Origin of the sequence: Micromonospora sp. NPDC023814 (assembly GCF_040639595.1) — a bacterium.
Taxonomy (GTDB): Bacteria; Actinomycetota; Actinomycetes; order Mycobacteriales; family Micromonosporaceae; genus Micromonospora.
This window is the reverse complement of sequence record NZ_JBFAAF010000013.1, coordinates 1-50,923: the sequence shown is the minus strand read 5'-3', so window position 1 is coordinate 50,923 and position 50,923 is coordinate 1. Positions and strand designations below refer to the sequence as shown.

81 protein-coding genes and 1 pseudogene (1 of these 82 cut by a window edge) are annotated in these 50,923 nt (G+C 71.7%); 65 read left to right on the top strand and 17 right to left on the bottom strand.

The window, feature by feature from the left end; genetic code table 11:
• On the bottom strand, positions 1 to 365 hold the 5' portion of the coding sequence (locus AB0G14_RS09785; RefSeq protein ID WP_357695580.1) for a helix-turn-helix transcriptional regulator. The gene continues 91 nt to the left of window position 1, outside the view; the window shows 365 of its 456 coding nt (coding positions 1-365); the start codon lies at positions 363 to 365; the stop codon falls past the left edge of the window.
• A 195-nt stretch (positions 366 to 560) separates the two neighbouring features.
• On the opposite strand from AB0G14_RS09785, the gene AB0G14_RS09780 reads away from it, so the two are divergent.
• The 17 genes from AB0G14_RS09780 (at position 561) to AB0G14_RS09700 (ending at position 7,477) form a co-directional block, all read left to right on the top strand.
• Complete coding sequence (locus tag AB0G14_RS09780; RefSeq protein WP_357695578.1) at positions 561 to 833, top strand: helix-turn-helix transcriptional regulator; 273 nt, start codon at positions 561 to 563, stop codon at positions 831 to 833.
• Complete coding sequence (locus AB0G14_RS09775; RefSeq protein WP_357455762.1) at positions 830 to 1,063, top strand: hypothetical protein; 234 nt, start codon at positions 830 to 832, stop codon at positions 1,061 to 1,063. The genes AB0G14_RS09780 and AB0G14_RS09775 overlap by 4 nt, the downstream gene beginning before the upstream one ends.
• A gap of 92 nt (positions 1,064 to 1,155) precedes the next feature.
• Positions 1,156 to 1,722 (top strand): hypothetical protein, encoded by a 567-nt coding sequence (locus AB0G14_RS09770; RefSeq protein WP_357695576.1) that lies wholly within the window; start codon positions 1,156 to 1,158, stop codon positions 1,720 to 1,722.
• On the top strand, positions 1,719 to 1,976 hold the full coding sequence (locus tag AB0G14_RS09765; RefSeq protein ID WP_357695573.1) for a hypothetical protein: 258 nt from the start codon (positions 1,719 to 1,721) through the stop codon (positions 1,974 to 1,976). Before AB0G14_RS09770 ends, AB0G14_RS09765 begins: the two co-directional genes overlap by 4 nt.
• Positions 1,973 to 2,200 (top strand): hypothetical protein, encoded by a 228-nt coding sequence (locus tag AB0G14_RS09760; RefSeq protein ID WP_357695571.1) that lies wholly within the window; start codon positions 1,973 to 1,975, stop codon positions 2,198 to 2,200. Before AB0G14_RS09765 ends, AB0G14_RS09760 begins: the two co-directional genes overlap by 4 nt.
• Positions 2,200 to 2,616, top strand: coding sequence for a hypothetical protein (locus AB0G14_RS09755; protein WP_357695569.1), 417 nt, complete (start codon positions 2,200 to 2,202; stop codon positions 2,614 to 2,616). The genes AB0G14_RS09760 and AB0G14_RS09755 overlap by 1 nt, the downstream gene beginning before the upstream one ends.
• A complete protein-coding gene (locus tag AB0G14_RS09750; RefSeq protein ID WP_357695567.1) occupies positions 2,616 to 2,846 on the top strand; it encodes a hypothetical protein in 231 nt (76 codons plus the stop codon). Before AB0G14_RS09755 ends, AB0G14_RS09750 begins: the two co-directional genes overlap by 1 nt.
• Positions 2,843 to 3,613, top strand: a complete 771-nt coding sequence (locus AB0G14_RS09745; RefSeq protein WP_357695565.1) for a hypothetical protein — start codon at positions 2,843 to 2,845, stop codon at positions 3,611 to 3,613. The genes AB0G14_RS09750 and AB0G14_RS09745 overlap by 4 nt, the downstream gene beginning before the upstream one ends.
• Entirely contained in the window at positions 3,610 to 3,927 is a 318-nt protein-coding gene (locus AB0G14_RS09740) for a hypothetical protein (protein ID WP_357695563.1), read from the top strand. Before AB0G14_RS09745 ends, AB0G14_RS09740 begins: the two co-directional genes overlap by 4 nt.
• Positions 3,924 to 4,292: a WhiB family transcriptional regulator gene (locus AB0G14_RS09735; RefSeq protein ID WP_357695561.1), complete on the top strand. Its 369-nt coding sequence runs from the start codon at positions 3,924 to 3,926 to the stop codon at positions 4,290 to 4,292. Before AB0G14_RS09740 ends, AB0G14_RS09735 begins: the two co-directional genes overlap by 4 nt.
• Positions 4,289 to 4,447 carry a hypothetical protein gene (locus AB0G14_RS09730; protein WP_357695559.1) on the top strand — a complete coding sequence of 53 codons (159 nt, stop codon included), beginning with the start codon at positions 4,289 to 4,291 and terminating at the stop codon, positions 4,445 to 4,447. The genes AB0G14_RS09735 and AB0G14_RS09730 overlap by 4 nt, the downstream gene beginning before the upstream one ends.
• Positions 4,444 to 4,620 carry a hypothetical protein gene (locus AB0G14_RS09725; protein ID WP_357695555.1) on the top strand — a complete coding sequence of 59 codons (177 nt, stop codon included), beginning with the start codon at positions 4,444 to 4,446 and terminating at the stop codon, positions 4,618 to 4,620. The genes AB0G14_RS09730 and AB0G14_RS09725 overlap by 4 nt, the downstream gene beginning before the upstream one ends.
• A complete protein-coding gene (locus tag AB0G14_RS09720) occupies positions 4,617 to 5,621 on the top strand; it encodes a lambda-exonuclease family protein (protein WP_357695553.1) in 1,005 nt (334 codons plus the stop codon). The genes AB0G14_RS09725 and AB0G14_RS09720 overlap by 4 nt, the downstream gene beginning before the upstream one ends.
• A complete protein-coding gene (locus AB0G14_RS09715) occupies positions 5,618 to 6,415 on the top strand; it encodes an ERF family protein (RefSeq protein WP_357695551.1) in 798 nt (265 codons plus the stop codon). Before AB0G14_RS09720 ends, AB0G14_RS09715 begins: the two co-directional genes overlap by 4 nt.
• The gene (locus AB0G14_RS09710; protein WP_357695548.1) at positions 6,412 to 7,068 is read left to right on the top strand and encodes a hypothetical protein; all 657 of its coding nucleotides are present in this window, start codon (positions 6,412 to 6,414) and stop codon (positions 7,066 to 7,068) included. Before AB0G14_RS09715 ends, AB0G14_RS09710 begins: the two co-directional genes overlap by 4 nt.
• Positions 7,069 to 7,166: 98 nt before the next feature.
• Positions 7,167 to 7,337 (top strand): hypothetical protein, encoded by a 171-nt coding sequence (locus AB0G14_RS09705; RefSeq protein WP_357695546.1) that lies wholly within the window; start codon positions 7,167 to 7,169, stop codon positions 7,335 to 7,337.
• The gene (locus AB0G14_RS09700; protein WP_357695544.1) at positions 7,334 to 7,477 is read left to right on the top strand and encodes a hypothetical protein; all 144 of its coding nucleotides are present in this window, start codon (positions 7,334 to 7,336) and stop codon (positions 7,475 to 7,477) included. Before AB0G14_RS09705 ends, AB0G14_RS09700 begins: the two co-directional genes overlap by 4 nt.
• A 2-nt stretch (positions 7,478 to 7,479) precedes the next feature.
• Here the strand turns inward: AB0G14_RS09700 and AB0G14_RS09695 are convergent, their stop codons facing one another.
• Positions 7,480 to 7,728, bottom strand: a complete 249-nt coding sequence (locus AB0G14_RS09695) for a hypothetical protein (RefSeq protein WP_357695542.1) — start codon at positions 7,726 to 7,728, stop codon at positions 7,480 to 7,482.
• Positions 7,729 to 7,849: 121 nt separating this feature from the next.
• Between AB0G14_RS09695 and AB0G14_RS09690 the strand changes: the two genes are divergently transcribed.
• The 37 genes from AB0G14_RS09690 to AB0G14_RS09510 all read left to right on the top strand — a co-directional run bounded on the left by AB0G14_RS09690 (position 7,850) and on the right by AB0G14_RS09510 (position 33,379).
• A complete protein-coding gene (locus AB0G14_RS09690) occupies positions 7,850 to 8,698 on the top strand; it encodes a hypothetical protein (RefSeq protein WP_357695540.1) in 849 nt (282 codons plus the stop codon).
• Positions 8,698 to 9,447: an ATP-binding protein gene (locus AB0G14_RS09685; protein ID WP_357695538.1), complete on the top strand. Its 750-nt coding sequence runs from the start codon at positions 8,698 to 8,700 to the stop codon at positions 9,445 to 9,447. The genes AB0G14_RS09690 and AB0G14_RS09685 overlap by 1 nt, the downstream gene beginning before the upstream one ends.
• Positions 9,444 to 9,677: a hypothetical protein gene (locus AB0G14_RS09680; RefSeq protein ID WP_357695536.1), complete on the top strand. Its 234-nt coding sequence runs from the start codon at positions 9,444 to 9,446 to the stop codon at positions 9,675 to 9,677. The genes AB0G14_RS09685 and AB0G14_RS09680 overlap by 4 nt, the downstream gene beginning before the upstream one ends.
• Complete coding sequence (locus AB0G14_RS09675; protein WP_357695534.1) at positions 9,674 to 10,138, top strand: hypothetical protein; 465 nt, start codon at positions 9,674 to 9,676, stop codon at positions 10,136 to 10,138. The genes AB0G14_RS09680 and AB0G14_RS09675 overlap by 4 nt, the downstream gene beginning before the upstream one ends.
• Positions 10,135 to 10,494 (top strand): hypothetical protein, encoded by a 360-nt coding sequence (locus AB0G14_RS09670; protein ID WP_357695532.1) that lies wholly within the window; start codon positions 10,135 to 10,137, stop codon positions 10,492 to 10,494. Before AB0G14_RS09675 ends, AB0G14_RS09670 begins: the two co-directional genes overlap by 4 nt.
• Positions 10,491 to 10,997 (top strand): HNH endonuclease signature motif containing protein, encoded by a 507-nt coding sequence (locus AB0G14_RS09665; RefSeq protein ID WP_357695529.1) that lies wholly within the window; start codon positions 10,491 to 10,493, stop codon positions 10,995 to 10,997. The genes AB0G14_RS09670 and AB0G14_RS09665 overlap by 4 nt, the downstream gene beginning before the upstream one ends.
• A complete protein-coding gene (locus tag AB0G14_RS09660; RefSeq protein WP_357695527.1) occupies positions 10,994 to 11,494 on the top strand; it encodes a hypothetical protein in 501 nt (166 codons plus the stop codon). Before AB0G14_RS09665 ends, AB0G14_RS09660 begins: the two co-directional genes overlap by 4 nt.
• Complete coding sequence (locus tag AB0G14_RS09655) at positions 11,494 to 11,706, top strand: hypothetical protein (protein ID WP_357695525.1); 213 nt, start codon at positions 11,494 to 11,496, stop codon at positions 11,704 to 11,706. The genes AB0G14_RS09660 and AB0G14_RS09655 overlap by 1 nt, the downstream gene beginning before the upstream one ends.
• A complete protein-coding gene (locus AB0G14_RS09650) occupies positions 11,703 to 12,056 on the top strand; it encodes a hypothetical protein (RefSeq protein ID WP_357695522.1) in 354 nt (117 codons plus the stop codon). Before AB0G14_RS09655 ends, AB0G14_RS09650 begins: the two co-directional genes overlap by 4 nt.
• Positions 12,057 to 12,250: 194 nt before the next feature.
• Positions 12,251 to 12,472 (top strand): hypothetical protein, encoded by a 222-nt coding sequence (locus AB0G14_RS09645; protein WP_357695520.1) that lies wholly within the window; start codon positions 12,251 to 12,253, stop codon positions 12,470 to 12,472.
• A 141-nt stretch (positions 12,473 to 12,613) separates the two neighbouring features.
• Positions 12,614 to 12,874, top strand: a complete 261-nt coding sequence (locus tag AB0G14_RS09640) for a hypothetical protein (RefSeq protein WP_357695518.1) — start codon at positions 12,614 to 12,616, stop codon at positions 12,872 to 12,874.
• Positions 12,871 to 13,899, top strand: a complete 1,029-nt coding sequence (locus AB0G14_RS09635; protein ID WP_357695516.1) for a tyrosine-type recombinase/integrase — start codon at positions 12,871 to 12,873, stop codon at positions 13,897 to 13,899. Before AB0G14_RS09640 ends, AB0G14_RS09635 begins: the two co-directional genes overlap by 4 nt.
• Before the next feature lie 47 nt (positions 13,900 to 13,946).
• Positions 13,947 to 14,153, top strand: coding sequence for a hypothetical protein (locus AB0G14_RS09630; RefSeq protein ID WP_357695514.1), 207 nt, complete (start codon positions 13,947 to 13,949; stop codon positions 14,151 to 14,153).
• Positions 14,154 to 14,258: 105 nt separating this feature from the next.
• The gene (locus AB0G14_RS09625; protein WP_357695512.1) at positions 14,259 to 15,149 is read left to right on the top strand and encodes a hypothetical protein; all 891 of its coding nucleotides are present in this window, start codon (positions 14,259 to 14,261) and stop codon (positions 15,147 to 15,149) included.
• 313 nt (positions 15,150 to 15,462) lie between these two features.
• Positions 15,463 to 15,867: a GIY-YIG nuclease family protein gene (locus AB0G14_RS09620; protein WP_357695510.1), complete on the top strand. Its 405-nt coding sequence runs from the start codon at positions 15,463 to 15,465 to the stop codon at positions 15,865 to 15,867.
• 692 nt (positions 15,868 to 16,559) lie between these two features.
• Positions 16,560 to 16,973, top strand: coding sequence for a hypothetical protein (locus tag AB0G14_RS09615; RefSeq protein WP_357695508.1), 414 nt, complete (start codon positions 16,560 to 16,562; stop codon positions 16,971 to 16,973).
• A 10-nt stretch (positions 16,974 to 16,983) separates the two neighbouring features.
• Positions 16,984 to 18,555 carry a hypothetical protein gene (locus AB0G14_RS09610; protein WP_357695506.1) on the top strand — a complete coding sequence of 524 codons (1,572 nt, stop codon included), beginning with the start codon at positions 16,984 to 16,986 and terminating at the stop codon, positions 18,553 to 18,555.
• 13 nt (positions 18,556 to 18,568) lie between these two features.
• The gene (locus AB0G14_RS09605) at positions 18,569 to 19,909 is read left to right on the top strand and encodes a phage portal protein (RefSeq protein ID WP_357695503.1); all 1,341 of its coding nucleotides are present in this window, start codon (positions 18,569 to 18,571) and stop codon (positions 19,907 to 19,909) included.
• Between the two features lie 4 nt (positions 19,910 to 19,913).
• Positions 19,914 to 20,804, top strand: a complete 891-nt coding sequence (locus AB0G14_RS09600) for a hypothetical protein (RefSeq protein ID WP_357695501.1) — start codon at positions 19,914 to 19,916, stop codon at positions 20,802 to 20,804.
• Between the two features lie 48 nt (positions 20,805 to 20,852).
• A complete protein-coding gene (locus AB0G14_RS09595; RefSeq protein ID WP_357695499.1) occupies positions 20,853 to 21,377 on the top strand; it encodes a hypothetical protein in 525 nt (174 codons plus the stop codon).
• A gap of 23 nt (positions 21,378 to 21,400) precedes the next feature.
• Positions 21,401 to 22,333 (top strand): phage major capsid protein, encoded by a 933-nt coding sequence (locus tag AB0G14_RS09590; protein WP_357695497.1) that lies wholly within the window; start codon positions 21,401 to 21,403, stop codon positions 22,331 to 22,333.
• 10 nt (positions 22,334 to 22,343) lie between these two features.
• Positions 22,344 to 22,682, top strand: coding sequence for a hypothetical protein (locus AB0G14_RS09585; RefSeq protein ID WP_357695495.1), 339 nt, complete (start codon positions 22,344 to 22,346; stop codon positions 22,680 to 22,682).
• Between the two features lie 23 nt (positions 22,683 to 22,705).
• Complete coding sequence (locus tag AB0G14_RS09580; protein ID WP_357695493.1) at positions 22,706 to 23,302, top strand: hypothetical protein; 597 nt, start codon at positions 22,706 to 22,708, stop codon at positions 23,300 to 23,302.
• Position 23,303: 1 nt separating this feature from the next.
• A complete protein-coding gene (locus AB0G14_RS09575) occupies positions 23,304 to 23,702 on the top strand; it encodes a DUF6093 family protein (RefSeq protein WP_357695491.1) in 399 nt (132 codons plus the stop codon).
• Positions 23,699 to 24,094: a hypothetical protein gene (locus AB0G14_RS09570; RefSeq protein ID WP_357695489.1), complete on the top strand. Its 396-nt coding sequence runs from the start codon at positions 23,699 to 23,701 to the stop codon at positions 24,092 to 24,094. Before AB0G14_RS09575 ends, AB0G14_RS09570 begins: the two co-directional genes overlap by 4 nt.
• Positions 24,091 to 24,498 (top strand): hypothetical protein, encoded by a 408-nt coding sequence (locus tag AB0G14_RS09565; protein ID WP_357695487.1) that lies wholly within the window; start codon positions 24,091 to 24,093, stop codon positions 24,496 to 24,498. The genes AB0G14_RS09570 and AB0G14_RS09565 overlap by 4 nt, the downstream gene beginning before the upstream one ends.
• A gap of 26 nt (positions 24,499 to 24,524) precedes the next feature.
• Positions 24,525 to 24,788 carry a hypothetical protein gene (locus AB0G14_RS09560; protein ID WP_357695485.1) on the top strand — a complete coding sequence of 88 codons (264 nt, stop codon included), beginning with the start codon at positions 24,525 to 24,527 and terminating at the stop codon, positions 24,786 to 24,788.
• The gene (locus AB0G14_RS09555) at positions 24,785 to 25,297 is read left to right on the top strand and encodes a hypothetical protein (RefSeq protein ID WP_357695483.1); all 513 of its coding nucleotides are present in this window, start codon (positions 24,785 to 24,787) and stop codon (positions 25,295 to 25,297) included. Before AB0G14_RS09560 ends, AB0G14_RS09555 begins: the two co-directional genes overlap by 4 nt.
• Positions 25,294 to 25,872: a hypothetical protein gene (locus AB0G14_RS09550; RefSeq protein WP_357695481.1), complete on the top strand. Its 579-nt coding sequence runs from the start codon at positions 25,294 to 25,296 to the stop codon at positions 25,870 to 25,872. The genes AB0G14_RS09555 and AB0G14_RS09550 overlap by 4 nt, the downstream gene beginning before the upstream one ends.
• Positions 25,873 to 25,883: 11 nt before the next feature.
• Positions 25,884 to 26,234, top strand: a complete 351-nt coding sequence (locus tag AB0G14_RS09545; protein ID WP_357695479.1) for a hypothetical protein — start codon at positions 25,884 to 25,886, stop codon at positions 26,232 to 26,234.
• Positions 26,235 to 26,237: 3 nt separating this feature from the next.
• Positions 26,238 to 28,394 carry a hypothetical protein gene (locus AB0G14_RS09540; protein WP_357695477.1) on the top strand — a complete coding sequence of 719 codons (2,157 nt, stop codon included), beginning with the start codon at positions 26,238 to 26,240 and terminating at the stop codon, positions 28,392 to 28,394.
• A gap of 9 nt (positions 28,395 to 28,403) precedes the next feature.
• Positions 28,404 to 29,792 carry a hypothetical protein gene (locus tag AB0G14_RS09535; protein WP_357695475.1) on the top strand — a complete coding sequence of 463 codons (1,389 nt, stop codon included), beginning with the start codon at positions 28,404 to 28,406 and terminating at the stop codon, positions 29,790 to 29,792.
• A gap of 176 nt (positions 29,793 to 29,968) precedes the next feature.
• Positions 29,969 to 31,423, top strand: coding sequence for a hypothetical protein (locus tag AB0G14_RS09530; protein ID WP_357695473.1), 1,455 nt, complete (start codon positions 29,969 to 29,971; stop codon positions 31,421 to 31,423).
• Positions 31,424 to 31,441: 18 nt separating this feature from the next.
• Positions 31,442 to 31,654, top strand: coding sequence for a hypothetical protein (locus tag AB0G14_RS09525; RefSeq protein ID WP_357695471.1), 213 nt, complete (start codon positions 31,442 to 31,444; stop codon positions 31,652 to 31,654).
• A complete protein-coding gene (locus AB0G14_RS09520; protein WP_357695469.1) occupies positions 31,651 to 32,559 on the top strand; it encodes a hypothetical protein in 909 nt (302 codons plus the stop codon). Before AB0G14_RS09525 ends, AB0G14_RS09520 begins: the two co-directional genes overlap by 4 nt.
• Positions 32,559 to 32,996 carry a hypothetical protein gene (locus tag AB0G14_RS09515; RefSeq protein ID WP_357695467.1) on the top strand — a complete coding sequence of 146 codons (438 nt, stop codon included), beginning with the start codon at positions 32,559 to 32,561 and terminating at the stop codon, positions 32,994 to 32,996. Before AB0G14_RS09520 ends, AB0G14_RS09515 begins: the two co-directional genes overlap by 1 nt.
• Positions 32,975 to 33,379: a hypothetical protein gene (locus AB0G14_RS09510; RefSeq protein WP_357695465.1), complete on the top strand. Its 405-nt coding sequence runs from the start codon at positions 32,975 to 32,977 to the stop codon at positions 33,377 to 33,379. The genes AB0G14_RS09515 and AB0G14_RS09510 overlap by 22 nt, the downstream gene beginning before the upstream one ends.
• 15 nt (positions 33,380 to 33,394) lie before the next feature.
• Here AB0G14_RS09510 and AB0G14_RS09505 read toward each other — a convergent pair whose 3' ends face one another.
• Positions 33,395 to 33,652 (bottom strand): hypothetical protein, encoded by a 258-nt coding sequence (locus AB0G14_RS09505; protein ID WP_357695463.1) that lies wholly within the window; start codon positions 33,650 to 33,652, stop codon positions 33,395 to 33,397.
• Positions 33,653 to 33,679: 27 nt separating this feature from the next.
• On the opposite strand from AB0G14_RS09505, the gene AB0G14_RS09500 reads away from it, so the two are divergent.
• A complete protein-coding gene (locus AB0G14_RS09500; protein ID WP_357695461.1) occupies positions 33,680 to 33,931 on the top strand; it encodes a hypothetical protein in 252 nt (83 codons plus the stop codon).
• A 164-nt stretch (positions 33,932 to 34,095) separates the two neighbouring features.
• Here the strand turns inward: AB0G14_RS09500 and AB0G14_RS09495 are convergent, their stop codons facing one another.
• A complete protein-coding gene (locus tag AB0G14_RS09495) occupies positions 34,096 to 34,317 on the bottom strand; it encodes a hypothetical protein (RefSeq protein WP_357695459.1) in 222 nt (73 codons plus the stop codon).
• A 132-nt stretch (positions 34,318 to 34,449) separates the two neighbouring features.
• Between AB0G14_RS09495 and AB0G14_RS09490 the strand changes: the two genes are divergently transcribed.
• Together AB0G14_RS09490 and AB0G14_RS09485 are read left to right on the top strand one after the other, a co-directional pair.
• On the top strand, positions 34,450 to 34,629 hold the full coding sequence (locus tag AB0G14_RS09490) for a hypothetical protein (protein ID WP_357695457.1): 180 nt from the start codon (positions 34,450 to 34,452) through the stop codon (positions 34,627 to 34,629).
• Positions 34,557 to 34,829: pseudogene (locus AB0G14_RS09485) on the top strand (endonuclease domain-containing protein); the annotation flags it as partial. The gene AB0G14_RS09490 and the pseudogene AB0G14_RS09485, both read left to right, overlap by 73 nt.
• A gap of 612 nt (positions 34,830 to 35,441) precedes the next feature.
• Here AB0G14_RS09485 and AB0G14_RS09480 read toward each other — a convergent pair.
• The gene (locus tag AB0G14_RS09480; protein WP_357695735.1) at positions 35,442 to 35,837 is read right to left on the bottom strand and encodes a hypothetical protein; all 396 of its coding nucleotides are present in this window, start codon (positions 35,835 to 35,837) and stop codon (positions 35,442 to 35,444) included.
• Between the two features lie 73 nt (positions 35,838 to 35,910).
• Here AB0G14_RS09480 and AB0G14_RS09475 point away from each other — a divergent pair, with 73 nt between their 5' ends.
• On the top strand, positions 35,911 to 36,174 hold the full coding sequence (locus AB0G14_RS09475) for a hypothetical protein (RefSeq protein WP_357695455.1): 264 nt from the start codon (positions 35,911 to 35,913) through the stop codon (positions 36,172 to 36,174).
• A gap of 52 nt (positions 36,175 to 36,226) precedes the next feature.
• Here the strand turns inward: AB0G14_RS09475 and AB0G14_RS09470 are convergent, their stop codons facing one another.
• The 7 genes from AB0G14_RS09470 to AB0G14_RS09440 form a co-directional block, all read right to left on the bottom strand.
• Positions 36,227 to 38,257 (bottom strand): hypothetical protein, encoded by a 2,031-nt coding sequence (locus tag AB0G14_RS09470; RefSeq protein WP_357695453.1) that lies wholly within the window; start codon positions 38,255 to 38,257, stop codon positions 36,227 to 36,229.
• A 20-nt stretch (positions 38,258 to 38,277) separates the two neighbouring features.
• On the bottom strand, positions 38,278 to 39,549 hold the full coding sequence (locus tag AB0G14_RS09465; protein ID WP_357695451.1) for a hypothetical protein: 1,272 nt from the start codon (positions 39,547 to 39,549) through the stop codon (positions 38,278 to 38,280).
• A gap of 140 nt (positions 39,550 to 39,689) precedes the next feature.
• Positions 39,690 to 39,971 carry a hypothetical protein gene (locus tag AB0G14_RS09460; RefSeq protein WP_357695449.1) on the bottom strand — a complete coding sequence of 94 codons (282 nt, stop codon included), beginning with the start codon at positions 39,969 to 39,971 and terminating at the stop codon, positions 39,690 to 39,692.
• Complete coding sequence (locus AB0G14_RS09455; RefSeq protein WP_357695447.1) at positions 39,968 to 40,321, bottom strand: hypothetical protein; 354 nt, start codon at positions 40,319 to 40,321, stop codon at positions 39,968 to 39,970. The genes AB0G14_RS09460 and AB0G14_RS09455 overlap by 4 nt, the downstream gene beginning before the upstream one ends.
• A 78-nt stretch (positions 40,322 to 40,399) precedes the next feature.
• The gene (locus tag AB0G14_RS09450; RefSeq protein ID WP_357695445.1) at positions 40,400 to 40,612 is read right to left on the bottom strand and encodes a hypothetical protein; all 213 of its coding nucleotides are present in this window, start codon (positions 40,610 to 40,612) and stop codon (positions 40,400 to 40,402) included.
• Complete coding sequence (locus tag AB0G14_RS09445) at positions 40,612 to 42,012, bottom strand: hypothetical protein (protein ID WP_357695443.1); 1,401 nt, start codon at positions 42,010 to 42,012, stop codon at positions 40,612 to 40,614. The genes AB0G14_RS09450 and AB0G14_RS09445 overlap by 1 nt, the downstream gene beginning before the upstream one ends.
• Positions 42,009 to 42,206, bottom strand: a complete 198-nt coding sequence (locus AB0G14_RS09440; RefSeq protein WP_357695441.1) for a hypothetical protein — start codon at positions 42,204 to 42,206, stop codon at positions 42,009 to 42,011. Before AB0G14_RS09440 ends, AB0G14_RS09445 begins: the two co-directional genes overlap by 4 nt.
• A gap of 115 nt (positions 42,207 to 42,321) precedes the next feature.
• Between AB0G14_RS09440 and AB0G14_RS09435 the strand changes: the two genes are divergently transcribed.
• On the top strand, positions 42,322 to 42,993 hold the full coding sequence (locus tag AB0G14_RS09435) for an NUDIX hydrolase (protein ID WP_357695439.1): 672 nt from the start codon (positions 42,322 to 42,324) through the stop codon (positions 42,991 to 42,993).
• Positions 42,994 to 43,229: 236 nt separating this feature from the next.
• Positions 43,230 to 43,448, top strand: a complete 219-nt coding sequence (locus tag AB0G14_RS09430) for a winged helix-turn-helix domain-containing protein (RefSeq protein WP_357695437.1) — start codon at positions 43,230 to 43,232, stop codon at positions 43,446 to 43,448.
• A gap of 226 nt (positions 43,449 to 43,674) precedes the next feature.
• Here AB0G14_RS09430 and AB0G14_RS09425 read toward each other — a convergent pair whose 3' ends face one another.
• Complete coding sequence (locus AB0G14_RS09425; RefSeq protein WP_357695435.1) at positions 43,675 to 44,184, bottom strand: hypothetical protein; 510 nt, start codon at positions 44,182 to 44,184, stop codon at positions 43,675 to 43,677.
• A gap of 231 nt (positions 44,185 to 44,415) precedes the next feature.
• Complete coding sequence (locus AB0G14_RS09420; protein ID WP_357695433.1) at positions 44,416 to 45,018, bottom strand: hypothetical protein; 603 nt, start codon at positions 45,016 to 45,018, stop codon at positions 44,416 to 44,418.
• A gap of 32 nt (positions 45,019 to 45,050) precedes the next feature.
• On the opposite strand from AB0G14_RS09420, the gene AB0G14_RS09415 reads away from it, so the two are divergent.
• From AB0G14_RS09415 to AB0G14_RS09395, 5 genes are all read left to right on the top strand, one after another.
• Positions 45,051 to 45,224 (top strand): hypothetical protein, encoded by a 174-nt coding sequence (locus AB0G14_RS09415; protein ID WP_357695431.1) that lies wholly within the window; start codon positions 45,051 to 45,053, stop codon positions 45,222 to 45,224.
• A 74-nt stretch (positions 45,225 to 45,298) separates the two neighbouring features.
• A complete protein-coding gene (locus AB0G14_RS09410; protein ID WP_357695429.1) occupies positions 45,299 to 46,183 on the top strand; it encodes a septum formation family protein in 885 nt (294 codons plus the stop codon).
• A 57-nt stretch (positions 46,184 to 46,240) separates the two neighbouring features.
• On the top strand, positions 46,241 to 46,711 hold the full coding sequence (locus AB0G14_RS09405) for a class I SAM-dependent methyltransferase (RefSeq protein WP_357695427.1): 471 nt from the start codon (positions 46,241 to 46,243) through the stop codon (positions 46,709 to 46,711).
• Positions 46,711 to 47,064, top strand: a complete 354-nt coding sequence (locus AB0G14_RS09400) for a hypothetical protein (RefSeq protein WP_357695425.1) — start codon at positions 46,711 to 46,713, stop codon at positions 47,062 to 47,064. The genes AB0G14_RS09405 and AB0G14_RS09400 overlap by 1 nt, the downstream gene beginning before the upstream one ends.
• A 412-nt stretch (positions 47,065 to 47,476) precedes the next feature.
• Entirely contained in the window at positions 47,477 to 48,202 is a 726-nt protein-coding gene (locus tag AB0G14_RS09395; RefSeq protein ID WP_357695719.1) for a hypothetical protein, read from the top strand.
• Here AB0G14_RS09395 and AB0G14_RS09390 read toward each other — a convergent pair.
• The 3 genes from AB0G14_RS09390 to AB0G14_RS09380 form a co-directional block, all read right to left on the bottom strand.
• Complete coding sequence (locus tag AB0G14_RS09390) at positions 48,084 to 49,064, bottom strand: DJ-1/PfpI family protein (protein WP_357695424.1); 981 nt, start codon at positions 49,062 to 49,064, stop codon at positions 48,084 to 48,086. The genes AB0G14_RS09395 and AB0G14_RS09390 overlap by 119 nt on opposite strands.
• A gap of 4 nt (positions 49,065 to 49,068) precedes the next feature.
• Positions 49,069 to 49,620 carry an isochorismatase family protein gene (locus tag AB0G14_RS09385; protein WP_357695717.1) on the bottom strand — a complete coding sequence of 184 codons (552 nt, stop codon included), beginning with the start codon at positions 49,618 to 49,620 and terminating at the stop codon, positions 49,069 to 49,071.
• Between the two features lie 299 nt (positions 49,621 to 49,919).
• Positions 49,920 to 50,669: a lysophospholipid acyltransferase family protein gene (locus tag AB0G14_RS09380; protein WP_357695422.1), complete on the bottom strand. Its 750-nt coding sequence runs from the start codon at positions 50,667 to 50,669 to the stop codon at positions 49,920 to 49,922.
• Positions 50,670 to 50,923: the final 254 nt, after the last annotated feature.

Below are 50,923 nucleotides of genomic sequence, written 5' to 3'. Positions count from 1 at the left end.
CGCTCCACTTCGGGCAGCGGCGAGCTGTCAGCTAGAAGCCCGTCGATTTCGCGCGCGAGCGGGTGACCGACCACCTTCGGCGGCTCAGGGGCTGCCTCCAGGCCGAGATCCTCAGGCCGAACCCGGCAGGCGAGGACGAGGAGGTCACGCAGCGGGGCCTTGATGACGGGCGCGAGCTTCTCGAGGCTCTTCACGCTGGGCTGCTCGGCACCGGAGAACCACTTCGAGTAGACGCCCGGCTTGATGCCGGTGGCGCGGGCGAGGTCGGCAACGCTCTCGATGTGCAGGTCGGCGGTGACTGCACGGCGCAGTACGTACGACCGGAACGCTGATCCGGCCTCGGGACCCCACGCTTGGGTGCTCACGTGCACGAACCCTATGGCATTTCGTGGACGAAAGCGAGCCACCCCCCTACCTACTGACCGATAGGCGACTACCTGTTCGTCTGCTGGCGCGATCATGAACGCAACTCTATATGGAAGTTTCGCGCGAGAAAGTCAGCCGAACGGATGACCCCTTCGTGTGTTGCTTTCGCGATGCCACAGCGCTAGCGTCGTTTCGTGCTCGAAACACAAGGCCGGCAGACCCCCGACCAGCCGCGCGTTCGACTCCGCCTCGACCAGATCGACCGGATCACCACAGCGCTCGGCCACACCACCGACTCCGACCGCGCCGCGTTCCTCGGCATCAGCCCCGCCGCACTGTCGAAGATCCGCAACGGCGTCAACGCACCCAGCGAGAAGACCATCGCCGCCATCTGCTCCGCGCTCCCCCGGGTGCCCTTCGAGCGGCTCTTCGTCATCACGACCACCGAATCGGAGGAGAAGGGATGAACCACGCAACCGCAGGCCGCATCGGCGCCCACAAGCGGTGGGGACGGACCCCCGACCGCAGCGCCGCCACCGAGCCGGCCCGCAAGGCCGCCGCCGACAAGTGGCTCCGCGAGATCCAGGTCGAGTTCCCGGATCTCGACCTGGCCACCCAGCAGCAGATGGCCGACAGCCGGCGACGCGAACACATGATCCGCATCGCCCAGCTCCCCCGCCGCCGCAAGGCCGCCTGAGACCCCGTCCGGGCCGCCCGGCCCGAGACGAAACCAGCCCCCCGCATCCAGGCAAGGACGTAGCGGAGGGCCGACCGACAGGAGTATCCCCCATGACCGACATGGTCACCGCCCCCACCCCCGAGAGCTGGATCTTCACGTTCGGCTCCGGGCAGAAGCACGACGGCAAGTACGTCGTCATCCCCGGCACCTACAGCGAGGCCCGCGCCGAGATGCTGCGGCACTTCGGCAACGCCTGGTCGTTCCAGTACGCCGCCGTCGACCGGCCCGCCCTCGACGAGGTCGGCATGGTCGAGCTGCTCCGCCTGGAGTGGCCGACGCCGGCCGAGGACGCCATCACCGAGGCGCTGCGCGGCCCGTGGCTCGCGGTCCTCGCGGACCGTACCGGTGCCGTCTACCCGACGTACGCCGAGGCCGCGAAGGTCCTTTTCGACGACACGGAGATGACGATCCAGGTCGTCCGTGACAGCGCCGAGCCCGTCGACGACGAAGACGCCGAGGGCATGCGCCTGCCCCAGCAGTACTTCGCCGGTGACCTCATCTTCGAGATCGACGCCTTCCTGGTCGACGAGGAGGACCCGGCGCTCGGTGCGAAGGCCCGGTACGCGCAGGCCCAGGCCATGGCCGACGGCCTCAACGCTGCTGGCGGCACCCGATGAGCCCCGTCGACCGCGGCCAGGCCGCCGCCGAGCTGCACGCCTACGCGGACGCGGTTGCCGCCGGCACCGCCACCGTCCCCGCTCTCCGGGTCGTCACCGACGTCAACGGGCACCGGCTCCGCGTCCTGCCGCGTGCGGTGCACAACGTGCTCTGCCGGTGGCGGGTGGCCAGCCCGCAGGACACCGTGCCCGTCGTGCTCGGCTGCGCCGGCTGCGGCTTCTGCTACCCCCGCGAGGGCGGTGAGTCCCGGTGAGCGCCCCGCTGGACCTGGCCGGCATCGCCGCCTGGGTGTCCCGGCCCGGCGCCACCCCCGCCCCCACCGCCGGCGACCCCGACCAGTACCCGCACACCCCGTGGCACCCCCGCGTCGTCGACGGCTACCTGCCCGGCGACCTGTCCACCGACGTGTGCGACGCCACCCGCGACCTGATCGAGCTGGCGTTCGCGCCGGTCCTGGACCTGCGGGAGGTGGCGTGATGCTCTTCGGCGACCTCACCCACCGAGTCGGCGTCACGTTCGTCGACGACGGCAGCCCCTACAACCCCGCCGGCACCCGCCCCGCCCTCACTGACGACGAGCACGCCGCATGGGTGCTCCACAAGTACGGACAGGCGGACGCCGACCACCTCGCCGCCCTCCACGCCGCAATCTCCGGCCGGCACGGCTGGCACCGGCGTGCCGCGAGCGGATACGCCCAGCACGCCATCTGCCGCCGCAACGGCATCACCAGCATCGTCTTCCGCTCCCGCGCGGAAGCCGGCTGGCGGTGGCAGGTGTGGCGCGACGGCGACCACCAAGCTGTCCGATCGGCTCGGGGGCCGGTAGCGGCGACCGCCGAGGAGGCGGTGCGTCTGGCCGATGAGCTGGCGGCCAAGACGCGGGCGGTGGCGTGATGGCCGTCTTCGCGATCCACCACCGGCCCAAGCCCGCCGACAGGCCCGTCAACACCACCGCCGACTACTGCGGCCTCTGCTGGACGCCGCCCCGCCGCGAGCACGGCTTCGCCTGCCCCGCCGTCGCGCCCCGCCCGTCGCCCGTCTTCCGCGGCCTGCTCCACGCGTTGCCGCTCGCTGTCGCCCTCGACGCCATCCTGCTGGCCCTCCTGATCTGGAGCCTCCGATGACCACCAAGAGCCCCACCACCGAGCACTCCGCCGCCGCCCTCGACCCGGCCGCCTGGTGCCGCGACCGCGCACGCAACTACCGCTACTACGAAGAGTCCGAGCTGGCCATGTACCCCAGCAACGACCACCGCGACGCCTCCCTCGTCGAGTGGACCGTCCGCGCTCTCGGCAACGCGGACCTGGAGGACTCCCCCCGGCTCCTGGCCGTCATCGCCGCGCAGCACCACCTGGAGCTGAACCCGACCGGCAGCGTCGAGTGGCTGCAGCACCGGGTCAAGGAGCTGACCGCCGAGCTGGAGCAGACCCGCGCCGCCCTCACCGAGTCCCGCACCCAGGCCGCCACCTACGCCAACGAGGTCGGCCGGCTCACCGCCAAGGTGGCCGACCTCGGGATGTTCAAGACCCGGTACTTCGAGGTGCAGGAGGTGCTCGACGAGGCGCTCGGCACCGAGGAGGAGGACGGGTCCGGTGAGGGCATCGTCCAGGACGTCCGCCTACTCGCCCAGCAGCGCGACGCCCTGCGGCCCGTGGTCGAAGCCGCGAAGGCTTGGGCCGACCGGTACGGCACCACCGGGGACGAGTACCACCTCGCCGCCACCGCACTGTTCGCGGCCGTGAAGGCGCTCCCGAACGACCAGGAGCCCTGCGGCATCTGCTCCGGCTACGGCTGCCCCGACTGCCGCGAGGACGAGTCCATCGACCCGCAGGGCGCCGGCTGGACGCAGGGCGACAACTTCCACGCGGACCGGTCGGAGGTGTCGGCGTGACCACCACCCCGCACCGCATCAGCCCCGTCCGCTGGATCCTCGCCGACCTCGCCACCACCGTCTTCGGCCCCGACCACCCCGGCGCCGACGACACCTGGCTCGCCGACCTCCGCACCACCACCAGCCGCCCCGACCTCACCACCACCGCACACATCCCCACCATCCGGCAGGCCGCCGCCGCCATCGCCGACGTCCCCTACCGGCCCGTCGTCGACGAGCACCTCGGGCTGCTGCACATCGGCCCCCAAGAGCCCGCCCACATCCACGACCAGCTCGCCGCCGTGAACGGCATCAACACCGGAGGTGCGCTGTGAGCACCGCAACCCTCACCCGACGGCCCGCGCCCAGCGACTCCAACTGGCGGCTCCGCGGCCTCTGCCTCTACGTCGACCCCGACACCATGCACCCCGACGACCGCGACCGGTGGGGCCAAGCGCAGGCCAAGGACGTTTGCAAAGGCTGCCCCGTCGCCGAGCAGTGCCTCGACGACGCCAACCGGGTCGGTGACTTCGAGGGCATCCGCGCCGGCCTCACCGGCAAGGAACGGCGAGCCCTCGACAACGCGCCCGCCACGAAGCCGTGCCACGACTGCGGCGAGGACTTCGCGCCGCGCACCGGCGCCACCGTTCGCTGCACCCCCTGCGCCCGCACCCACCACTACCGCAGGACCGCCCGATGAGCGCCGTGGACCTGCGCGTCACCGGCAAGCGGTGCACCTACTGGCTCGCCGCCGAAGGCCGCCACTGCGGCAGCCAGGTCGGCGTCCGCGCCTTCATCCAGGGCCCCCGCTGCCCCCTCCACGACCCCAACGTCACCACCGGAGGCCAGCCGTGACCACGGACATCAAGCAGCTCGCCCCGTACGAGTGCGTTACCTGCGACCTGCCGGAGTCCCACTGGAACGCGTTCGACCCGCTCTACATCTGCGGCGGCAGCCAGCGCCCCGACTGCACCCGCCACGACCTGAACGAAGAGGTCACCCGCAAGCACGCCGAGGTGTGGGCATGACCGCCCCCGCCACGACCCGACGCATCACGCCCACCGCCGTGCGGATCCTGCCCGCCGACGCCCCCCGCGACGAATGGCTGGCGTCCCGCCGCAACGGCATCGGATCCTCCGACGTCGCCGCCATCCTCGGCGTCGCCGACCACAACACCGCCGTCCACGTCTACCGCGACAAGCGCGGCGAGCTGGTCGACTACGCCGGCGAGGCCGCCTTCTGGGGCACCGTCCTCGAGGAGCCCGTCGCCCGCGAATGGGCCCGCCGCAACCGGTCGGTCATTCAGCGCGTCGGCCTCGTCGCCCACGTCGACGAGCCGTGGCAGATGGCCACCCTTGACCGGCGCGTCGCCGAATGCCCCCTGAACCGGGATGTGCGCACGGCGTGCGCCCTCGAGGTGAAGTGCCGGTCGGCGTTCAAGGCCAGCCGGTGGCGCTCCGACGTCCCCGACGACGTCCTCGCTCAGACCACCTGGCAGATGCGGGTGACCGGATACGACCACGTCCACGTCGCCGTGCTGATCGGCGGCAACGAGTTCAAGCAGACCGTCGTGCACCGCGACGAGCGGATGGAGGCGTACGTCCTGCGGGAGGTCCGCCGCTTCCGCGACGAGCACCTGCTGGCCGGCGTCGAGCCCGCCTGGGACCTGAGCAAGGCCGCGGCGCTGTTGGAGATGGACGCGCTCGCCCACCCCGACCGGGTCGGCGAGATCAGCGTCGCCGACGTCGGCGAGGTCATCGAGTATGCCGAGGTGTCCGCCCGCAAGGGTGCCGCCGACCGGGCGTTGAAGCGCTCCCGGGCCGCCCTCGCCCGCCTCGCCGCCGGCGCCCAGGCCGTCACGTTCGGCGGCGAACTTGCCTACGACTTCATCCCCGTCACGAAGCGCGACGTCGACATGGAGCGCCTCGCCGAGCGCTGGCCCGACGCGTACGCCGACGTCGTGACCGAGAAGACCCACCACCAGATCCGCATCGCGCCGGACTTCCGGCGGACAGGAGAGTTCCAGTGAGCAAGCTCCGCGAGCGTGTCGAGCAGGCCGACGGCTGGCCCACCGCGGCCGAGCCGGGTGCCGGCCCCGCGCCGGCCGAGACGCCCGAGCGGCCGACCATGCAGATGGCCCCGCTCGAGGACGTCAACTACGACGGCAACGAGATCCACGACGCCGAGGCCGTGCCCGTCCAGGTCGCCTTCGCCCGGGTCATGAGCGACGTGCAGAGCATCGGCAAGAAGGACCAGCGCGCCGACTCCGGCGGCCGGTACGACTTCCGCGGCGTCGACCGGGTCGTCAACGCGGTCGGGCCGGCGCTGCGCCGCCACGGCGTGCTGATGCTGCCGTCGCGGCTGCTCTCCGTCGAGTACGTCGAGGCCCGCACCTCGGGCGGCAAGGCCATCCAGGAATGCCGGGTCCAGGTCGAGTGGACCGTGATGGGCCCGAAGGGCGACACGCTGCCCACGACGATCCAGTCCGCCGGGCAGGCCACCGACACGCAGGACAAGGCCACCGCGAAGGCCATCAGCGTGGCGCAGCGCACCGTGTTCCTGTCGGCGCTGCACATCCCCACGCAGGACCCCGACATCGACCGCGGGCATGAGCGGGGCGACCGGCCGGCGCCAAAGGCCGCCGACTACCGCGACGAGATCACCGACCCGCGGACCTCGCTGGGCCGGCTGCGGCAGATCCGGGTGGAGTTGCAGCAGCACCGCCTCGCCACCGCGCGGGTGACCAACGAGGTCGGCGAGGAAGAGGCCCTGCTGGACATGGTCGACCGGGTCGGCCGCCAGCGCCGGGAGGTCGAGCAGTGACCGCCACCGCCATCCGTCCCGACACCTGCACCGCCGCCAAGCACGGCACCGCCAGCGCCTACACCGCCCACCGCTGCCGCTGCCCCGAAGCACGCGAAGCCTGGCGGCTCTACAACAAGCGCCGCCGCGAAGGCCGCAACCCCATCCACCTCGTCGTCAGCATCGGCCCCACCCGCCGCATCCGCGCCCTCGTCGCCCTCGGCTGGAACTTCCGCGAACTCGCCCGCCGCGCCGGCTACTCCCGCCGCACCGTCCAAGACGTCGCCTACGCCCGCCGCGCCGTCATCACCGTCCACACCGCCCGCTGGGTGTCCGACCTGTACGAGCGGCTGTCCGGCACCCCCGGCGGCTCCAAGTACGCCCTCGTCGTCGCCGCCCGCTACGGCTGGGCCCCGCCCGCCGCATGGGACAACATCGACGACCCCAACGAGCAGCCCAACCTCGGCGGCGAGAACGACGACCTGGTCGACGAGGTCGCCGTGCGGCGCGCGCTCGAGGGCGAACGCATCCGCCTCACCGACGCCGAGAGGGTCCACGCCTTCCGCGTCGGCCTCGCCTGCGGATTGCCCGCCAGCCGGATCGCCAACCGCCTGCACCTCTCCGGCAGCCACGGACGCCGCATCGTCCGCGAGCTCGAAACCCAGGCCGCCTGATGACGGCCCGCCCTGACACCGGAACCGGCCGGGACACCCGCGCTCACGTCGCGGCAGGGCGCCACACCACGACCGCAACGACCACCAAGGAGGACCCGATGCGCACCACCTCCACCCAGCCGGCCAACCAGCCGATGGACGAATACCACGCCCTCCTGGCCGAGCGGTTCGGCCCCATCGACGCCATCGCCCGCGAGCGGTCCGCCACCCCCGCCGAACTCATCCGGCTCCCGCAGCGGCGCCGCGCCGAGCGGAGGGCCGCGGCATGAGCGCCGCCACCGTCGACTGCCCGCTCTGCGGCTTGACCGTGCTGATCCGAGAGCCGGACCCAGTCGCCGCGGTGGTCGCCGCCGCCGACGCCCTCGACCAGCACATCAACGACCACCACCAGCCGGGGGAGGGGAGGTGATGTCAGTGCCCTGCTTGCTCGTCGTCGGCGTGGGCCTCTTCGTACGCCTCGATCGTGTCGAGGTGCTCGCGGCACAGTCTCCGGACGTGCTCCCGGGTGTATCCGGAGAGCCTCGCGACCTCGGACTGGCGTCGGTGGTCGACGAGCACGGCGTGCACAACCGCCTCAACGAGGTCAGTACGGCGGGCGTTGGCGGTGTCCTGCGCGCGCTTGTAGGCGCGGGCAGCGCGGACTACGGGGTCTTCGCTCATGGTCGTGAGCCTCCCACAACACCGATGTGGCCTACAAGGTAGGCATCATTCTGTCACGTCGTGAGGCCACATCATGTGGCATACTGAAGATCGCTAGACACCCATTCAAGCTGGGGGACCAGTGCCACGGATCCGCTCCATCAAGCCCGAGTTCTTCACCTCGGAAGTCATCGCCGCGCAGCCACTCTCCGCGCGGCTCACCTTCATCGGGCTGTGGACGCACGTCGACGACAACGGCGTCACCGTCGACAACCCGAAGCTCATCACGGCTGCGCTCTGGCCGCTTGAGGACGACCCTCGCGAGACTCTCGCGAGAACCTCCGGAGACCTCGCGAGCCTCTCCACGGCCGGTTTAATCCAGCGCTACGAGGTCTCCGGACGCCGCTACCTGTTCATCACGAACTGGGACGAGCACCAGCGCGTCTCCCACCCGAGTAAGCCGCGCTACCCCCGGCCGCCCGCGCCGCTGACCTGCGAAGACGTATCCGACCCGGAACCCTCCCGAGAGCCTCCGGAGAGCCTCGTGAGTCCTCCGGAGAGCCTCGTCCCTGAGCAGGGAGCAGGGAGCAGGGAGCAAGGAACAGGGAGCAGGGACATCGCGGGCGCAAGCGCCCGGCGTACCTCCGCCCACGCCGACGCGGAGTTCGAGAAGTTCTGGACCGCGTACCCCCGCCACGAAGCCAAGGCAGCCGCCCGCAAGGCATGGGACAAGGCGATCAAGCGCGCCACCCCCGACGCCATCACCGCCGGAGCCGCCCGCTACCGCGATCAGCCCGGCCGGGAGCCGCAGTACACCGCCCACGCGGCCACCTGGCTCAACGCCGACCGCTGGACCGACGAGCCCGCCCCGGCCCGCCGCAGCAACGACCGGGCCACCGGCGCGAACCGGCACATCGACCGGCGCGGCGACAACCCGTTTGCCGGCGGCGCCAACGCCACGTACGCCAGCCAGACCCCCAGGAGCGCCTGATGACCGCCACCTCTCTCCAGGCCGCACTCAGCGCCACCGCGACCGACCGCAACGGCCGCCGCATCGGCGACTGGCCAGCCCGGGTCGCCGCTCACGCCCCCGCCGTCGCTGCCCAAGACGACGCCGCCCACGCCGCCCGCCTCGCCGAAGCCGACGCCGCCGAGATGGCAGCCATGCGCGCCCGCCAAGCCGCGAACCGGGCCATCGTCTACACCCGCCGCCGACCCACCCGCTACGCCGCCGCCAACTACGACCTGCTCACCGCCGAGCAGAACCCCGCCGGGAAGATCGCCCGCTGGTGGGACGCCGGCCCCCGGTCCCTCGTCGTCGCTGGCCCCGCCCGTACCGGCAAGACCACCGCCGCCTACGCCATCGCCAACGACGTCCACTCCCGCGACATCTGGGTCATGGCATGGACCGCCGCCGACCTGTCCGCCGCCCTCAAGCCCGACAGCGACGAACCCCTCGCCTACGACTACGCCACCACCTGCCCGCTGCTGCTGCTCGACGACCTCGGCCGCGAACGCGTCACCGACTGGTGGCTGGAGCAGCTCCAGCGCATCGTCGACGCCCGCTGCGCCAACGAGCGACGGCTCATCGTCACCACCAACAGCGGCGGCAGCGCCGACCAGGCGTACGACGAACTGGTCGCCCGCTACGGCCACCCGATCGTCGAGCGGCTCATCGACGGCGGCGGTGTCCTCGTTCTCGACGGGCCTGCCGTGCGCCAGGTGGTGACCGAGTGGTGACCCGCCTCGACCCCGAGCAGGTCGAACGCAACGAACGCGGCATCGCTGCCTGCCGGGCCGTCGTCGGCGAAGTGCTCGCCCGCCGCGACCAACCGGAGCCGGAGAAGCCGCTCACCCGCTCCGACGAGCTGCTCGCCGCAGCCCGCGCGGAAGCCGCCCGCCAGCGCGACACCCTCGCCCGCCTCCGCCGCCAGACACCCGCCCTCCGCCGACAGGAGACCCAGCCATGACCCAGCCCACCCCCACCACCGTCCAGCTCGCCCGCACCCCCGCCGTCCCGCCCATGATCGCCGAGCCGCTCCTGCCCGGCCTCGCCGCCGTCCCCCACCTCGACAGCTACAACCAGCTCACCCGACTCGTCCTCACCGTCCACACCGCCAGCGGCACCGCCATCGGCGGCCTCTGGTGCCCCGACTGCCGCCGCCGCAACCTCACCCACCTCACCGGCGTCGACTGGACCCGCCCCCTCGACCAGCTCGCCACCGACCCCGCTGTCGCCGCCGCCGGCAACGCCGACCACGATGCCTCCGCCGCCTGCACCGCCGACGACCACGACTGCGGCACCGGACACTGCCTGCCCTGGGACGAACACCGGCTGATCCTCGCCGCCCACGCACGGCAGGTCGACGTCCTCAACGCCCGCATCGCCGACCTCACCGCCCATCTCAACCGGGCGGAGGTGCCGGCATGACCCGCCTCACCGTCACCCTCTGCGGCAGCCTCACCCGCGCCGCCACCGACCTCGCCCGCGTCCACCGCGCCCTCGCCCTCGCCGGCCACCTCGTCCACGCCCCCTGCCCGCCCCTGCCCGGCGAGGCCGCCATCACCGGTGAGCAGCTCGACCGGCTCACCGAGCGGCACTACGAAGCCATCCGCCAGTCCGACCTCGTCATCGCCGTCATCCCCGACGGACGACCGGGCAACGCCACGCACTACGAGATGCGATACGCGAAGCACTTCGGCAAGGCCGTCCGATGGGTCACCGACGTGGACGCCCTCGTCGGCGACGTGGCCGCCTGGCTCGACGGGGCGGAGGTGCCGGCATGAGCGCGTCACGCCGCAAAGGCACCGCCCTCGCCGACCGCCTCTTCGCCCGACTCGTCGATCGACCCTCCGGCTGCCGCGAGTGGACCGGATACGTCAACACCACCGGCTACGGCCAGATCAGCCGCGGAACCGGGCTCGGCCTGATCGGCACCCACCGGGCCGCATGGGAGATCGCCAATGGACCGATCCCGGAAGGCATGCACGTCTGCCACCGCTGCGACAACCGGCTCTGCTGCAGCCCCGAGCACCTCTTCCTCGGCACCCCAGGAGACAACATCGCCGACATGGTCGCGAAGGGGCGCGCACGCGGAGCCGAAGGCGTGACCAACCACAACGCCAAGCTCACCGCCCAACAGGTGGCTGAGATCCGCGAGCGGTACCTCCCGCCGGCCAAGCGGGGCGGGGGATACCGAAGCAACGCGCAGGAACTCGCCCGCGAGTTCGGCATCACCCGCCAGTACGTCACCCAGCTCGTCAGCGGCACATGGAGGAAGTCGGCGTGAACAGGAACAAGGCTCGCGGCACGGCCTGGGAGTCGGCCATCGTCGACTACCTCACCGCCAACGGCGCCACCCAGACCGAACGCCGCGCCCTCTGCGGCACCAACGACCGCGGAGACATCGCAGGAATACCGGGGTTGGTGATCGAGGCGAAGAACGAGAAGCGCATCGACCTCGCCGGCTACGTCACCGAAGCCGAGCAGGAGCGGGTCAACGACGGCGCCCGCATCGGCCTCGCCTGGGTGAAGCGGCGCGGCAAGACCAGCCCGGGTGACGCGTACGTGGTGATGACCGGCGCGAACCTGCTGCGGCTGCTGGTCGACGCCGGCTACATCCGCGAGCCCGCGCCGGTGGTGGCTGAGCCTTGGCCGCCGTGCGCGGTCTGCGGCAAGCCGTCCACCACCGCCGACGGAATCGTCGGCGCCCACCTCTGCGACAACAACGACTGCCTCACCGCCGCCTACGACAAGGCGTACGAGGCCCGGGCGGAGGTGGCGTGATGGGCCGCTGGGAAACCCTCACCCCCCACACGCAGGCCGCCGTCGTCGTCTGCCTGCGCGGCTGGCTCCAGCTCGGCGACGACCCGCTCATCGAAGCCGCCCTCGCCACCCTCGACCCGCACGGCGTCGAGCCCGCGCCGGTGGTGCCGTACCAGGCCGGCCACCGCGGCGACACCACCGACACCCACCTGCCCACCGAGGAGACGTCGTGATCCTGGACCTGTACGCCGGCGCCGGAGGCTGGGACCGGGGCGCGAGCACCCTCGGCCTCGACACCGTCGGCCTGGAAATCTGGCACGACGCGTGCGTCACCGCCGTCCGCGCCGGCCACCCCCGCATCCGCTGCGACATCGCCACCTACCCGACCGCCCCGCTCGCCGGCAAGACCGCCTGCGACAGCGGCACCACGGTCGACAACCGCCTCGGCGAACTGAGCGAGGACGGTGGCCAGGACCAGACGATCGCCACCCTCACCGCTCTCCGCATCGCCCCGTCCCGGCTCTGTGGTCACTGCTTCAGCGCCCGCATCCGCCACACCTACAAGACCCGGTGCGCTGCCTGATGACCGAACTCACGCCAGGTGACTGGACCTCCACCGGATGGGGGTCCCAGCATCGCGTTCGCGCCGTTGACGACGACCGGGTCACCCTCGTTTGCCACCCGGCCGATCAGAGCGCCCACGTCTCACGGCTGGACACCACCGCGACCGAAGACGCCCGCTGCTCTCGCTGCGCCGCCACGCCAAACCTCGGACCCATGCCCGCACCAACCCTCGGCGAGGTGCGGCGCGGCCCGGGCGGCGTCCTCGTTGCTTGCCTGCCCATGTGGGACGGCCGGTCACCCCAGTCGCCCGGCGACCAGTGCTGGCGGGTGCTCGACGCTGCCGGCACGTCCGCATGCGACCCCCTGGACTCGTACGCCGTCGTCAGCTGGCCCGTCTGCGGACTGGTGCCCGGCATCAACGGAGGAACGCCGTGACCGCTCTTGTCCCGCTGCCCGCCGAGGGCGACCCGCACGCCCCGCTGCTGGCCGCCTACCTCGACGGCCTCCGCAGCCCCCACACCGCCGCTCCTGCATCGCGATAACTGACATTCCCACGAACCAGAAAGAGAGATCGACATGGTGCGTCGCTACGAAGATGTGCACCGCTTCTGCGTGAGCATGGGGCCGATCAGCGGCATGCGAGGTGTCGCGGACGAGTTGATGCGCTACCTCGGGTACGAGCCGCGCGACTACCCAGAAGTCGCGAATCAGCTCGCCGAAGCTATCGGTGACGAGACTCTCGACCTCGGGCGGCAGATCCTCGCCGAGCACAACCTTCCCGAGCGCGACTCGGTAGGGCTCGGTGCTCCTGCGGCCATCTGGCAGCGCGCGGCATGACCGACCTGACGCCCCTCAACCGCGCGCCCGCCCCCCGCGACACCCACCTGTCCGACGCCGCCTGGCAGCTCATCGACGAAGCCACCCCCGCCAACACCCGCCGCGCCTACCGCGAGGAATGGGCCCGCTTCACCACCTGGTGCGGGGAGCAGCAGCGAACCCCGCTACCCGCCACCGCGGAAACCCTCGCCGAGTACGCCAGCCACCTCGCCACCCGCACCGACCCGAAGCCACTCGCCCCGTCCAGCATCGGCAAGGCCCTCGCCGCCATCACCAAAGCGCACGAGACGGCAGGGCACTCCGTCGACCGGCGCGGCGTGCGGGAAGTGCTGCGCGGCTACCGCAAGCGGTACGCCAAGGCCGGCGGCAGCGTGAAGCGGGCACCCGCCCTCACCCTCACCGCACTGCGGGCCATGGTCGCCACCCTCGACCCCGACACCCTCGTCGGCGTCCGCGACCGCGCCGTCATCGTCCTCGGGTTCGCCATGGCCGCACGCCGGTCCGAGATCGCCGCCCTCAACCTCGGCGACCTCGAACCCCAACCCGAAGGGCTTCAAGTCACCGTGCGGCTGTCCAAAACCGACAAGGACGGCCGAGGGCGCATCGTCGCCGTGCCGTACGGCTCGAACCTCGCCACCTGCCCCGTGCGGTCCGTCGAGCAGTGGCGCACCGCGCTGGCCCACCACGGGCGGCAGGAGGGGCCGCTGTTCGTGCGCATCGACCGCCACGGCCGCCTCGGACACGTCGCCACCGGCAAGGGCGACCCCGACGGGCGCATCACCGGCGAAACCGTCGCCGCGATCGTCCGCCGGGCCGCCATCGCTGCCGGCCTCGACGCCGCTGCGGCGTTCTCCGGGCACTCCCTGCGGCGCGGATTCGCCACCGCCGCGTACGCCGCCCCCGACGCCGACCTGGTGCGCATCGCCCGGCACGGCGGCTGGAAGGAGGGCTCCGCCGCCCTGTTCGGCTACCTCGAAGAAGTGGACCGCTGGCAGCGCAACCCCGCCGCCGGCATCGGCCTGTGACCCACCACCGCGCCGCGCTGAGCGGCCCCACCGAAAGGACAACCACCGTGACCGACACCGAAGCCCTGACCGCCGCCCGCACCTGGGCCAGCGAGCACGGCCACCAGCAGCCCGACGACCGGATGCTCCGCGCCTACGGGGCGGCCCTGCTCCGCGATGTGGCAGCGCTGATCGACCGCGGCCCAGCGATCCCGCTGCCGCCGAGCATCTTCTCCGCGCTGGTCCGGGAACGGGCCGACGACCTGACCCCGTAGACGCCGAAGGGGCCTGGCAAGGCCGCCCAAGCCTGCCAGGCCCCCAACCGCCCCCCGAAAGAGCAGCCATCCACAGCCAGGCCAGCCTACAACCCGGGGGTAACCGTGACCTCGCTTTGCGTCGCCGACCACTGCGGCATCCGCCACCAGCACCAGCCCGACTGCCCCAACCCGCAGACCTGCCCCGGCTGCCTGCCCCGTCCTGCCGCCGACGGGCTGCGGCTGTGCGAGGTGGACATGCGGCGTCTGGCCGAGGACGCCCGAACGGCTGCCGTGCTGTACGAAGACCTGGCGCTGACGCTGATCCGGCGCGGTCGTGGCGGGGAGCGCGTGGCCGGCAGCAGCACGGGGGCGCCGGTGCCGGATGACGAGGTGATGGAGGCCCGGCAGGCGATCCGAGCCACCCTCGTGTCGCTGGTGCGGATCATCGCCGACGAAAGGGGCCTCCAAACGCCCGCTGACGAGGTTTCGGCCCTCGGTGCATACGTCGCCCACCATGCGGTGTGGTTGGCCGCTCACCCCGCCGCCGACGAGCACGCCAAAGACCTGCGCGACATCGCCGGAGACGGCCGCAACTGGCGGATGGCGTACCCGGCCAAGGCCAACCGGACCTACGCCGGACGCTGCACCTTCGTGGACGGCGAGACCGGCGTGGAGTGCGGGACAGAGGTGTTCGCGCGGCCGGGAGAGCTGACCGCTCGGTGCGAGGTGTGCGGCGAGGACTACGACATCGCCGTCCGTCAGGACGAGATGCGGGCGGCGCTGCTGGACGCCGTAGCCCGCCCCGTCGAGATCGCCAGCATCACGCTGCGCCTGGGCACTCCCGTCGCCTACTCGACCATCGCGGCATACGCCCAGCAGGGACGGATTGAGCCCCGCGGGCAGGACGGGCGTGGCCGCGTTCTCTACCGGGTCGGGGACGTCGTCCAGACTAGACTCGAAGCCAAAGGACCCCGGCGGGTGCGGGAACACCCCCGGGGCGCGGTCAACCTCTAGGAAGGCTGACGTAGTGCAGCTTAGCGTCGCGTGCGGCTGTGGCCGCCAGATGAGTCCAGTCAGCACCAAAGGGCCCGGGCACTTTCGGTGCGGCTGCGGGGTCCAGATCACCGTCGGAGGCCTCCCGGCTGAGTCGGACAAGCGCTGCCCTGTCCGCTTCAAGCGGGGCAGGTGCCTGCGGCCCAAGAAGTCGTTCGAGCCCGTGTGCGAGCGATGCGCCGTCAAGACTGCGCAGGCGGTTCTCCGGAGTCCCCGGCTGTGCAAGCAGATCGCCGACGCCGAGGTCGCGGAGCGATACGTCGCAGCTAGGTCGTTGGCCTGGGAGGAGCAAAGAGAGCGGCGACTGGCTGCGCGGCGGAGGGCGAAGGCCTACGGCACGCACGTCGTCTACTACGTGCTGATCCGTGAGGGCGTCGTGAAGATCGGCACGACCAGCAGCCTGGTGGAGAGGATGTCCAACCTTCGCTTGCAGCCGGAGGACGTCCTGGCGGCGGAGCCGGGCCACCACGCTCTGGAGAAGCAGCGGCACGCCCAGTTCGAAGCGTTGCGCATTCGGAAGCGGTGGGAGGACTTCACCCTCACTGGCGAGCTGCGAGCCCACATTGAGGCGGTGGCAGAGGAGTACGGCAACCCGTTCGAGATGCAGGGCTGGCTCATGGGGCGGATGCGTGAGGCCGAGAAGGACCGGCAACTCGCGGAGGCGGAGCAACTTGCATAGATCCGCAACTCAGAGATACCTTTAGCTAGGTTGAACTTCAGTGTCTTCGGAGCCCCGCCAATCCTCCCCAGGACGGCGGGGCTCTGTCATGCCCGGGCTCGGGTCGGGGGTCAGCGGGCAGGCCAGGCAAGCGGGGCCCGGCCTGCCCGCACACCCGGCGGGAGGTGGCCACGGTGCGCACGTCGTGGGTGATCCTCGCCGGTATCGCCGGGCTGATCGTCACGCTGCTGGTCGTCGGCGCCGTGGTGGTGTGGTGATGCCCCGAGCACTGCGCGTTTGCCCAGCACCTGGCTGCCCCCAGCTCACAACAGGCGGGCGTTGCGCCACGCATAGACGCGAGGCAGACCAGGCGCGAGGCAGCAGACAGCAGCGCGGCTACGACCGCGAGCACGAGCTACGACGCGACGCCCTGCTCAAGGCGTGGGTGCCAGGCCAGCCCTGCCCCAAGTGCAAGCAGCCCATGCTGCCAGGCCAAGAGCTGGACGCAGGGCACAGCGTGGACCTGCGCACCAACCCGAACGCGAAGGCCGACCAGCTTGAGCACGCCACCTGCAACCGAGGCTGGCGCCGAGGCGAGTCACGCTGAGTGACGGCAGGGGTGGGGGGTGACCCCCAACGCCGCAGGTCAGAGGACCGCCGGGGAGGTGGCTCGCTGTCCAGACCCCTGAGTTCTCGCCGGGAGGTGACTCATCGTGACCGACACTCCGGCCGGGCTGGGCCCCGGCGGTAGCGAACTGTGGTCGTCGATCGCCGATGAGTACGACCTGGACCCGGCGCAGAGGGTGCAGCTTCTGGAGGCGTGCCGCGCGAAGGACCGTCTGGACAAGCTCGACGCGCTCCTGCGCGGCGACGTGGACTCGTGGGCGCGGTTGACGCACCGGCTCCAGACCGACGACTACGAGCTAAAGATCGACGCGGCGCTGACGCAGGCGAACGCCACGGCGAACCTGATGAAGCAGCTCCTGGCGGCGTTGCGGCTACCGGACCCGAAGACGGGCAAGCGTCCGCAGTACCGCGGCGCGCGGGGCGCTCAGGCGCCGTCGGTGCCGGGCGGCAAGGCGACCGTGACGGCGTTGGAGAAGTTCCGCCAGGCATCCGGGGGCTGACGTGGGCTGGGTGCCGCTGTTCGACGGGCATGTCCCGTCGCTGGGCTACGAGATCGCCGACTGGATTACCGCCTACTGCTGCCACGGGCCGGGTGACATCGCTGGCGAACCGATTGAGCTGGACCGGGAGTGGCTGCGTTTTCTGGTGGAGGCGTACCGCATCGACCCGGTGACGGGCCGGCGGGTGTACGACGAGGCGGTGCTGTCGCGGCCGAAGGGGCGGGCGAAGTCGGAGCTGGCCGGCTGGATCGGGGTGGCGGAGGCGCTGGGCCCGGTCCGGTTCGACGGCTGGAACGCCGAGGGCCAGCCGGTGGGTAGGCCGGTGCGCACGCCGCTGCTGAAGTGCCTCGCGACGGAGGAGTCACAGGCCGGGAACACGTTCGAGAACATCGCGTTCATCTGCGGCGAGTGGGGCAAGGACAACCACCCCGACGTCTACGGGGCGATCAGCGGCGCCCGGAACTACCAGTCGGCGACGGCCCTGTACCTGCCCCACGGCGGCGAGATTCGGGCGTGCACCTCGGGCTCGGCGTCGAAGGACGGCGGGAAAGAGACCTGGGTGTGCGCCGACGAGACGCACCTGTACGTGCTGCGCGAGCTGAAGTCGATGTACGGCACGGTGAGCCGGAACCTGGGCAAGCGGGACCAGCCGTGGCTGATGCAGACGTCGACGGCGTACCGGCCGGGCGAGCAGTCGGTGTTCGAGGACACCCTGACCGCGTGGCGCAAGGGCGAGCTGTCCCCGTCGGTGCTGATGGACCACCGCGAGGCCAAGGGCCGCATCGACCTCGACGACGAGGCGCACACCAAGGCTCAACTGCGGCAGGTGTACGGCGAGGCGGCGGGCTGGCTGGACCTGGACCGGATCTACCGGAACATGCGTGACCCGCGGATCTGCGCGGACGACGCGGAGGCAGCCCGCTACTACCTGAACCGGCCGCTGTCGACGAAGGACGCGTGGATCCCGCTGGACGTGGTGGAGCGGCAGGCCCGCCCGGAGCCGGTGGCCACCGGCGAGGCGATCGCGTTGGGCTTCGACGGATCGCTGTGCGACGACGCGACGGTGCTGATCGGCGCCCGCATGTCCGACGGGTTCCTGTTCCCGCTGGGCATCTGGGCGAAGCCGTCGGGGCCGGAGGGCAACTGGTGGGAAGTTCCCCGCTCGGATGTGCTGGCCGCCATCCGGGAGGCGTTCGCCCGCTACCAGGTGTCTCGGCTGTACGCCGACCCTCACGAGTGGCGTTCTGACGTCGACTCGCTCGCCGAGGAGTTGGGCGCGGAGCGGGTCCTGTCGTGGGAGACGCGGCGGGACGTGCAGATGGCTGCGGCGTTGGATCGACTGCGCACGGACCTGATGAACGGGGCGGTGTGGCATTCCGGCGACCCGGTGTTTGTGGAGCACTTCGGCAACGCGTACGTGCGCCGCAAGGGCGGGCACAGGCTGGTGCGCAAGGAGCACGACCAGTCGAACCGGAAGATCGACAGCGTGGTGGGTGCCGCGTTGGCGTACGAGGCCCGGGCTGACGCGATTGAGGCGGGCTGGGGCAAGCAGGTCGACCGCCGGGTGGTCGTGTTCCGATGAGAGGTGGTGAGCCGTGGCCCTGTCCACTGACGAGCACGCCGCGGTGACCCGCCTCGAGCAGAAGCTGATGGACGTCGAGCCGACGCTGCGGGCGCTGCACGCCTACTACGAGGGTGAGCAGCGGCTGCGGCAGCTCGGCCTGGCGGTGCCGCCGTCGTTGCAGCAGTTCCTGACGGTCGTGAACTGGCCGCGGATGGCCGCCGACGGGGTGGAGGAGCGTCTCGACATCGAGGGCTTCCGCTTCCCGGGTGTGGATGAGGCCGACGATGAGCTGTGGCGGATCTGGCAGGACAACAACCTCGACGAGGAGTCGCAGCTCGCCCATCTCGATGCGCTGATCTACAGCCGGTCGTACATCTGCGTCGGCGCGAACGAGGCGGACGAGAGCACGCCGCTGGTGACGGTGGAGTCGCCGTTCGAGCTGGTGCACGAGATGGACGCCCGCCGGCGGGCGGTAGCCGGGGCGCTGCGCCTGTACGACGTGCAGAACGGCCGCGCACAGCGGGGCACCCTCTACCTCCCGGACGCGACTGTGTGGCTGTCCTGGGACGGCTCAGGGGGCCGCTGGGTGGACGTGGACCGCGACGACCACCGGATGGGTGTGGTGCCGGTGGTGCCGGTGGTGAACCGGGCTCGGGCGTCGAACCGCGGTGGGGTGTCTGAGATGAAGGACGTCATCCCGCTGACGGATGCCGCGGCGCGGTCGCTGACGAACTTGCAGGTGGCGCAGGAGACGCACGTGGTGCCGCAGCGGTTCGTGCTCGGTGCGACCGCTGGTGACTTCGTCGACCAGCAGGGGAAGCCGCTGACGAAGTGGGAGGCGTATTTCAACTCCGTCTGGGCGTTGGCGAACGAGCAGGCGAAGGTCGGTCAGCTCCCTGCGGCGGAGCTGAAGAACCTCACGGATACGGTTGACCACTATGCCCGGCTGGCCAGCGGGGTGTCGGCGCTGCCGCCGAACTACTTCGGTCTGGCCGCCGACGACGCCGCGAGTGCGGATGCGATCCGGTCGCGGGAGGCGCGGCTGGTGAAGCGGTGCGAGCGGAAGCAGACGGCGTGGTCGGGGGCGTGGGAGCAGGCGATGCGGCTGGTGCTGTACGTCGCGACCGGCGAGGAGAGCGTCGAGGCGCGCCGTTTGCAGACGTTGTGGCGGGATCCGGCAACGCCGACGCGGGCGCAGCAGGCCGACGCGGTGGTGAAGCTGGCCCAGGCGGGCATCCTGCCGCGTGAGGGCGCCTGGGACGACCTGAAGTACAGCCCAGCGCGTCAGGAACGGCTGCGGGAGCAGTTCCGCCGGCAGACCGAGGAGGACCCGGTCGGCGTGCTGACCCGGGCGGCCGGCCAGGTCGCCTGATCCGGTGGGCGTCGTTGAGGTGGCCGCCCGGCACGCCCGGCGGCAGGTAGCTCTGGCGCGACGCGCCGCTCTCGAGGTGGCGCGGTTGTGGGCGCGAGTGGATCGGCAGGTGATCGCGGCGTCGTGGGCTGCGTCGGTTCCGGCGGCGGTGCAGGTGTTGGGGTCGGCGCAGGCGATCGCGGCGGCGTCGTCGAGCGTCTATCTGGATGACCTGCTCGGCGAGTACGGGCTGGACCCGGCGCCGGAGGGCCGGGTGGTCGCGGAGGCGTTCGCCGGGGTCGCGTCGGATGGCCGGGACCTGGCGGGGCTGCTGCATCAGCCGGCGATCACGGCGCTGACGGCGTTGAAGGGCGGCGCGAGCGAGGCGCGGGCGATGGCTGCGGGCCGGTTCACCGCCGACATGATCGTCCGGTCGCAGGTCGCCGACGCTGGCCGGGTGGCTGACGGGGTGGCGTTGGCGGTGCGTCCGCAGCTCAGCGGCTACGTGCGGATGGTGGTCGGCGGCGCCTGCGACCGCTGCCTGATCCTGGCGGGCCGGCTCTACCGGTGGAACGCCGGTTTCCAGCGGCATCCTCGCTGCGACTGCCGGCACATCCCGGCGACGGAGGACGTAGCCGGGGACCTGACGACGGATCCGAAGGCGGCGTTCGAGGCGATGCCCGCCGACGAGCAGGAACGCGTGTTCGGCAAGGCCGGGGCGGAGGCGATCCGGGCTGGCGCGGACATGGCGCGGGTGGTGAACGCGCGGCGCGGCATGCAGGTCGTCGGGCAGCGCAGGTTCACCACCGAGGCGGCCGGTCGTCGGCCGCGGCTGATGCCGGAGCAGATCTACGCCGACGCGCGGGACCGCGACGACGCGATCCGGCTGCTGCGGCTGCACGGCTACATCACCTGACCATCCGTCCCGCAACGGGGCGGCGTACCCGAAACGGGAGAGCACCACATGTCGGAGAGCAGCACCGCGACCGAGACCACCACCGAGGTGCCGGAGGCGACCGAAACGGTCGACTGGAAGGCCGAGGCCGAGAAGTGGAAGACGCAGTCGCGGAAGCAGGAGGAGCGGGCCAAGGCCAACGCCACCGCCGCGCAGGAGCTGAAGAAGCTCCAGGCGGAGCGGATGACGGAGGCCGAGAAGGTCGCCGCCGAGGCGGAGCAGCGGGGCCGCAGTGCCGCGTTCGCCGAGGTCGGCCAGCGGCTGGTGCGTGCGGAGTTCGCCGCACGGTCGGCCGGCCGGATCGGCGCCGATGTCCTCGACGACCTCAACCTGGCGAAGTTCCTCACCGAAGACGGCGACGTGGACACCGCGGCGCTCGACAAGGCCGTCGCCCGTCTCACGCCCGCCCCGGCCGAGGAGCAGACCCGCAAGCCCGGGCCGCGCCCGGACCTGTCGCAGGGCTCCAGCAGCACCATGGCGCTCAACGGCGACCCGCTGCTCGACGACCTCAAATCCAAGCTCGGCATCGCGTGATGCCGCTCCCGTAGGAGGAAATCGTGGCGATCACCGCCGCAACCCAGACCAGCAACTTCTCGGGGTTCCTGACCCCGGACCGGGCCGCCGCCATCTTCGAGCGTGCCGCCCGCATGTCCGTCATCCAGCGGCTGGCGCGGCAGGTGCCGCTCGGCGCGAACGGGGTGGAGATCCCCGTCGTGACCGGCCGCATGTCCGCCGGGTGGGTGTCGGAGGCCGGGCAGAAGCCCGCCAGCTCCGGCTCGATGGCGCTGAAGACCATCACCCCGAAGAAGCTCGCCGCCATCGCCGTCGTGTCGGCCGAGGTGGTGCGGGCCAACCCGGGCAACTACATGAACCTGCTGCGCGAGCAGATCGCGGAGGCGTTCGCGATCGCGTTCGACAACGCTGCCGCGCACGACGCCGGACCGGACGGCACTGCCGGCGCCGGCCCGTTCTCCACCTACCTCGACCAGACCACCAAGGCCGTCGAGCTGGGCTCGACCGCCCAGGCCTCCGGCGGCATCCACGGCGACCTAGTGGCGGCGCTGACGCTGCTGGTCAACGACGGCAAGAAGCTGACGGGCTGGGCGCTCGACGACCGGGTGGAGCCGCAGATCCTCGGCGCTGTCGACTCGACGGGCCGGCCGCTGTACGTGGACCTGCCCACCGACGAGACCAGCCAGGCGGTGGCCCGTCCGGGCCGGCTGCTGAACCGGCCGTCGTTCATGGGCGAGGGCCTGTACTTCAACACCACCGCCGACATCTACGGCTACGCCGGCGACTGGACGCAGGCCGCGTGGGGTGTCGTCGGTGGCATCTCCTACGACGTCTCGACCGAGGCGACCGTCACCATCAACGGCGCCCTGACCAGCCTCTGGGAGAACAACCTGGTGGCGATCCGGGCGGAGGCCGAGTACGGCTGGCTGGTCAACGACGCCGCCAGCTTCGTGAAGCTGACCGAGAACGTCGCCTGAGGGGGCACTGATGGCTGAGAAGAAGACCAGCGAGGAGGCGGTGGCGTTCACGCTGCCGTCGGGCACTCGGGTGTCGGCGTCGAAGGAACTGGCGGACCGGATGCAGGGCAAGGGGTCGGGGTTCGGTGGCGGGGACCGTCGCAGCTCGGACCAGGTGACGACCCTGGACAGCCTCGGGGTGTCGCGGACCAGCGACTTCGAGCAGCAGTTCGCGGACCAGCCGGGTGGCGGCCGGGTTCCCGGCTCGGACCCGGTCGCCGGTGAGCCGGGTTTCCGGCAGGTCGAGTCGGACGGCAACACCCGTCCGGCCCGGCGCAGCTCGCGGTCGAGCAGCTCCGACAAGTCCTGACGATGGAGGGGTGGTGAGGTCCGGTGGCGGACCAATTGGCATCGCTGGCGGACTTCGCCGCCCTGCTCCACGTCGACGTGGCCGACCTGCACGCGCCGGCGGCGACGCTGCTGATCGAGTGCGCCACCGCAGTGGTGCAGGAGGTCGCGGAGCAGCGGATCGTGCGGGCCACCTCGACGGTGACCCTCGAACCGAGCCCGGGCCGCTGGTTGTGGCTACCGCAGCTTCCAGTGGTGTCGGTGGCGTCGGTGACGCTCGACGGCACGGTGTTCGCGTCCGGCGACTACAGCGTGCGCGGCAACCGGCTGTGGCGGTCGGCGGGCTGGCAGACCGCGGCATCGTGGGAGACGGCGGGCACGCTCGCCCCGTCGGAGATCGAGGTGACCTACACCCACGGGTACGCGGACGGGGCGCAGGAGTTGCAGCGAGCCCGGCAGGCTGTGGTGGCGCTGGCCGGCGCGGTGTATGCCAACCCGTCCGGTGTGACCCGGGCACAGATCGACGACTACGCGGTCGCCTATGAGGCGATGTCGGCGCGGATGGAAGCCGCCCCGTACCTGCGGCATGGCCTGCGCCGCTACTACGGCCGGTCGGCTGGCCTGATCACCCTTGGGGGCTGACATGTCGGTGGACATCCTGCTCGCGTCCGGCCGGCGTGCGATTGAGCGGCTGATGGTCGACGAGTGCGTCATCGAGGCGGTGACCGGCAGCACGACGGACCTGGAGACGGGCGAGGTCGTCGACACCGTCAGCGAGGTCTACAGCGGCAAGTGTCGGGTGCAGCAGGCGGCGCCGTCGGCGTCGGATCAGCGGGTGGGCGAGGCGGACCTGCTGATGCTGACCCGGGTGCTCCAGTTGCCGGTGCTCGCGTCGGCGGGTGTGCGGGCCGGGCATCGGGTGCGGATCACCGCCTGCCAGCACGACCCGGACCTCGTCGGCCGGCGGTTCGTGGTGCGGGCGGAGTTCGCCAAGAGCCATGCGACCTCGAGGCGGGTCGGGATCGAGGAGGCGACCTCGTGAAGATCGACGTGTCGGCGTCCGGCCTGAATGACCTGGTGGCGCACCTCGACGAGGTGCCGGAGACGGGCCACTTCTACATCCGCAAGGCCGTCCAGTTCACAGCGAACGGCATCAAGAAGACCGCCCAGGGGTTCGCCTCGGGCATCGCGCACGCGCCCGACTACCCGCGGGCGATCACCTACGACACCAAGGACCGGGGCGTCGGTGACGGTGTGTCGGCGGAGATCGGCCCGGACAAGGACCGCAGGCAGGGTGCGCTGGGCAACATCCTGGAGTACGGCACGGTGAACAACCCTCCGTACGCGCATCTGGGGCCGGCGCTGGACCGGTGGAGCCCCGACTTCGTGGAGGGCTTGGAGAAGGCGGCGGCGGACGCGTTGGAGCGGCTGTGAGCGACGATCCGCACGCCGTAGCGTTTCTGTCCCTGCTGCGCGCCGTGCCGAACCTGCGGGTGTTCCCGACGCCGGACGGCTTGTACCCGGACGCGCAGACGGCTCTGCCGTACGTGGTGGCGTGGGTGAGTGTCCGCTACGACCTCGGCCCAACGCTCGACATGCGGTCCAGCCGCGGCGTGGCCACCGGGACGATCCATTCCGTCAGCGCGAATGACACCGCCGCTCGGGTGGTTGCCGGGCGGGTGCGGGGGGCGCTGCTCGACGTGGTCCCGACCATGACTGGCCGGCGGGCGTATCCGATCCGGCATGACGATGGGCCGCCGGCCCGCGTTGACGAGTCCACCGGCCGGCGCGTCGTCGACCAAGTGGACGTGTACCGACTGGAATCCCTGCCGGGCTGATCCGGCACTACACCTGAGGAGGAGTCGTGCCGGACCTGGTGCGTATCCGAGACCCGAAGACGAAGACCGAGTACAGCGTCGGCGCGCGCCGGGCGGAGCAGCTCGTGGAGCGCGGCGCCGAACTGGTGAAGGACGGCGACGCGACGGACCGGCTGGGCCGTGCCCTGCCGGCGTCGGAGACCACCGCCCCCGCGGCCAGCGGGACGGAGCCGAGCGGCGAACCGGAGTCGGCGCCGTCGACCAGCACCACCACCAAGAGCAAGACCGCGAGCAAGGAGTCGACCCGATGACGTCCCCGCTGCCCACCTCGGTGCCGTCGGACGGCACCCTCCGCATCGACTTCGTGCCGACCCTCGCGGACCCGGCCGCGCCGAAGGTGACCGAGCTGTCCGCCGTCGGCGTGCAGTCGCTCGACGTGTACATCACCGGCGACGGGTGGGCTCCGGGAGGCGACCAGGCGGTCACGGCCGACAGCCGGATCGCCAGCACGCAGGACTTCGAGCAGCCGGGGCGCAAGACGAAGACCCTCAACGTCACGTACGTGCACAACCCCGACGACCCGACGAACAACGAGGCGTACCTGACCCTCGCCGAGGGCGTGACCGGCTACATCGTGGCCCGGTACGGGGTGCCCCGCGCCCAGGCGTACGCCGCCGGGGACCTCGTCGACGTGTGGCCGATCACCGCTGGGGAGCCGATGAAGCAGTGGAACGGCGCCAACAGCGTGCACACGGCCGCGCAGAAGCTCTTCGTGACCAACCAGGTGCAGACCGACGTCGCGGTGGTGGCGGGCCCGTGACGGACTTCGACGCGATCCTGACCGGGGCGCGGCTGCCGGAGGACCAGGTGCCGGTGTGCACCCGCGCCGATCTGGTCGCCGAGTGGCGGCGCCTCGGCCGGGAGTTGACGGAGGCGAAGGCCCGCGACGCCGCCGACCCGCGGCTCGTCGGTGGGGCGACCGCCAAGCTGGTGGAGCGGATGGAGGCGCTGCGCGCGCAGGTGGAAGCGTCGACCGTCGAGTTCCGGCTGCGGGCGCTGCCCCGCAAGCGGTGGAACGAGCTGGCCGACGCCCACCCGCCGCGCCAGAAGAACGGGAAGGTCCACCCTGACGACGTGGCGCTCGGCGTCAACATCGAGACGTTCCTGCCGGCGCTGGTCCGCGCGTCCACGGTCGAGCCGGAACTCAAGGACGAGACGTGGGCGGCGCTGCTCGGCGTCGAGGGTGAGCTGCTCGGTGAGCAGCAGTGGCGGCGGCTGTGGAAGTCCTGCTGGAACCTGAACGTCGCGGACGTCAACGTCCCTTTCTCCGTCGCCGGATTGCTGACGAGCCCGGGTTCCGGCAGCGGATCCGGCTCGCCCGAACCCTCCGAGTAGCGCCGCGGCGGTTGGAGGGCTGGGAGCCGTCCACCGTCTACGAGTACGACGAGCAGGGCCGGCTGATGCGGTCGACGCCGGAGTCGGAGTGGACCGACCAGCAGGTGGCTCTGCTCGTTGCGTTGGAGGAGTACGAGGCGGGCCTGTGTAAGCGCTGCGGCACCGCTCTCGAGGAGTCGACGGATCCGGCGCACGACTTCAACAACCCCCTCGCCAGGGCGGTGTATCTGCCGGCGCCAGGCACGCCCGTGCAGTGCCACTGCTGTGCCGCTCTGGAGCGGTCTGAGCAGCAGACCGCCGCGCAGAACCCGCAGCACCCGCAGGCGATGCTCCACGCCGTTCAGCTTGTCCGGAGGGGGTGAGTCGTGGCCCGCACCGTCAAGGTCGGTTTGGACGTCGACGAGGCCCCGTTCGTTCGTGGGATGGGTCGGGCGGCGGGTGCGGCGGAGAAGCTCGACGACGCCCTCGATGATGTCTCGGGTGCGGCGAAGGAGTCGGCGGCCAGCACGGACCGGGCGAAGGCTTCCGCCGATGACCTCGGTGACGCGGCGAAGGACGCCGGCCAGGATCTGGCGCGGCTGCGGGCGGACGCCGAGCGGCTCGACCGGCAGATCGACGAGACGACCGGCAGCATCCGCGAGTTGGCCCGTGCCATCGCTGCCACGTCCGATGAAGCAGCGCGGGCGGACCTGACGAAGAAGCTGAACATCGAGCAGGGCCGTCTGCGTGAGAAGGTCACGCTGCGCCGGCTCATCGACGTCGACTCGGCCTCGGATATGGGTGCGGAGCTGGCGCAGGGCGTGTCGGTCAGCTTCGCGGCGAAGCTGGGGCCGCTGCTGGCCCGTGCGCCAATGGCCGGCATGAACCCTGCGGTCGCTGCGATCGGTGCCCCCCTGGTTGCCGGGCTAGTGACCCTGCTCGGCACCGCGGTCGGTGGCGCGATCATCGGTGGTGTCGGCGCCGGTGGCGTCATCGGTGGTCTGGTGCTGGCGGCGAAGGACCCGACGGTGGAGGCGGCCGGCACTGAGCTGGGCGCGGACTTGTCGGCAATGCTGGGTCGGGCGTCCTCGGCGTTCGTGCCCGAAACCCTGAAGGCGATCGACACCATCGGCGATCGGGCACTGAAGCTGGAGCCCAAGTTCAACCAGGCCTTCACGTCGGCGTCGCGGCTGGTGGACCCGCTGGTGGACGGGCTCCTTGATGCTGGCGAGAACGCGCTCCCCGGGCTCATGGACGCGATCGATGCGGCTCCCCCCGTCATCGAGGCTGCCGCCGACGGTATGCGGGACCTGGGCGAAGCCGTTGGCGATGGCCTGTCCGACCTGGCGCCGTACGCCGATGAGGGTGCCCGCGCGCTCGACGTTCTGTTCCTTGTCATGGAGGGCGGTGTCCGCAGCGCGTTTGCGCTGGTGGAGGGCATGGCCGCCCTGTACAAGGTGGCGGAGTTGGTCGGCGCGTTGATGACCGGCGACGTGGCTCGCTTCTGGGCGCTGGCGACTGCGCAGGACGGCGCGAAGTCGTCGTCGACGGACCTGTCAGGTGTGATCGGCGAGCTGGGCAACAAGATCCGCGCTACCGGAACCGAGACGAAGTCGGCGGCGGACGCCGCGCGGGAGATGAAGACCGCGTTCGACGAGCTGTTCGGCGGGGCGATGGGCTACGACCGGGCGGTCATCGCGTACAAGGACGGCGTCAAGGAACTCAACAAGGAGCTGCGTGAGGGCAAGCGCACTCTCGACACCAACACGCAGGCCGGGCGGGACAACGCCACCGCGGTGCTCGACCAGATCGAGATCATCGAGCAGCTGCGTACGAAGCGGCTTGAGCAGGGCGAGTCCATCGACGTTGTCAACGGCAAGTACCAGTCGGAGATTGCGAAGATCCGCGCAAAGCTGTCGGCGCTGGGCTATGAGCAGTCGGAGATCGACGCGCTGATCGGCAAGTACGAGAAGATTCCCGAGCAGGTCACCACGCGCGTGGACGCGGAGACGATCCAGGCGGAACGGAACCTCCAGAAGGTCCGCGACCTGATCAGGCAGATTCGGTCGAAGAAGGTGGTCATCACCACCCAGCACAACCAGATCGTCACCCGGTCTGAGGGCCGCAACGTGCCGATCGGTGACGGTGTGGGTGGCCGTCGGTGGGGTGGAATCACCGAGCACGCGCAGGTGGGTCTGCTGCGGGAGGCGGTCATCGAGTCGCCGCGGGCGCCCGCCCGGTACGCGTGGGCGGAGCCGGCAACCGGTGGTGAGGCGTTCATCCCCAGGTTCGGAGACATGGCCCGGTCGAGGTGGATCGCGGAGAAGGTCGTCACCGACTGGCTGGGCGGGCAGGTGCAGTGGCACGGCAGCCAAACCAGAGCCCCGTCCGGCGGCAGCCCGGGCGGTCCGGTGGGCGGGTTCGGGTCTCCGGAGCAGTTCGCCCGGGCCGTTCGGGCGGCGCTGATCGGCGTGTCAGTGCACATGGACGGCCGGACGGTGGGCGTCATTCAGGGCCGGCAGGCCGACATCTACAGCAGGTGAGGGGCGCGCGTGAGCTACGACCTGCGGTTCGTCGACAGCATCTCCGCAACGCCTGCGGTACGGCTGAACTTGATGGCTGCGCCGTGGGCTGTACAGAGCGCGACGGAGTTTGGGACGCCGGAGCTGCGTCGGGCGACGGCGGGGACGCTTCTGACGGACGGCGAGCAGTACCCGGCGGCGGCGTACGGAAACCGTGCGATCACGCTCGTTGCGCGGGTGGTGGGCGTGGACCAGGACGCGGCGGCGGCGGCGTTGCAGACGCTGTACCGGGAGTTGGATCGGCCGTCGAACCTGCTGGAATACCGGCCCTCTACGAGTGAGCCGGTGTTCTTCCGCACGTTCCGGGCTGCCCCCGGCTCGGTGACGTGGGATCCGTTCCTGATGCAGGCCACGGCGGTCATCCCCGCCGAGCCGTTCGCGTACGGGCTGAGGGAGGCCCTGCCGCAGGTGACGGTCTACAACGACCCGGCGGCGCCTGCCAACGGCGGTTACTTCGATGTGGTGTCGCCGAAGGGGGACGTGGAGACGCCGCTGTTCCTCAGGTTGGAGCAGGGCTCCATCACCGACTTCCGGCAGTCCATCATCGCGGTGCGGCGGCGGGGCACCCCATCGTTGATGCCGCTGGTGGCGCAAGCCGAGTCCATGGCCCTGGGCACCGACGCGGCGCTCGGCGCAGCGGGCGATCCCGCCATGTCCGGCTCAGGGCAGAACTACGTGCGGGTCAGCTTCTCGACGAGCACAGCCCTGATCCCTCGTGTCAGCGTGCTGAACTGGCCGGCGGCGGGCCCGGACGCGCGGGGCACCTATCGGGCGTTCCTGCGGGTGCGGCAGTCCAACCCGACTGAGTCAATGACGCTGCGTCTGGAGGCGGTCGGCGGCGGCTGGATGTCCGAGTCGGTGGTGCCGGCGGTGGGTCCTGGCACGGCCGCGGACTACGTCGACATGGGGTTGGTGCAGATCCCGACCGGCGCGGACCCGGTCACCGACGGGTACTCGGGTGTGACGTTGTCCACGCAGTCGCCAGGGTTCCACGTGTACGTGGGCCGCTCATCCGGCGCGGGCACCCTGGACATCGACCATCTGCTGCTTGTGCCCGCAGATGACCGGCTGTGCCTCATCTCGTGGCCGGCCGACAGCGGCCTGACGGCGCTGGTGCTGGATTCGGCACGGACGATGGCGTACGCGGTGGGTTCGGGTGGTGAGGTGCGCCGTCCGGCGCAGCAGGTTCCGATCGTGGGGGCGCCACCGATGGTCAGCCCGGGTGTGGCCAACCGGATCGTGTTCGTGCAGGACACGGGCGCGTTGCAGAGCGACGCGGCGAACCGGCTGACGTCGACGACCGTGATCACCCCCTACTACTGGCCGCGGTACCTGTACGTGAGGCCGGTGGCGTCGTGAGTCTGCCGATTCCTCTGACGGTCCGTTTGCGCACGTCACGTGGTGACCGGCACGTCACCGCCGATGCCCGTGACCTGTCGTTCCGTTGGACGGATCCGGGCGGGTACGCGTCGTGCTCGGTGCCGCTGGATCGGCCGCTGACTGTGCAGCCGGATGAGATCGCCTACTACGGGCAGATGACCGTATACGACGGCCGCACCGGGTTGGTGGTGTGGGACGGCCGGTTGGAGGATCCGGCTCGGTCGGCGGGCACAGACGGGCAGGTGTGGGAACTCACCGGCATGGGCGGGCAGGCGCACACCCGGGACCGGATCGTGCCGCTGATCTACGTCGACCGGCCGAACCCCGGCGGGTTCGATCGGGTCCTGAACGTCACGCCGGGCGGCACCAACTCCACGGGCGACGACCCCGGCAACTCCGGTAAGGACGCCCTCATCTTGCAGTTCCCGCAGGGCTTGTCCATCAACACCGGGTCGAAGGTGCAGGTCCGCTACGGCGATGTTGCCCGCGCCGGCCAGAAGCTGGCGTTGATCGGGTACGCGTGGGACGGCGGCAGCGGCGACGTGAACATGCTCGTCGAGTCCATCGCGTCGACCAACGGCGGTGCGGGCGAGATACCGCGGACGGCGGCGATCAGCACCGCAGGCGGCGCGTACGCGACGCGGGTGGTGGGAACGCATTGGGCGAACGGCCGGAACATGCTCGACTTCCGGTACATCCGTAACGCCGGGGGCGCGTACACGGTGCCGTCAGACCTGGCGTGGGCGTCATTTACCGACATCGTCGTGGTGGCGATGCGGCACAACGCCGACGGCACCGAGCGGACCACCGGCTACTCGACCGCCACGGTCCTCGCGTCGGATGTGGTGGCGGATCTGCTGGGCCGGCTGCTCACGCAGTACGACGGGGTCGGGGCGACGATCGCCACGACCACCCACCCAATCGATCAGCTCGCCTACCCGGACGGGGTCAGCCCGGACCGGGTCCTCGATGACCTGCTGGCGTTGGAGTCGGGGCACACGTGGCGGGTATGGGAGCGCAACAGCGTCGGGAAGTACCGGTTCGAGTTCGTACCCGTCCCGGCCACCGTGCGGTACGAGGCGGACGTGCTCGACGGCTACGACAGCCAGGGCAGCGCGGACGGCTTGTACAACCAGGTGACGGTGCGGTGGCGGGACGCGGTCGGTCGGATCCAGACCACGACGCGTACGGCGACCGCGCCGGCGTTGGATGCGGCGGGCCTGACCCGCACCGGCAGCATCGACCTCGGCACCGACGTGGGCAGCCTGGCAGCGGCGCAGCGCGCCGGCGATAGGTGGCTGGCGGAGCGCCAGTACCCGCCCAACGCAGGCCGCCTGCGCATCGCCCGCCCGATCCTCGACTTGCAGGCCGGGCGAATGGTCATGCCGTGGGAGATCCGGCCCGGCCTGGTCCGGGTGCGGGGTGTGCTCCCGAGGCCGGACGCGCTGAACAACAGCACCCGCGACGGGGTGACCATCTTCCGCATCGTCAGCTCCGAGTACCGCGCGTCCGATGCGGCGGCGACGTTGGAGCTGGACTCGTACGCCCGAACCATGCCGCGGATGTTGGCTGAGCTGCGCCGTCGCGCGCTGCCGGTCCGTCGCCGCTAACCCCCTATGGAGGATTGAATGTCGTACGCGCTGCCCACCCCGCCGAACACGGGCATGGTGCTCGACAAGGACGGGATCGAGTGGCGGGTGCGGGACGAGTGGTGGACGGCGCAGCCGTGCCCGCAGTGCCGCACTCCGCTCGGCACCATGACCTGGTCGGAGCTGCTGCGGGACCGGGGTCCGCTGTCCGACGTGCCGCTGGAGGGCGCAGCCGCGGCGGGTGCGTCGTGACGACTGCCCCGGAGTCCCTGCTGGCCGCCCGGCGGCTGCTGCTGGAGCATCTCGACGTCAACAAGGGCCTCACCCGGGCGGCGGACCTGGACCCGGCGGAGGTTGGCATTGTCGGGGATCCTGCCCACCGGGGCGGCTACCACTGCGGTCGGGACCGCCTCGACGCGGACGACTACTCGGTGCGCGAGTCCGCGCGGGACCGCAACGGCCTGACACTGGACGCGTCGGCGCTGGACGTCGGTGACTTCTCCATCAGCGTCCGGGGGAAGCGGCACACCCTGGCATCGTTCTCGATGTGGCTGGTGGCGCAGTGCAAGGCCGGCACCCCCGACAGCCGCGACATCCGCGAGGTCATCTACAGCCCCGATGGGCGGGTGGTGCGCCGCTGGGACCGGCTTGGTAAGCGCACGAGCGGCGACTCGTCGCACCGCTGGCACACCCACATCAGCTTCCACCGCGACGCCATCAAGGCGGGGCGGGGACCGGTGCCGCTGTTCCGGCGGTACCTCACCGAGATTGGCCTGATCCAGGCCACGAAGACGGAGGACACTGTGACCACCCCTGCCGAGTTCCTGGCCATCCTGAAGGACCCGAAGGTCGCCGCCGAGCTGTCGCGGCTGCCGTGGGCGTTCAAGCCCGCCGAGGCGGAGGGGAAGACGGCGCACGCGATCGTCCTCCAGGACTTCCCGCAGAGCCTGCTGACGGCGAACAACCTGGCCACCAACGCGGACACCCGGACGCAGGAGATCCTGGCGCGCCTCGACGGCCTCGACGAAGAGATCATCGCCGGGCTCGGCGGGCAGCCGGCGCCGGAGGTCGCGCAGGCCCTCGTCGCCGCCGGCCAGGACCCGGCCGCGCTCGCCGCCGAACTGACCAAGCTCGCCGGCGCCACCCCGCAGAGCTGATGCGTCGGGCAGCGTCCGGCCTGCGGCGGCGCGTCGGCCACCGGGGCAGCGCGCTGCTCTTCTTCGCCGTCCTCGACCTCATCTACTGCCAAGCGCTGCTGTTCCCGTCCGAGCAGGCACGCCGCGGGGACTCGCTGCGGTTCCTCGCCGGGGTGCTCCCCCTGTGGGCGTGGGCCGCGGCGTGGGGCAGCGTCGGGCTGCTGTGCCTGGTACAGGCGTTCCGCCCCCACGACCAGGCCGCGTTCGCCGCCGCCATAGGGCTCAAGGTGCTGTGGGGCGGGGTGTCGCTGGGCGGGTGGCTGGTCGGCGCCGTCGACCGCGGGTATGTGCAGGCGTCGGTGTGGCTGGCGTTCGCGGGCTTCGTCGCGATCATCGCGAGCTGGCCTGAGCCGATCAACGAGAAGGGGCGGCCCACGTGGACCCCACCCTTGGAGTAATCCTCGCCGCCGGGCTGTCGGCAGTTGCGGCGGTCGTCGCCAGCTTCATCACCAACCGGGTCGCCGGCCGGGCGCAGCGGGACTCAGCCCTGCTGGAGTGGGCGAAGCAGCTGCAGGCCAGCGAGCAGGACGCCCGCAAGGAAGCCCAGGCGTCTCGTGACCGGGCGGAGCGGATCCGGGACGAGGCCGACTCGGACGTCAAGCAGCTCCGCACGCAGCTCGAATCCATCCAGATCCAGCTGGCCATGGCGCAGCAGGCAGCAGCCAGGTTGACGGACACGCTGATCTCGGTGGCGGCGGAGGTGTGGCGGCCGGAGCCGGACATCGGCGCGCTGCGGCGGCTCGTGGGGAAGCCGGGCACGGTGAACGGCCGGTCGGTGTAGCGGAGGACGACCGGCTCAGTAGCCGCCATGACGGTGGACGTCCCACCAGCCATCAGCGCGGCCAGCGGCGTACACGCGCTCCAGCTCGGCACGGGCGCCCGCCTCATCCGGGTAGCGGACGTGCTGGCTGGGCGCGGACGCCGGATCCGACAGGTACAGGTCCCAGCCACTGCCGTCCATGCGTTCCTCCAGCCGCACGTGCGCGAGCGGCACCACGTCGTCGTCTGGCGCGTACAGCCACGCCGATTCACGGACCTGCGGAAACCCAGCCACGACCAGACCGTACCCAGGAGGTACACCGTGACGAACGAGTCCACCCCGACGCCCACGTCCGAGGCGTCCGAGCCGCTGTTCACCGTCGGCACCATCACCGCGGCGGCGACCGCCGTGATCACCGTGCTGATCGCGTTCGGTCTGCCGATCTCCGACGACCAGCAGACCGCGATCCTCGGCGTGGTGGCGGTGGCTGCTCCGCTGGTCGTGGCGGCGCTGGCCCGGGGCCGGGTGTACTCCCCGGCGACCGTGTCCCGGCTGCTGGACCGCCGCCGGTAGGATCATTCGCGCGGTGCTCGCCGGTGACGTCCCGGCCAGTACCGAACAACGTTAGCGGCCCCGCTCTCCCGGTTCGGGAGGGCGGGGCCGCTTCGCCGTTCCAGGCTGGACGCGGGGGAGGTGAGCGGTTTCCTGAGGGTGGGGCCCGGAGGCCCGGGGTGGGGCTACCAGTAGCCGGGGCCCCACCGGTCGGCCGCTGCCTGCTCGCATCCGGGGTGGGCGGCCTCGCCGTTCTGGCGACAGATCCGGTGCGGCTGGCCGGCGGGGATGGTGCGCTGGCAGCCGGCGCACTGGCCGGGGGTCTCGCAGTCGGCGCAGGTGGGGCTGGTGCGGTGGGTGTCGGTGTCGCAGTAGGTGGTGCTGCTGGTCCAGGTGTAGCCCGCCATGTCCGTCTCCCTCGCTCGCCTGCCTATGCCCATAGTCTAGCGCAGGTGTACGTACACCCGCAAGGCTCTTCGGCCAGAAAATATACGTACACCACACTGGATCAGCGTACGTACACCCGCTAGGCTGTGAGCATGCCCAACGCGCCGAAGACACAGCACCGCAGCATCCGCATCCCGGATGACACGTGGCAGCCCGCCATGGCCCGCGCCAAGGACGAGGGCACCTCCGCCGGTGAGCTATGCCGCGAGTTCCTCGACTGGTGGCTCCGCAAGCCCGGGGCCAAGCTTCCTGCGCGCCCGCCGGCCCAGTGAGACGGGCCTTGTGCCTCGGGCACAGCCCGCTGCACTGGGGATACGGGATCAACTGCCAAGAATTCGCCGCCCTCGTCCGTCGTGCCGAAGGGCGCTGCGATCGGTGCGGCTCCCAGATGCCCCGCCCGAGCATCGAACACGACCATGCCATTGGTCGACACGCCGTTCGCGGCCTCACCTGCCAGCGGTGCAACATCATCATTGCGGCGGTAGAGCGCTTCGAGCGTGACACTGACCCGCTCACGATGGCGTACCTCGCTCGCCCCTTCCACCAGTTGATCCCAGATGTGGTTCCAGGGCTGCGTCCCATCCCGCCGAACCTGCTCGATCGGCCACGACCGCGGGGCGATCCCCAGATCAGGAGCGGCAGGGCGCAAGACCTGGTGGACGTAGACCAAGCTGCCGTGATCCTCGGAGTCGAGCCGGAGGAGGTTCGTCGACGGGCCTCACAGGGGCAGTTAATCGGAGTGTTCCCGAAGACGTCGTGGCGGTTTCGACGCGTCGTGGTGGAGCGGATGGCGCGTACCGCCCGACCGGCCCCCCAACCCGGAGTAGGAACACGCTTACCTGCCCGCCCTCCCCCGAACGCGCAGCGCCCCCGCTCGGCTCCGGCCGGCGGGGGCGCTGCGCGTTCGGGGGTCAGCTCGCCGCAGCGATCCGTTCGGCGCCAGCGGGTGAGCCGGACAGCCCGTCGCTGGTGGAGATCCCGCCGCCGGGTGCGAACCCGGAGGCGCCTCTCCGCTGACCCAGCCTGCGCAGACTGCGGCCCCGCTGCCCTCGGTTCGAGGGTGGCGGGGCCGCTTTCGTTGTGCTCAGTCCCAGGGGCCGTCGCCGAACTCGTCCGCGCACGCCTGCGCCACCTTCAGCGCAGCCCGATCCAGGGCGAGGTTCGCGTCGACACCTGGGTCGGCAGAGGCGTCGTTCGCGGCGTTGATGAGGTCGAGGCCGGCCTGTTTGATGCCGGCCACCGTCGACTCGGCAGCGAGCGCGCCAGCATCGCGGTAAGCGGTGGGGTCCTTGCCGTCGAGCTTGGTGACGGCGGCGCAGCCCCGCTTGTTGTTGGCGCTCGGCGACGGTGACGCTGCGGCGGTGGTCGGGGCCGGCGTAGACGTGGCGGGTGCGGCAGCCGGCTCGGGGTCGCTGGAGCAGCCGGCCAGCACGGCGGCGGCCAGCGCCAGGACGGCGGCGTAGTGGCGGGTGCGGGTCATCCGGGCACCATATCGACCTGCGGCAACGCTTGCAGGGCATGACGGACCGGTCATCATGTGCGACAGTGAACGCGTGATGACGCTGAGCACCCCGCCCGCCAAGCAGCGCGACGTCGACGCCGCGCTCGCCGATCCGGCCCGCGTCGAGCGCTCCCGGGCCGACCACACCGAGGGCCTCCGCAAGCTCGCCACCGCCGTCGAGGTCGCCGTCGGCCGCGGTGCCACCCGCGAGGAGATCCTCGCCGTGGTCTCCCGCGCCGCCGACGAGCTGGCGCAATCGTCCACGCTCGCCGCGACCGCCCGCGCCCGGGTGCACGACGGCGACGACACCTACTGACCGCAGACACGAAGCGGCCCCCACCGTGCTGGTGGGGGCCGCTTTCTGCTGCTCAGATGGCGTACTTGCCGCCGTCGAGCTTGCGCAGCTTGCCCTCGTCGACGTACTTCGGCAGCCACTTGTTGATCGTCTTCATGCTCACCTTGACGCCGCGTCCGTCGAGCTTGCGCTGCATGTCCGTCGGGCCGATGCCATCGACGCCAGCCTCGCGGGCCAGATCGAGCAGTAGCTCCGGCCGCCACCCCTCACCGTCCTGCTCGACCGCAGACGGGCGCAGGTCCGCGACCAAGGCGCCGAACACGTCGTCGAGCTGGCCCTTCGGCATCTGCGACACCTCCATTCTCGCCGTGAAGCGGCGCAGGTTCTCCCGAGCCTTGGCCCGCTGCGCCGACCGGTCGGCGGCGCTGGCCGGCGCCTCGGGCTCCACCTCAACGGCCGTCGGCGCGGCCCCGGCCCTGTGTGTGCCAACCGGGGCCGAGGGCGTGATGTGCGCAGCCGGAACGTCACCCGCCACCGTGCCGGCAAGCGCGGCCAGCCACGGACGCAGCCGATCCAGCCGGCCGCCGTATACCTCCCCGCCGATACCCCGGCCTGCCGGGTCGACCACCGGGTGCCGGCCGTCCGTTGCCACGACGAGCTGGCGGATCCGGTCCGGCAGGGTCCGCCACACCTTGATCTGCCGCACCGCCGCGCCCTGGTCGCCGCGGCGCAAGAAGAACGTGCCCGGGTGCACGAGATCGGCTGACCGGACCCGCGCGCCCGGCATCACGTATTCCAGCTCGGTGTCGTCCTCGACCGGACCGCACAGCTTCAGCGACGACTGCTTGCGTACCGACACCGGGATGGTGTCGATGGTGGCCCGCAGCGCCGAGAACAGCACGTTGACGCCCTCGGCCCGGCCGATTCGCTGCACCTTCAGCAGGGCATCCATGGCGCTGCGCGCCTCCGGGTCGTCGTCGACCTCGGCGGACTCGTCCACCACGATGGTGATCTGCGGAAGGTCGCGAGTCACCGGCAGCAAATCCCCGCCGGATTCGGCGGTGAGGCCGGCGTACCGGCTCTTGCGGTCCTTGGCGATGGCCGCCGCGACCTGAGCCATCAACACCACCTCCTGCGGGGTGGCCGCCACCCAATCGATCGGCGGCTGCTGCACCTCGCCCTTGGCGTAGGGCAGCATGAACGGCACCGCCAGGCCGCCGCCGTTGAGGTCGGCCACCCACACCACCGAGTCGCGGGCGCGCAGAAGCTGGCCGATGAGCACCTTCAGCAGGTTCGTCTTCCCGCCGCCCCGACGGCCCACGAACAGGCCGGACGCCTGCCGCAGGTTCACCAGCGCCGGGGTGGTGTCCTCGTTCACGCCGATCGGCAGGTCATCCCAGATCGACAGCTCCGACGTGTCGCCGGGCAGCGGCAGTTCGCCGGCCAGCGCGTACACCGTCGGCACCCGCACCACCGCAGTGCCCTGCAAGTCGCCTTCCTCGACGCTGATCGCGCAGCCCTTCGGCAGCCGAGCCGCGGCGGCCAGCCGGGCGCCGACGTCGCGGATGGAGGTCCACGAGTCGCCGGAGCCGGGCGCGAACACAACGTGCAGGGTGAACCCGGCCCGGTTGGGCCAGTCGCTGTCGTCGGTGATGGTGATGGGCTGCACCCGGGCGATGCGCTCGATGAGCGCCTTCCACGTCGCGCGACGGCCGGCCGGCTCGACGACCTGCGGCGCCACCGCCTGCCCGGCCTGCCCGATCTGGGCCGGCTCGTCGGCAACGAACGCCGGGGCGACAGCAAGCCCGAACAGGCCGGCTGCCCCGCCGACGACGAGGTTCGGCAACTGCCACGGGCCGCCGATGCTCGACCAGGTTGCCCACGCCCCGGCGGCCACACCGGCGGCGAGCCGGAACGCCCGCTCGGACCACGGGCGACCGGTGGCCCAATCCCGCACAGCCACCCCGGCGACGGCGGTGGCGGCCAGGGCCGCGGGCACCACCGCCGGGATGTCCCACGCCGAGCACAGGCCGGCGCCGACCAGCGGGCCGACGGTGGCGATGACCCCGTTGGCGACGTTCTCCCACGACCTCTGACCGTCCATCGCTGCTGCCTCCTACCTGCTCAGACGTTCCACTTGCGCTCGGACTCGATGGACCCGTGCCGGGGGGCCTCGCCCCGCTCGATGTCGGTCTCGTTCTCCCGGCGGATGGTGCCGCGGGTCTCCTCAGCGGTGCCGGCCCCGGCCTTCAGGTCGTCGGCGATGGACCGGATGCCCTCGGCGACGGGGGCAGCGACCGGCCATTCCGCCTCGGCCCGGGAGGCGACGTGCCGGAAGCCCTGGGAGACGGCGTTGAGCGCCTCCCCGAACTGCGGCATCTCGCGGACGAGCTGGTGCATGCTCTCGGGGTCGTAGTCCTTGAGTGCGGCGGCCAGCTCATCGGCCGCCAGTCGAACCTTGTTGATGTCGCCCACGGCGGTTACTCCTCTTCGTTGCGGGGCGACCGGGGCGGGTTTGGCCTCGGCCACCTTCTCTACTGCCTTCTTCACCAGCAGCTCCCTGTCTGGCTGCTGGGGCTTCTCGTCGCGTGCCGGCTTGGCCGGCGCGTCCTGCTTCCCTGGGGTGTGCTTCGGTGTGGGAGACGGCTTCCGCTGCTCCGGTGCGGTCTTCCTGGCGGCCGGCTTGCCCTGGGCGCCCTCGCGGAAGCCGCGCATGAATCCGGCGAGCACCCCAGGGCGGCGCCCCTTGGTGCTGGCGTCGGCGGTCTTTCGGCTCCGGAGCAGCCCTCCGCCGGCGGTGCGGACCCGGCCAGCCGCGGAGCGCACCCGCCCCGCCGCCCCGGCAAGGCGGCCCCGCCGACCGGCGCTGGGGGCGCCCCCGCGGGCCGGCCCCCCGCTCGCGGATGCCGCTTTCCGCCCGGTTGAGCTGCGGCCAAGACGGCTCAGCAGTCCACCCGCCCGGCTCGACCCGGCTGTCGGCCGACCTGCCGAGCCGGACCGACGTCCTCCGCCGGTTAGCTTGCCGAGCAAGCCGCGGCCCGATCCGGCCCCGCCTCCGCTGGCGGCGGCCCGGCGACGGCCGAGCAGACCACCACGCTTCCCTCCCGCCGTGCCGGCACCGGACCGGCTCGCCTTGCCGAGCAGGCGACCCAGCGGCGACCGGGCAAGCCGGCCAGCACCGGTGCTGCGGGCAGCACCGGTCGTCGCGCCGCCAGCCGCCAGCCGCCGCTGGGCCCGGCGGCGCCACGTCAGCAGCCCAGCCACGATCGCCAGGACCAGCGCGGCCAGCATGGCGTGAACCAGCACGCCCCAGAACACGCCGGCGACCTGCCACAGCAGCAGCTCCAACGCCACCACCACGAGCAGCGCAGCGACGACGACCTTCGGCGGGGGCATCCGCCACGACCGACCCGCCGATCTCGGCGCAGCGGCCTTCACAGCCGGCTTGGCAGGCATCTCCGGCGCGGTGGCCGGCGGGCTCGGAGTGATCGGTTCGGGGTGACTCACCGGGGGGTGACTCACCTGCGGCTGGGTCGTCATTTCCGCACCTCATGGGGGGTGAGAGAAGGAGTGCCCGTGGGGTGACTCACCCGGGGTGACTCACCTCGGGGTGAGCCGAACCGCCAGGCGAGGGCGTAGCAGGTCAGGGCGGTGAGCGCAGCGGTGGCGAGAGCGGCGGCCAGCCAGGTGTGCAGCGCGGTCCAGCCGCCCGCGCCGGCGTAGTTGACGCCGAGGTAGCAGCCGAACGCGACGGCGGCGACCAGGGCGACGTTGCCGCGGACGTTGAGTGCGGCGGCCCGTTGACGGCGGGTCTTCACCGGTGGTCCGCCCGGTACTCCATGACCAGCGCGATGCCGGCCAACGCGAGGGCCAGGGCGAACGCGACCACGGCGACGTCGAAGATGCCGGGCCAGTCGAGCAGGTCCGCGAGCACGGCGACGACGGCGGCCGGGCCGCTCGTGACGGACGCGCCGTTGACGACGTAGTGCCACCGGCTGGGCGGGGTGTAGACGATGACCGGCTCGGCACCGGCGTCGCGAGACTCCGCGACACGGCGGACCAGCTCGTCGACGGTCTCGGCCGGCATGGTGACGGTCCGGCCGGCGAGCGCAGTCAGGGGCGAGTCCTGCGGGACCTGGCTGGTGATGGTGTAGGCGGTGGTTGTCATGATGGCGCTCTCCTTCTGTTGGAGGCGGGGCCCGGTCCGGCTGTAGGAGGTGGGGCCGGACCCCGCAGCTTGGATGGGTCAGTAGCCGTTTCGGCGGAGGGCGTCGAAGGCGGCGGACATCTCCGCCTGGGTCGCCTCGTTGACGGCTTCGTCGAAGCGGGCCTTTGCCCGGGCGAAGTCCGGGCCGTCGATGTCGCGGTCGGCGGCGTCGGTCTCGGCCATGCCGAGGTTGATGAGCCGGAGCACGTGGTTCTTCCGGACGCGCCCAGGAGCGGGCTTCCTGCCGAACATCAGCTCTCCTTCGTGGTCTTCGCGGCCCGCTCGTCGCGGACCAACTTGATGGCGGTGCTGGCGTCCCCCTTGGACGTCCAGCCCAGGCGCTTCATCACCTCGGTCCGGGACGGGATGTCGCCCCTGTAGGTGCGCTTCAAGTCGCGAACCATGTCGCGGATTCGGGGCGGAATCTCGCCCCCGCCGGCCGGGCTGACGGGCTTCGCGCGGTCCACCCGGACCGTCGTTGCCCGCGTCGTAGCGGCCCGCTCAGCAGGCACAGAAACCCTGGTCACGGGCTGGGCCGCCGCGTCGGAATTGGGACGCGCGTTGGGCCGTTCCGCAGCCCCCAGGCTGGGCCGGACCTGGGCCACCGGGTTGGGCCGGTCGTTGGGCCGGATCTGGGCGGCGAGTTGGGCCGGCATCCGGACCAGACCGTTGGACCAAACCTGGGCCGAATCTGGGCCACCGCGTTGGGCCGATCCGAACGCCTGGGCGTGCTCCGCGCGGAGCTTCGTGGTGGCCTGGCGCATGATGAGCCGGACGTCGTCGAGGGCCTGCCGCCCTCGCTCGTCCAACTCGTCGTCGGCGCGGAACAGCTCCCTCTCGACGTTGAGAGTCAGCAGCAGTTGCTCCCGCGCTGCGGCCACGTCCTCACGACTGGCGGCCTTCGTCAACCGCTGCACCTTCCGCTGCGCGGCGACCAACGGGTCCTCCTGCTTGCGCCACCGCGACGACTTGGCCTGCTCGGTGGGACGGCCCTTCGCCGCCTCCTGCTGGGCACGCAACTCCAGACCGGCGTCGACAAGGGCGGCGATGCGGCGCTTGCGGAACACCTCGCTGAGGTCGTCGGCGGCACCGGGCTTCATCCAGCCCTTTTCCACCAGAATCCGGGTGGGGGTCCAGATCCAGTTGGACTCCTGCCGCTCGGCCTTGCCGTTGCGCAGCTCCAGCACCTTCTGGGTCCAGAGCGCGGCGGCCACCATCGGCGAGAAGAACCGGAAGAGCTGGGTGGTGACGTTCCCGCCGGCGGTGGAAACGGTCAGCGAGGCGGCGACAGACAGCGCCCAGATGATCGCCAGGTAAGTGCCGACCCGCGCCTTCGGGTTGGTCTTCAGCTTCCGGATGGCCTGGCGGCCCTGCGAGTAGATGACCACGTCGAACGCAGCGAACATCAGGACGGTCAGCCAGGCGGGGACGCGGAGCTGGTTGTAGACGACGTCCCACATGCCCTCGGTGGTGACCACGCCCATGAGCGCCACGCCGAGGTTCGCGGCGACGTCGTCGTGCTCGTGCTTCTTGGTGAACCGGCGGATGGTGTAGATCGCGACGAGCGCGCCGGCCGCTCCGGCGCCGACGGCGACGTGCTGGGCGTAGGCGTCGACGAAGCGGAGCACCTCGGCGGGGATGAGGTCGTTCATCGCTCGGCTCCCACCATCGCGATGTGCGTGACGCCGCCCTGGCCGTCGGAGGTGTACACCTCGGCGTAGTCGAGGCCGTGCGCGACCACCATCTGCCGCGCGGCGTCGATCGCCTCGGTCTCGTTGCGGGCGATGTACCGCTCGGTGTGGTCGAACGCGGCGCCGGCGGCGTAGAGGTCAGCTCGGTACTCCATGCCGGCCAGCATGGCACAGGCTTGACAGTTTTGAAAGGTCTGCCAGACTTCAAACATGACGACGGCCGATTCCACCCCTCCATCCGTCGCCCGAGCGCGTCGCAGTCTGCGAGACTTGGTCAACTCGACAGGTCTGGGAGGTCTGGTGGTAGGCGACGGCAGGTGGCTCACGCTCGGCGAAGTCATCGCCAACTTCCGCGCGGAAGGCTTCTCCGACAGCGAGTCGACCATCCGGCGGGAGGTGGATGACCTCATCGCCGCAGGCAAGCTCGACTCCTACCTCACCCGCGGGCGCCATCGGCGCATCAGCGCCTCGGGCATCAGGGGGTACCTCCAGACACGGAAGCAAGCCGACAGCCAGAGAGGACTCCACGTGCCCGAGGAATCCACGAAGCCCGAGCCCAGCCCCGTTGTGGCCAGCATCGTCACCAGCGACCTGGGCGTGCTCATCGGCCGACGCAACGACGGCAAGCCCCCGTGGACGTTCATCGCCGGCGAGATCGAGCCCGGGGAGTCACCCGCCGACGCGGCCGTCCGCGAGGTCAAGGAGGAGACGGGCCTGCTGGTGCGCGCTGCGGAGCGGGAGATCGGCCGGCGAGTTCACCCCAAGACCGGCCGCACCATGATCTACCTCGCGTGCCGGCCCACCGGCAAGCTCGACGTGTTCGTGGGCGACGAGGACGAGCTGGCGGAGGTGAAGTGGGCGAGCCTCAGCGAGGCGGAGGAGCTGCTGCCTGGCCTGTTCGAGCCGGTGCTGGCTCACCTTCAGCGCGAGCTGGGAGCCTGACTCCCTAACGCACAGCGGCCACCCCCTTCGTCGGGGGTGGCCGCTGTTTTCGTGTCGAGAGACAGAGGGACCGGGAGGCTCGGGGCCTCCCGGTCCTGGGTGTCGCGACCCGGCGCCAGCCAGGGACGGAGTACCCGCAGGTCAACCTAGGTCACAGTGTGGCCATAGGTCAATCACTGCTTGAGGTCTCTGCGGTGGTCGTGATCTCATCGGCGAGCCAGCCAGGGGGACTCGCCATGCCCATACCCATGTCGTCGCGCCAGATCGCGGACGACCTGACCGCCCGTATCCGCAGCGGGGAACACAAGCCGGGCAGCAAGCTGCCGTCGCTGCGGGAGTTGGCCGAGTTGTACTCGGTCAGCGTGTCGACGATCCAGCGTGCCCTGGAGCTGACCCGGGAGCGCGGGCTTACCGTGGGGAGAGCTGGTAGCGGCGTCTACGTCGCCGAGGATTAGCGCTGTAGCAGGGAGCAGAGTATTCGCAGACTCTCGTTCTTCAGCGACCTGCGTTTACGCACGTCGCTACAGCGCTAAGGGCGGGAGTTCTTCTAATCCCAAGGCCGCAGGTTCGAATCCTGCCGGGCGCACCACCATCGCCGCATGCCCTCTCGCCGGGCGATCTCGACGAGAGGCTCCTGTCGCCGTTCACACAACACCTGAAGAAATGATCCGTCGACAGGGTTCACCGGCTCGCCTGGGTCAGGGTGCCGTCGGGCAGCATGCGCAGCAGCGAGGCATGGTCGGAAAGCACCCTCCTGCACCGTTCGCGTTCGGGGTGATCGCTGTCGCTGCCGAGCAGCAGCACCGCACGCTCGTCGTCCCCGTCGACCGGCTGGGACAGCTCCACGGTGATCATCACGAGGTCGAGCAGCTCGGTGCGCACCGGCACGTCCGGGTCGGCCGCGAGGCGGAGCAGGAACGGCAACGCTGCGGGCATTGCCGCGCTCAGATGAAAAACGCCGTCCATCAGGACGTTGGTGAGCACGCGCGCGGCCTCGGGAGCGGCAACCTGATCGAGCAGCCCGTAAAACAGTGACGGGATGCCGGCGGGGCATCCAGGGATCGCGGACCAGAGGACCTCGGCACACCCCCGCAGCCCGGGATGGTCGCCCTCAGCGGCACTTACCTGCGGATACTGTTGAAGGAACCGGCCGACAGCCGCCTCCTTGGCCGCTGCGTCCACCACGCACATCCGTCAGGCTCCATGTCACACCGCCGGCTCCCGGGAAGCCCCGGCTGGCACTGTCCCCCGGCCGAGCCCGGTTCGCAAGTACGAAGAGGTCGTGGTCCCAACGTGGATCGCGCAACCTCGACCCGCCTGGGTTCACGCCGTTCCGGCGCCGACGTCGGCCAGGCTTGAGGGCGACGTCATGTGGCGCCGCGCAGGCGACGACTACGACACGTGGCCGCGGCGTCGGGGCGGTCACCCGAGCCGGACGTCGAGGGTGGGGAAGTCGTACCAGCTCAGCTCGAAGGACGACGCGGCCTCCGGGACCACCGGGTAGACGGCCCAGCTGTTGATCTGCTCGCCCGGCCCGATGCTGAAGGACTGACCGGCCCGCGTCGTGGCGCACCAGGTCCGCTCGGGACGTACGGTCCGACCGTCAGACAGGGTGAGGTGTGAGGAGACCAGGTCGACGTCAACGGTCGGGCAGCTCACCGGCCACGCGACCCGCGAGTCGTTGCGGTACCTGATGTTCAGCCGCAGCTTTCCGCCGCTGGTCTCGGCGCTGACCAGCGTGACGCCCAGCGACGCCTGTTCGTAGATCGGCCGGTCGAGCCGGTACGTCCGGGGCGTGGGCTGCGCCTGGCTGGGCGACGCGGACGGGCCCGACGACGCCGACCGGCCGGGGTCGACGTTCCCGGATCCGGTCGACGGACGGCCGGTGCTGCCGGTGACGGCGGCGGTGGGGTCGGACTGCCGGGTCGCGGTGCGGTCGGCCAGGTACGCGCCGCCGAGGGTGCCGATGACGGCGAGGCCCGCCGCCGCCACGATGACGCCGAACAGGCCCACGTACCTCTTCACGGTCGGCTCCTGGCTGGTGAGGCGGCGATGGCGTGAAGGTAGCACCGGGGTCGAAATGGGACGGTGCGACGCCTGCGCCCGCCGACTGGCCCGTGCCGTTCGCGAACCGGGAGCTGGCGGCGCTCGTGCGGCACGTCGACCGGGAGGCCGTCCACCACCTCGTCGAGGTCACGCTGCTGCGCGACCTGAACCTGCGACCGGGCTGAACCCGGCGGGCGCGCGCTCCCGCCGGCCGGTGCCATATGCTGCGCCGGCTGTCACGGGGCACGGGGAGGGCGACATGCGACGCTGGCTGGGCGTCACGTTTTCGGCCGCGCTGGTCGCGGGGGTGCTGAGCGGGTGCGGCACACCGGCGGGCACCGACGGCGACCTGACCGACGACTGGCGGCCGGTCGCCGAGGCCCGCCAGTTCGTGCCGCAGGCAGGCGAGTGCCACGTGATCGCCGAGGCGACCGCCTATCTGACCAGCCATCAGCCAGTCGACTGCGCGAAGCCCCATCTCGTCGAGACGTTCCACATCGGCACGTTCACCGGTGAGATCGCCGCGCGCCCGATCCCGCCCCGCGTCGGGTCGGCGGCGATGCGCGTCGCGTTCGCCGACTGCGACGCTAGGGCGAAGACGTTCGTCGGCGGCGAGTGGCGCGGCGCACGGTTGTCGGTGCAGGTAGCCCCCGCCTCGCCGCCCGGCTGGTCGGGCGGCAGCCGGTGGTACCGCTGCGACCTGTTCGAAGTGCCCGCGATGAACGACGGCTACGACGGCACCGCCAACCGGTCGGGCAGCCTCCGGGGCGTGCTGAAGGTGCCCAACCCACTGGCGTACGGCTGCGGGGAGGAGGACGACTGGGGGCGCATGCGGGCGGTCGCGTGCTCGAAGCCGCACCGGTTCGAGTACGCGGGCATCTGGACCGCCCCGGACGGCCGGTACGACGACGCGACGAAGGACGAGGACGCGATCCACGCGAAGTGCCGGACGGTCATCGCCCGATACGCGAAGGTGCCGGTCGACGGCATGCTCCGCTACCGCACCGGCACCTCGTACCGGTTCCCGTCGGAGGAGGCGTGGGCACGTGGTGACCGGGGGGTGCGCTGCTGGTTCTGGTCGGGTGGACGGAAGCTGACCCGGTCGATCGCCGGCGGTGGCACCAGGGCCCTGCCGGTCAACTGAGCGCCCGGCCGACAAATTGACGTGACAGCACTGCCGGCTCGTGGCCAGCATCGAAGGATGGCGGGGTCCCGACCGGCGGAGCCGGACATCGTGCGCTACTACACCGACGTCTTCGTGGAGGCGGACCGGCTGGAGCGCACCCCGCTGGGGCGGCTGGAGGGGCTGCGCACCCGCCAGGTCCTGACCCGGCTGCTGCCGCCGGCACCGGCGACGGTGCTGGACGTCGGCGGCGGCCCCGGCGCGTACGCGGGGTGGCTGGCGGCCTCCGGTCACCGGGTGCACCTGGTCGACCTGGTCCCCGTGCACGCGGCGGCGGCCCGGCGCGCGCACCCCGGGGTGAGCGCCACGGTCGGCGACGCGCGGCGGCTGCCGCTCGCCGACGGCTGCGCCGACGTGACCCTGCTGCTCGGGCCGCTCTACCACCTGACCGGTCGCGCGGACCGGGTCGCCGCACTGCGCGAGGCGGCCCGCCTGACCGGCCCGGCGGCCTGGTGGTCACGGCGACGATCAGCCGGCAGGCATCGCTGATGGATCTCACCCGGCAGGGGCGGGTGGACGACCACACCCGTCCCGCCCTGCTGCGCACTTACGCGACCGGCGCCAACGACGCGGGCAGCGGCTTCACCACCGCCTACTTCCACCGGCCGGACGAGGTGGTCGACGAGTTCGAGACGGCCGGACTCCCCCGGCCAGACCTGTACGGCGTCGAGGGTCCGCTGTGGCCGCTGCTGGCGGTAACGGGCGGGCCGGAGTCCGACGGGCCGCTGTTCGCGGAGGTGTTGCGCTGCGCGACGCTCTTCGAGCGCGATCCGGAGGTGATCGGCGCCAGCGGGCACCTGCTGGCGGCGGCGCGACGCGGAGCCGACCGGGCCGGCGGCTGAGGGGCGGCGGCGAGCACGGCTCGGAGCCGACCGGCCCGGCGGTGACGCAGGTTGCCGACAGCCGCGGAGCCCGACGCCGGCTGACGGAGGACGACTGGTTGACGGACCGGCGACGCGACGCGCACCGAGGGTGATATCTGGGCGATCCTCGTGTTATTCTCCGGCTTCGATCTCCGCCGCGCGGACCCGGATCGGGTCGTTGTCGCAGAAGGACGCCTCTCCCCGATGCCGGCCGTTGCCGTTCCGAGCACGTCGCCGACCACGCTGGACACCCCGGCCGGCGGCGCGTTCACCGTCATCTTCACCAGGCTGCCGGCGCTGCTGCGCCTGACGTGCGGCGGGCGTCATGACAGCTGGTGCGGGGTCGGCGACGCTCGTGGTGAGATGCCCGTCTGCAGGGGAGGTCATGACGATGCACGATGACGCGTCCCCCTTCTTCATCGCCCCGCACCGCTTCGGCGGGACCGACGACGTCGCTCCCGTGCTGGACCGGCGGCACGAGCTGGTCCCGGAGGCGGGCGAGCGGGTGCTCTCCCGGCACCGGCTGCACGCCTCGGGGCACCTGCTCGGCCCCACGGAGGCGCGGCGGCGGTGGGCGCTGCCCGCGCCGGTGGCGGTGACCGTCACCGACCGGCGGATCGCGTACGTCGGGGACGGGCCGCGGCTCGCCCTGGCCGACGGGGCGGGCGCCGGCGCCCGGCACCGCCGGGTCGTCCGGCTGCCGGGACTGGTCAGTGGCCAGATCCGCTGGCAGTGGCCGTCCCGGCTGGAGCTGCTGCCGCCCGGGTCGGACGAGCAGGCCCGGCTGCTGGTGGTCTGCGACGCGCTGCGCACCATCCAGCAGCCCGCGCTCGGCTTCGCCGGCCCCGCCGAGGAGGTCGCCGGGCTGGCCCGCCGGGTGCGCCGGGCGGTGGCCGCGTTCCGGCTGGCCCACCCCGAGCTGGTGGACCTCTCGCCGCCCGAGCGGGACGTGCTGGCGGTGCGGGCCGGGGGCGGGTTGTCCGCCGGCGTCGCCCGGATCACCCTGCCGGGGTCGCTGCCGGTGGAGTTCCGCTCCCGGGACGACTACTACCAGCGGGGACGCTTCGACCGCGGGTGGCACGGGCCCGCAGCCGGCGCAGCATCCGGGCATCGGTGAAGCCGACCGTGCGGGCGGCCGCCTCCACGGTGGCGCCGTGCCCGATCAGGTGCTCGGCGCGCTCCACCCGCAGGGTCTGCTGGTAGCCGAGCGGGGTCAGCCCGGTGGCCTGCCGGAAGAGCCGGGTCAGCGTCCGCTCGGCCACCCCGCCCGCGGCGGCCAGGTCGGCCAGCGGCAGCGGCTCGGCGAAGTGGTGGTCGATCAGGTCCTGCACCCGGTGCACCGCGTCGGACGGGTGCGACCGGTGCCGCATCATGGCGCTGGCCTGCTGCTCGTGGCCGTTGCGCCGGGAGTGGACGACGAGCGTGCGGGCGATCCGGGCCGCCGCCGCCGGGCCGTGCCGGGTGGCCACGAGGTGCAGCGCCACGTCGATGCCGCTGGCGATGCCGGCCGAGGTGACCACGCGGTCGTCGACCACGTAGAGCACGTCGCGCACCACCCGCGCCGCCGGGAACCGCCGGGCCAGTTCGTCCTGCACCTCGTGGTGGGTGGTGCAGCGGCGGCCGTCGAGCAGGCCGGCCCGGCCGAGGGCGTACGCCCCGGCGCAGACGCTGGCGACGGTGCCGCCCGCGGCGTGGTGGTCGGCCAGCCGCCGCAGGTCGTCCGGCCCGACCGGCCCCTGCGGCCCGTGCGCGCGGGGCCGCCACCCGGGCACGACCACCAGGTCGTCGCGGGTCAGCTCGGGCCACTTCAGCCCGGCCACCAGCGGTACGCCCTGCACGGTCGGCACGACCTCCCGGTCGGCGACGTAGTGCAGGCGGTAGTCGTGCCCGAGGTCGGCGGCGGTGGAGAAGACCTGGGCCGGCCCGGCGAGGTCCAGCAGGTGCACTTGCGGGACGAGCAGGAAGACGACCCGGGCCATCGGCTCAACCCCGTACGCCGGCCGGGACCGCGCCGGTCACCTCGGCGACGGTGCGGACGGTGGCGAAACGGCCCGCGAGGGCGTACTCGGTGCGGGCGATCATGTCCTCGTTCGACAGGGTGCGCGGGTCGGCGAGGACCTCCTCCAGCGTGGCGGTGGCCGGCAGGTCCCGGTGCGGGGTCGGGAAGGTGACCGTCGCGTCCGTCACGAAGGTCACCTCGTAGCCGAGGTCGCAGCCGACCCGGACGGTGGTCTCGACGCACTGCTCCGTGCGGATCCCGCAGACGGTGATCTCGCGGACGCCCGCCATCGTCCGGGTCTGCTGGAGGTTGGTGGTGGTGAACGCGTTGTGCGACGTCTTCACCAGCGTCGGCTCCCCCGGGGCCGCCGACAGGCCCTCGATCAGCCGCACGTGCCCGCCGGCCGGGTCGAAGACGCCGCCGCTGCCCGGCTCGGCGTGCAGGACCCAGACGACCAGGTCACCGCGCTCGCGGGCCGCGTCGACCAGCCGGCCGACCTGGGCGACGATGTCGGGGTTCGAGGCGTACGCCCAGATCGGGCGCTGCCGGAAGGACTACTGGACGTCGATGACGACGAGTGCTGCTCTGCTCATACGGTGAATCCTGACCGGAAGGACGCCGACACGTCAGACACCATCCCGCCCCACCCCGGACCGATCCAGCCACCCCCGTCCCCGCCCCCACGCCCCACCCCACCCCCACGCCCCCCGCGTCCCTCCACGCGGCGATCTTGCACTTTCGGCCCCCGCTTCGCGCCTTTTGCCCGACATGTCGGGGCCGGAAGTGCAAGATCGCGGAGGGCGGGGGCGGGGGCAGGGGCAGGGGATGTGGTGGGTCAGGGGGTGGCGGGGCGGCGGGCGGGGGCGTCGAGGGCGGCGGCCTCCTCCAGGGTGGGGGCGGTGCCGCCCAGGTGTGCCGGGAGCCACCAGGTGTCGTCGGGGCCGGCGGGCTGGTCCGGGTACTCCCGCTGGGCCCGGTCGACCAGCGCGCTCAGCCGCGTCTTCAGGTCGACGGTCATCGCGTTGGCGTCCGGGTAGGCGGCCGGGTCCATCGGCTCGCCCACCAGGATGGTGATCGGGGTGTGCCGGCGGGTCAGGGTGCGCGGCCGGCCCTTGGTCCAGAGCCGCTGGGTGCCCCAGAGCGCCACCGGCAGCACCGGCACGCCGGCCTCGGCCGCCATCCGGGTGGTCCCGCTCTTGAGTGCCTTGACCGTGAACGAGCGGCTGATCGTCGCCTCGGGGAAGACGCCGACCACCTCGCCGCGCCTGAGCGCGCTGACCGCCGTCGCGTACGACCCGGCGCCCGCCCGCCGGTCCACCGGGATGTGCCGCATGCCGCGCATCAGCGGGCCGGACACCTTGTGCGTGAACACCGACTTCTTGGCCATGAACCGCACCAGCCGCCTCGACGGGTGCGCGCCCAGCCCACAGAAGATGAAGTCCAGGTAGCTGACGTGGTTGCTGGCCATGACCGCCCCGCCGGTACGCGGGACGTGGTGGTCGCCCTCGATGGTGATCTTCAGGTCCAGGACCCGGAACATCGTCTTGGCGGCGGCGATCACGGGCGGGTACACGAGTTCCGGCATTGCGCGAACTTACCCTGCCGACCTGAGCCGCACGCCAGCCCGCCGACCGGTGGCGCGTGGGTCACCGAGCCGGCGCCGCCGCCGGCCACGGTACGGCCGGCCGGCGGGGCGGCGGCCCAGGGGGCGCCAGGACGGGGTTCCGGCGGTGCCGTTCGTCGCCGACCGTGCGGCACCCGTCTTACCGCTGCCGGACCCGGCAATGGCCACGACGAGGAGGAACGTGGCGCTCGCCGTCGCGGCCGTGTTCCTCCTCG

What these genes read in the sequence shown, in the direction of transcription:
- AB0G14_RS09720 (WP_357695553.1), top strand. Translation starts at nt 4,617, where the DNA reads ATGACCGCCCCCGCCACGACCCGACGCATCACGCCCACCGCCGTGCGG.
- AB0G14_RS09670 (WP_357695532.1), top strand. Translation starts at nt 10,135, where the DNA reads ATGACCCGCCTCACCGTCACCCTCTGCGGCAGCCTCACCCGCGCCGCC.
- AB0G14_RS09395 (WP_357695719.1), top strand. Translation starts at nt 47,477, where the DNA reads ATGCACGATGACGCGTCCCCCTTCTTCATCGCCCCGCACCGCTTCGGC.
- AB0G14_RS09405 (WP_357695427.1), top strand. Translation starts at nt 46,241, where the DNA reads ATGGCGGGGTCCCGACCGGCGGAGCCGGACATCGTGCGCTACTACACC.
- AB0G14_RS09775 (WP_357455762.1), top strand. Translation starts at nt 830, where the DNA reads ATGAACCACGCAACCGCAGGCCGCATCGGCGCCCACAAGCGGTGGGGA.
- AB0G14_RS09480 (WP_357695735.1), bottom strand. Translation starts at nt 35,837, where the DNA reads ATGACCCGCACCCGCCACTACGCCGCCGTCCTGGCGCTGGCCGCCGCC.
- AB0G14_RS09675 (WP_357695534.1), top strand. Translation starts at nt 9,674, where the DNA reads ATGACCCAGCCCACCCCCACCACCGTCCAGCTCGCCCGCACCCCCGCC.
- AB0G14_RS09455 (WP_357695447.1), bottom strand. Translation starts at nt 40,321, where the DNA reads ATGACAACCACCGCCTACACCATCACCAGCCAGGTCCCGCAGGACTCG.
- AB0G14_RS09430 (WP_357695437.1), top strand. Translation starts at nt 43,230, where the DNA reads ATGCCCATACCCATGTCGTCGCGCCAGATCGCGGACGACCTGACCGCC.
- AB0G14_RS09595 (WP_357695499.1), top strand. Translation starts at nt 20,853, where the DNA reads ATGTCGGAGAGCAGCACCGCGACCGAGACCACCACCGAGGTGCCGGAG.
- AB0G14_RS09490 (WP_357695457.1), top strand. Translation starts at nt 34,450, where the DNA reads ATGCCCAACGCGCCGAAGACACAGCACCGCAGCATCCGCATCCCGGAT.
- AB0G14_RS09645 (WP_357695520.1), top strand. Translation starts at nt 12,251, where the DNA reads ATGCCCGCACCAACCCTCGGCGAGGTGCGGCGCGGCCCGGGCGGCGTC.
- AB0G14_RS09585 (WP_357695495.1), top strand. Translation starts at nt 22,344, where the DNA reads ATGGCTGAGAAGAAGACCAGCGAGGAGGCGGTGGCGTTCACGCTGCCG.
- AB0G14_RS09575 (WP_357695491.1), top strand. Translation starts at nt 23,304, where the DNA reads ATGTCGGTGGACATCCTGCTCGCGTCCGGCCGGCGTGCGATTGAGCGG.
- AB0G14_RS09410 (WP_357695429.1), top strand. Translation starts at nt 45,299, where the DNA reads ATGCGACGCTGGCTGGGCGTCACGTTTTCGGCCGCGCTGGTCGCGGGG.
- AB0G14_RS09530 (WP_357695473.1), top strand. Translation starts at nt 29,969, where the DNA reads ATGACCGTATACGACGGCCGCACCGGGTTGGTGGTGTGGGACGGCCGG.
- AB0G14_RS09440 (WP_357695441.1), bottom strand. Translation starts at nt 42,206, where the DNA reads ATGGAGTACCGAGCTGACCTCTACGCCGCCGGCGCCGCGTTCGACCAC.
- AB0G14_RS09515 (WP_357695467.1), top strand. Translation starts at nt 32,559, where the DNA reads ATGCGTCGGGCAGCGTCCGGCCTGCGGCGGCGCGTCGGCCACCGGGGC.
- AB0G14_RS09655 (WP_357695525.1), top strand. Translation starts at nt 11,494, where the DNA reads ATGGGCCGCTGGGAAACCCTCACCCCCCACACGCAGGCCGCCGTCGTC.
- AB0G14_RS09685 (WP_357695538.1), top strand. Translation starts at nt 8,698, where the DNA reads ATGACCGCCACCTCTCTCCAGGCCGCACTCAGCGCCACCGCGACCGAC.
- AB0G14_RS09465 (WP_357695451.1), bottom strand. Translation starts at nt 39,549, where the DNA reads ATGCCCCCGCCGAAGGTCGTCGTCGCTGCGCTGCTCGTGGTGGTGGCG.
- AB0G14_RS09525 (WP_357695471.1), top strand. Translation starts at nt 31,442, where the DNA reads ATGTCGTACGCGCTGCCCACCCCGCCGAACACGGGCATGGTGCTCGAC.
- AB0G14_RS09695 (WP_357695542.1), bottom strand. Translation starts at nt 7,728, where the DNA reads ATGAGCGAAGACCCCGTAGTCCGCGCTGCCCGCGCCTACAAGCGCGCG.
- AB0G14_RS09555 (WP_357695483.1), top strand. Translation starts at nt 24,785, where the DNA reads ATGACGTCCCCGCTGCCCACCTCGGTGCCGTCGGACGGCACCCTCCGC.
- AB0G14_RS09450 (WP_357695445.1), bottom strand. Translation starts at nt 40,612, where the DNA reads ATGTTCGGCAGGAAGCCCGCTCCTGGGCGCGTCCGGAAGAACCACGTG.
- AB0G14_RS09745 (WP_357695565.1), top strand. Translation starts at nt 2,843, where the DNA reads ATGACCACCAAGAGCCCCACCACCGAGCACTCCGCCGCCGCCCTCGAC.
- AB0G14_RS09765 (WP_357695573.1), top strand. Translation starts at nt 1,719, where the DNA reads ATGAGCCCCGTCGACCGCGGCCAGGCCGCCGCCGAGCTGCACGCCTAC.
- AB0G14_RS09635 (WP_357695516.1), top strand. Translation starts at nt 12,871, where the DNA reads ATGACCGACCTGACGCCCCTCAACCGCGCGCCCGCCCCCCGCGACACC.
- AB0G14_RS09390 (WP_357695424.1), bottom strand. Translation starts at nt 49,064, where the DNA reads ATGGCCCGGGTCGTCTTCCTGCTCGTCCCGCAAGTGCACCTGCTGGAC.
- AB0G14_RS09425 (WP_357695435.1), bottom strand. Translation starts at nt 44,184, where the DNA reads ATGTGCGTGGTGGACGCAGCGGCCAAGGAGGCGGCTGTCGGCCGGTTC.
- AB0G14_RS09380 (WP_357695422.1), bottom strand. Translation starts at nt 50,669, where the DNA reads ATGCCGGAACTCGTGTACCCGCCCGTGATCGCCGCCGCCAAGACGATG.
- AB0G14_RS09770 (WP_357695576.1), top strand. Translation starts at nt 1,156, where the DNA reads ATGACCGACATGGTCACCGCCCCCACCCCCGAGAGCTGGATCTTCACG.
- AB0G14_RS09755 (WP_357695569.1), top strand. Translation starts at nt 2,200, where the DNA reads ATGCTCTTCGGCGACCTCACCCACCGAGTCGGCGTCACGTTCGTCGAC.
- AB0G14_RS09470 (WP_357695453.1), bottom strand. Translation starts at nt 38,257, where the DNA reads ATGGACGGTCAGAGGTCGTGGGAGAACGTCGCCAACGGGGTCATCGCC.
- AB0G14_RS09640 (WP_357695518.1), top strand. Translation starts at nt 12,614, where the DNA reads ATGGTGCGTCGCTACGAAGATGTGCACCGCTTCTGCGTGAGCATGGGG.
- AB0G14_RS09705 (WP_357695546.1), top strand. Translation starts at nt 7,167, where the DNA reads ATGCGCACCACCTCCACCCAGCCGGCCAACCAGCCGATGGACGAATAC.
- AB0G14_RS09400 (WP_357695425.1), top strand. Translation starts at nt 46,711, where the DNA reads ATGGATCTCACCCGGCAGGGGCGGGTGGACGACCACACCCGTCCCGCC.
- AB0G14_RS09700 (WP_357695544.1), top strand. Translation starts at nt 7,334, where the DNA reads ATGAGCGCCGCCACCGTCGACTGCCCGCTCTGCGGCTTGACCGTGCTG.
- AB0G14_RS09665 (WP_357695529.1), top strand. Translation starts at nt 10,491, where the DNA reads ATGAGCGCGTCACGCCGCAAAGGCACCGCCCTCGCCGACCGCCTCTTC.
- AB0G14_RS09730 (WP_357695559.1), top strand. Translation starts at nt 4,289, where the DNA reads ATGAGCGCCGTGGACCTGCGCGTCACCGGCAAGCGGTGCACCTACTGG.
- AB0G14_RS09750 (WP_357695567.1), top strand. Translation starts at nt 2,616, where the DNA reads ATGGCCGTCTTCGCGATCCACCACCGGCCCAAGCCCGCCGACAGGCCC.
- AB0G14_RS09445 (WP_357695443.1), bottom strand. Translation starts at nt 42,012, where the DNA reads ATGAACGACCTCATCCCCGCCGAGGTGCTCCGCTTCGTCGACGCCTAC.
- AB0G14_RS09495 (WP_357695459.1), bottom strand. Translation starts at nt 34,317, where the DNA reads ATGGCGGGCTACACCTGGACCAGCAGCACCACCTACTGCGACACCGAC.